Below are 55,349 nucleotides of genomic sequence, written 5' to 3'. Positions count from 1 at the left end.
CTGGTGGACGACGTGCCCACCGCCGAGGACGTCGTACAGGACGCCTTCACTGCCCTGTTCCGCCGGCACGGCCACCGGCTCGGTTCTCTGGACGACCCGGAGGCGTATCTGCGGACCAGCGTGGTCAACGGCGCCCGCTCGGTGCTGCGTCGGCGCAGGACCGTACGGGCACACCCGCCGGCCCCCGAGGGGCATGCCCCCGCCCCGGAGGAGGACGTGCTGCTCCACGAGGACCACCGCGAAGTCCTGGCGGCGCTAAGGACCCTGACGTCCCGTCAGCGCGAGGTGCTGGTGCTGCGCTACTGGTCCCATCTGACCGAGGCCGAGATCGCGGCGACACTGGGGCTGTCCCGGGGCACCGTCAAGTCCACGGCCAGCCGCGCCCTGGACGCGCTCGGCCGACGCCTGGAGGGGCTGCGATGAACGACTACGGCGACTCCGGTACGACGACCGCGCCGGCCGGCGTCGAGGACCGGCTGCGTGCCGCCCTCGCCGCGCGGGCCCGTTCGGTCGGCCCGTCCGACCTGCGCCCCCGGCGTCCGCCGACCGGACCGCCGGGCCCCCGGCTGCGCCTGCGGCACGCGGTGGCGGGTGTCCTGGCCCTGGCCGCCGTAGTGGCGCTGGTCCTGCTCACGGCGCACAAGGACACGCCCCGCCCGACCGAACCGGCCCACTCCCCACACCCGGCCGTCAGCACCCCGCCGCCGGCCCGGCCCTCGGCCGCGAGCCCCACCCCGAACCCGTCCCCGACCCCGACCCCCCAGTTTCCCTGAGACGGCGGCACCACCGGCAGTGGGCGCCGCGTCACGCGGTGACCTTGGCGACGAAGGCCCTGAGGTTCGCGACGGTCCGCTCGATCTTCTGCTCCAGGGTGAGCGACTCCGGGAGGCGTGCGCCGACGCCCGCGTCCTTCTTGCCCCGGACGTACAGCGGGCAGGCGAGATCGCTGCATATGTAGGCGCCCACGGAGTTGCCCTGCTGCCCGGCCCTGCCCGCCCTGGCGGCGACCATGAGCGAGACGCCGCCGGTGTGGGTGGTCAGGCAGAGCGAGCACATGCTGCGCCGCGTCTGCCAGGAACCGGCCCCGGTGCCGCGCAGGGCGACCGCCACCGGACGGCCGTCGACGTCGGCCACGAGGTAGGCGCGGTCCGGGGCCTGGGGGTCGCGCCAGCCGAAGAAGTCCAGGTCCTCCCAGGGGCGCTCCCCCAGATCGCGCGGTACGGACAGCCGCTTGGCCTCGCCCTTGGTGCAGTTCACGAAGGCAGCGCGGATCTCCCGCTCGGTCAGTGGTCTCATGAGCGGAAGGCTAATTTGCCTAAAGGTTTTAGGCAAACGGCTTATTTGTTTAGTGTGCCTGTCGCATCAGGCGGTGAGCAGGGAGTCGTCCTCGGGGCGGGCGCCGGGCAGTCGGTGCCGGGCGGCGATGAGCGCCGCGTCGATGTCCCGGGTGCCGGTCGACACACAGAGCGTGTACGCGAGGTCGTCCATGCGCTGGCGTACGTCGGCACCGCCGTTCTCGGCGTGCAGGATGCGGAGCGCGTCGTACTGTTCGACGAGGTTGCGCAGGACTGCGGGATGCGCCATGAGCATCTGGTGTCGCCCCTCTGTTCATTTCATGGGTGGTACATCGACATCGATCCGGTTACCCCGGGGCCCGGCCGCCACACCTGTGTCTTCGGACGCGTGTTTCCCGGGCGGCGGGGGACCCAGAGTCCATGTCTCCGGTTCGGGAAACGTCGTCGGACGCGGTATCCGGCACCCCGCTCAAGAGGGCCCTCACCACGCCGCTGCTGTACTTCTTCATCCTGGGGGACGTCCTGGGCGCCGGCGTCTACGTCCTGGTGGGGCAGGTGGCCGCGGACGCCGGCGGAGCGGTGTGGGTGCCGCTGCTCATCGCCCTCCTGCTCGCCCTGCTGACCGCGGCGTCCTACGCGGAACTGGCGACGAAGTACCCGAAGGCGGGCGGTGCCTCCCACTACGCGACCAAGGCGTTCGGCCCGTTCGCGGGCTTCGTGGCCGGGTTCTGCATGCTCGCGGCCGGTGTCGTCTCCGTCGCCGCGCTGGCCCGGGGCTTCGGCGGCGACTATCTGTCGGCCTTCGTCAGCCTGCCCGTGGGTGCCGTCGCCGCGGTGTTCCTCGTCCTGCTGGCCGCGCTGAACGCCCGGGGCATCCAGGAGTCGACGCGGGCGAACGCGGTCGCCACCGTGATCGAGGTCGGCGGTCTGCTGATCGTCGTCGTGCTCGGCGCGTGGCTGCTGCTGCGCGGTGACGGCGACCTCGGCCGCCTCGGCCGGCTCGGTACGCCCGGCGAGAGCGCCGCCGGCGCGGTGCTCAGCGGTTCCGTCCTCGCGTACTACTCCTTCGTCGGCTTCGAGACGTCGGTGAACGTCGCCGAGGAGACCCGTGATCCCCGGCGCTCCTACCCGCGCGCGCTGTTCGGCGCGCTGGCCACCGCCGGCGCCGTGTACGTGCTGGTGGGCATCGCCGCGTCCGCCGCCGTGCCGACCGGGCGGCTGGCCGCGTCCAGCGGGCCGCTGCTGGAGGTGGTGCGGGCGGCGGGCGGGGTGCCTCCCCGCCTGTTCAGCGTCATCGCGCTCGTCGCCGTCGCCAACGGGGCGCTGCTCACCGGCATCATGTCCTCGCGGCTCGCTTACGGCATGGCCCGCGACGGGCTGCTGCCCGCCGTGCTGCCCGGCCGCCGTACGCCCTGGGTCGCGATCGCCGCCACCACGGCGCTCTCGGTGGTCCTGGCCCTCACCGGGAGCGTGGCCACCCTGGCCTCGACGCTGGTCCTGCTGCTGCTCGTGGTCTTCTTCCTCGTCAACGTCGCGGTCCTGCGGCTGCGCCGGGACCCCGGTACCGCCGGCCACTTCCGGGCCCCGACCGTCGTCCCCGTACTGGGCGCGGTGTCCTGCGTCGTGCTGGCCACCCGGATCGAGGCCCAGGTGTGGTGGCGCGGGCTCGTGGTGCTCGGGGTGGGCGCCGTACTGGGCGCGCTCGGTCACCGTGCCGCGCGGCGCAGGCGCGCCCGCGGCGGATGATCCGGCTCAGGGCGGTCCGTGGGACGCGGTGCCCGGACGGCGATTCGCGCGTCCGCCGGTCGCCTCCGCTGCCTAGGCTCGGCGCGTGGGGCAGCCGGAGCAGCGCGCCGAGGGCGCGGGACCGTTCACCACCAGGCTGACGTGGCGTCTTCCCGACGGCGGCACGGCGGTCTGGGAGTCGAGGACCGCGCGGCGGCGGGGTGCGCTCGCCGTCCGTCCGCCCGGTGCGGCGGAGAGCCGCCGGGTCCGGGCGGACGCCGTCGCCATCGGCCGGCTGCGCAGGCTGGGCGGCATCGCCGCGATCGCCTTCGTCGTCGGCGGAGCCCTCTTCGCGACCGGCGCCGCCGTCGCCCTGTTCGGCTCCGGCGACGCCACCGAGTGCGCGTCGATCTACTTCGCGGGCGGTCTGTTCTTCAACACCGGCGGCTACGCGGCCCTGCTCCAGGTCGTCAACGCGCCCCGCCGACACTCGGCCGGCGAAGCCCGGCTGACCTCCCGCCGCTGGCGGTGGTGGAGTTACGAGCCGATGCGGGTGGACTGGCTGAGCGGGTTCGTCCTCCTGGTCGGCACACTAGTCTTCGGCGTCAACCTGCTGGACTCCTTCCTGCGGGGCCTGAGCGTCCAGCAGGTCGACCGGCTGATCTGGGTGCCGGACGTGGTCGGCTGCGTGCTGTTCCTCGTCTCGGGACACCTGGGCTTCGTGGAACTCCGCCACGGCCTGCCCCGCGTCCGCGCACGCGGCCTGGGCTGGTGGATCGTCGCCGTGAACCAGTTCGGCTCCGTCCTGTTCATGGTGTCGGCCCTCGCCGCCTACACCCGCCCGGCCACCGGCACCCTGGTGAGCGCCGACATCGCCAACTGGGGCACCTTCACCGGCGCCCTGTGCTTCTCCCTGGCCGGCGCCCTCCAGCTCCGCGAACACCCTTAGGGCGACGGCCTCGGCTGTTCACCCGCCGCGTGGTGCCGAACGCGATGTGCCGGGCAAGGGTGGCTCTCGCGGTACCTGTATCACCAGGATCTCCCGGACGCCCAGGACGCCTGCCAACCTGCCTGAGTCGTTTCCGTTCAGCCGCACCACGCTTCCACGGCAGAAAGGCCGAAGACCCATGGCGGACAACCGGTTCACCCCTCACGCAGACCTTTTCGACCTGAGTGGGAAGTACGCACTCGTCACCGGCGGCACCAGGGGCATCGGGATGATGATCGCGCGCGGCCTTCTCCAGGCGGGCGCCCGCGTCGTCATCAGCTCACGCGATGCGGACACGTGCGCGGAGGCGCGGCATCTCCTGTCCGCGTTCGGCGACGTTCGAGCGATCCCCGCCGACCTGTCCCGGCACGACGAGTGTCAGCGCCTCGCTGATCTCGTCAAGGCCGACTCGGAGCGCCTGGACATCCTCGTCAACAACGCGGGAGCCATGTGGCGCGAGCCGCTGGAGACCTTCCCGGACGAGGCCTGGGACGCGGTGATCGACATCAACCTCAAGTCGCCGTTCTGGCTGGTCCAGGCGCTGCTCCCCGCACTTCGCGGGGCGGGCACCGCCGATGATCCCGCGCGGATCATCAACATCGGCAGTATCGCCGCCATCCACGTCGCCGAGTCGCCCAACTACTCCTACGCCGGCAGCAAAGCGGCACTCCATCAACTCACCAGAGTGCTGGCCCGGGAACTGGGTCCCCAGCACATCACGGTGAACGCGGTGGCCCCAGGACCGTTCCCGTCGCAGATGATGGCCGCCACGCTCGACGCCGTCGGCGACACGATCGCGGCGAAGGCCCCGCTGCGTCGGCTCGGCCGCGACGACGACATGGCGGGTATCGCCGTGTTCCTCGCCGGCCGGGCCGGTTCCTACCTCACGGGCACCATCATCCCGGTCGACGGCGGCATCGCCACGACCGCATCAGGTACGTAGGCGTCGGCGCGAGACCTCGCCGGCGGACAGCGCCTAGGGTGAGGGGGTGGCCACGATCGATCTACGTACTGAGATCAAGGAGTTCCTGACCTCGCGTCGCGCGCGGATCGCGCCCGAGCGGGCCGGACTGGCCGCCTACGGCGGCAACCGCCGGGTCAAGGGTCTGCGTCGCGAAGAGGTGGCTCTCCTGGCCGGGGTGTCGGTCGACTACTACGTGCGGATGGAGCGCGGCAGCCTCGCCGGTGCCTCCGACGGGGTGCTCGACGCGTTGGCCTCCGCCCTGCAACTTGACGAGGCCGAGCGCGATCACCTGTTCCACCTCGCGCGGCAGCCCGGGGCGCCCAGCGGTCCACGCCGCCGGCGATCCGCCGTGACGGTGCGTCCGGCGCTTCAGCGGGTACTCGACGCCATCACCGACGCGCCGGCCTGGATGTGCAACGGCCGTTATGACGTGCTGGCCACGAATCGACTTGCCCGCGCGCTGTATTCACCGGTGCTGGCCGACACGCGACGGCCGGCGAACACCGCGCGGTTCGTGTATCTGGATCCCGAAGCGGCGAGAACGTTCTTCGTCGACTACGACCGGATCGCCCGCGATGTGGCCGCGAAACTGCGCATGGAGGCCGGCCGCGATCCGCACGACGAGGAGTTGATCGCCCTGGCCGGTGAATTGTCCACACACAGTGAACTGTTCCGGCAGCGGTGGGCGTCTCAGGACGTTCGGCTCCACCGATCCGGAGTCAAGCGGGTGCACCATCCGGTGGCGGGCCGGCTCGACCTGGACGTCGAGTCGATGGAGATGTCCGCCGAACCCGGCCTGCTCCTGAACGTCTACACCGCGCCCGCCGGCACGGCGACCGCGGACGGTCTGGCCCTGTTGGCGTCGTGGGCAGCCGGCCAGGAGACGCCGGCTACCGAGATTCGAGCACACGGCTGACATTCCGGCCTCAGTGTGGGATCGCCCAGTCCGGCGTCCAGGTCCCGGTGCGGTCCTGGCCGGTGGCGGTGGCGGCGAGGTGGGCGCGGAGGGTGGTCAGTGCAGGGTGGGGGTTGTCGCGGTGCCAGAGGAGTGAGTGCGGGTAGACGGGCGTCGGGTCGGTCACCGGGATGAGCCGCAGACCGTGGCCGGCGGGCCAGACCAGGCGGGTGTCCCGGCCCATGAGGGTGGCCAGGGCGGGGGTGTCGGCGATGGTGTCGAGGAGCGCGTCGGAGCCGAAGTTCGGGCCGGTCGCCTCGATGGTGAGACCGAACTCGGCGGCGAGGTCGTCGTAGTAGGCGGCCCACTCGGTGCCGGGGACGATGCCGGGCATCCAGATCCGGTGTCCGACGAGCTGAGCGAGGGTCACGGACCGGGCGCCGGACAGCGTGTGCGCGGGTCCGGTGAGGAGCTGGAGCGGCTCGTCGAACACCCGGGCGGAGGCGATGCCTTCGGGCAGCGGCCGGCCGGGCATGGCGACGGCGCGGAAGGACGCGTCGATCTCGCCGGACCCGACGGCGGTGACGGCCGTCTCCACGTCGAACAGCCACACCACGTCCAGCTCGATCCCCGGATGCGCGCGGTGGAAGCCGCGCATCAGGCCCGACGGCGCGACACGGGAGGCGATGACATCGACGCGCAGCGGTCGGCGGGCGAAGTCCACGGAGGCCACGGCGCGTTCGGCGACGCGCAGCAGCTCGCGCGCGTGCGGCAGGAAGGCCTGCCCGTCGATGGTCAGCCCGGCGCCCCGCGCGGTCCGGGTGAACAGCCGCACGCCGAGCCTGCGCTCCAGCGCGGCGACGCGCTTGGAAACGGCCTGCTGGGTGACGGCCAGCTCGACGGCGGCTTCCTGGAACTGCCCCGCGTCGGCGACGGCGACGAAGGTCCGGACGGCTTCGAGGTCCATGCCCACACCTTACGGACCGCGCGCGCCCGGCCCGGCCAGGCCGGAGTGACCCGTCGCGCCCCGGGCATGTGGTTGTTCGGGCTCGGTCAGGGGCCCGCTTCGTTCTGATGGTCTCTGGGAGATTCGGCGTGATACTCGACGGCATACCGGCGGTCCCCGCCCGCGACACCGCGTCCGACGTGGAAGCGCGCAAGCAGCGGCTGCGCCGTCGGCTGGAGCGGCTGATCGGGGTGGCCGCCACCGAGGGGAACGAACTGGTCCGGCTGCGCAACGGTGACGAGATCTTCCCCGCGATGCTGGGCGCGATCCGGTCGGCACGGCACACCATCGACATGATGACGTTCGTGTACTGGCGGGGCCAGATCGCCCACGACTTCGCCGAGGCCCTCGCCGACCGGGCCCGGGCGGGGGTACGGGTACGGCTGCTGCTCGACGGCTTCGGCGCCCAGCGGATCGAGGGCCGGCTGCTGGACCTCATGGACAGCGCCGGGGTGCAGGTGTCCTGGTTCCGGCGGCCGGTGTGGCTGTCGCCGTTCAAGCAGAACCACCGCTGTCACCGCAAGGCGCTCATCGTCGACGAGCACACCGCCTTCACCGGCGGCGTCGGTATCGCGGAGGAGTGGTGCGGCGACGCCGGCGGCCCCGGCGAGTGGCGCGACACCCATGTCCAGGTGCGGGGTCCGGCCGTGGACGGCATCGCCGCCGCGTTCGCGCAGAACTGGGCCGAGTGCCATGAGGAACTCTTCGACGACCGTGACCGCTTCACGGAACACCCGCAGCCCGGCTCGTCGGTGGTGCAGGTCGTCCGCGGCTCGGCGAGCATCGGCTGGCAGGACATGCAGACCCTGATCCGGGTCATGCTCACCTCCGCCGAGGAACGCTTCCGGCTGGCGACCGCCTACTTCGCCCCGGACCCCTACTTCGTCGGCCTGCTCTGCGAGACCGCCCGGCGCGGTGTGCGCACCGAGATCCTGCTGCCCGGCCCGCACACCGACCAGCGTGCCTGTCAGCTCGCCGGCCAGCATCACTACACCCGGCTGCTGCGGGCCGGGGTGCGCATCCGGCAGTACCAGCCGACCATGATGCACGCCAAGATCATCACGGTCGACTCGGTCGCGTCGCTGATCGGATCGACCAACTTCAACCGGCGGTCCATGGACCACGACGAAGAGGTCATGCTGGCCGTCCTGGACGAGAAGTTCACCGCGTCGCTCGACCGGGACTACGACGCGGACCTGGAGCGCAGTGTGGACATCGATCTCACCCGGTGGCGGCGGCGGGCGGTGCTGCAACGCGCCAAGGAGACGATGGTCATGCCGGTCCGGCGCTTTCTCTGAGCCCGGCGCTTTCTCTGAGCCCGGCGCTTTCTCTGAGCCCGGCGGCTCCGTCGAGGCCGCCGGCACCCGAAAGGGGTCCGGCCGACGATGCGGACCGGACCCCGGAGGACGGAGAAGGGCGGATCACGGCGAGCCGCGATCCGCCGCCGGCTCAGCTCGTGCTCAGCATGCCCTCGCGCAGCCGGGCCACCAGGCGGGAGATCAGCCGGGAGACATGCATCTGGGAGACGCCGAGGTGTTCGCCGATCTGCGCCTGCGTCAGTTCCTCCACGAACCGCCAGTGGATGATCTTCCGGTCGCGTTCGTCGAGTTCGGCGATCATCGGGGCGAGGGCGTGGAAGTCCTCCACCAGACCGAGGGCCGCGTCCTCGTCGCCGATGAAGTCGGCCAGCGCCGCCTCGCCGTCCTCGCTGCCGCTGATGGCCGCGTCCAGGGAGGCGGACTTGTAGCCGTTGGAGGCCAGCTGGGCCTCGACGACCTCGCTCTCGGGAAGGCTCATCAGCTCCGACAGCTCCCGCACCGTCGGTGTCCGGCCCAGGCGGCTGCGCAGTTCCTCGTTGGCGCGGGCGAGCTGGACGCGGGCCTCCTGAAGGCGGCGCGGGACGTGCACGGCCCAGGAGGTGTCGCGGAAGAACCGCTTGATCTCACCGACGATGTACGGCACGGCGAAGGAGGTGAACTCGACCTCCCGCGTCAGCTCGAAACGGTCGATCGCCTTGATCAGACCGATCATGCCGACCTGGACGATGTCCTCCATCTCCTCCGGGCCCCGGCTGCGGAACCGGGAGGCCGCGAACCGGACCAGGGACATGTTCATCTCGATCAGCGTGTTCCGCGCGTACTGGAACTCGGCCGTGCCCTCCTCCAGCACCGCGAGCTGGTCGAAGAACACCTTCGACAGCTCACGCGCGTCCCTGGGCGCGACCTTGGAGGGTTCCGCGATCTCCGGGACCTCCGCAACGTGCACCCTGTGCCCCGCGGTCTGCACGGTCGTCGTCATCCTGCGCCCCTACCCAGTCGATCGGTTTCGTCCTCGCCGGTCCACCGCCCCGGCAGAGGGGCGTCTACCCGGGTCGGCGGCCGGCATGCACAGGAATTTCCGTCAGTCCTCGTCGCCGTGACTGCGGACGGCCTCCTTCACCTTGGCCACCGCGAACCCCCAGCCCTGTGCGACGGTCGGCTTGGCCGGTACGGCGATCTCGTCGGGGTTGGTCAGGACGTCGAGCAGCACCGGGCCCGGCGCGGCGAACGCGCGGCGCACCGCGCTGTCCAGGTCGCCCGGGTCGGTCACCCGGATACCGGTGATGCCCATGGCCTCGGCGACGGCGGCGAAGTCGGGGTTGTCGAGGACGGTGCCGAACTCGGGCAGGCCGACCTGCTCCTGTTCGAGCTTCACCATGCCGAGGCGGCGGTTGTCGAAGACGACCAGTTTGACCGGGAGCCGGTACGTCTTGAGCGTCATGAGGTCACCGAGCAGCATGCTCAGTCCGCCGTCGCCGCAGAAGGCCACGACCTGCCGCTCACGGTCCAGCACCTGCACGCCCAGCGCCTGCGGCATGGCGTTGGCCATGGAGCCGAGGTTGTAGGAGCCGATGAGGCGGCGCTCGCCGCGCATCTCCACGAAGCGGGAGAGCCACACCGTGGCCATGCCGGTGTCGGAGGTGAAGACGGCGTCGTCGGCCGCGACCCGGTCGACGACGGCGGCCAGCGCCTCCGGGCGGATGTCGTGGTCGCGGTTGTCCAGCGCGGACCGGATCCGGCCCACCACGCCCTTGTCGTGCGCGGGGTCGGCGAGCCGGGCCTGCCGCTCGCGCCACTGGTCGAAACGCTCGCGCGACTTCTCAAGATGCGAGCGGTCACGGGCGCCGTCGGAGCCGGCCGGCGGGGCGTCGAGGCGCCCCAGCAGGTCGCGTACGGTGGCGCCGGTGTCGCCGACGAGCCCGATGTCGACCGGCACCCGGCGCCCGATGTGGGTGGCCTCGGTGTCCACCTGGATCACGTTGCGGCCCTCGGGATACCAGTCCCGGTAGGGGAAGTCGGTGCCGAGCAGGAGCAGGGTGTCCGCGTCCTCAAGAGCCGACGCCGCGGCGGGGTTGCCGATCAGCCCGGTCTGGCCGACCTGGAAGGGGTTGGTGTCGCCCTCGAAGCCAGCCTTGGCCTTCAGGGTGAGGACCATCGGCGCGGCCAGCCGGTCGGCGAGGGCGAGGACGTCGGCGCGGGCGGCGCGGGCGCCCTGCCCGACGAGCATCGTGATCCGCTCGGAGCGATCGAGGAGTTCCGCGGCGCGGCGGACGGCCTCGTCGTCGGGCCGGCTCAGCGGAGGGTTCAGGGAGAACCGGGCCGGGCGGTCGGTGGTCAGCTCCCGCTCACCGAGGTCGCCGGGCACGGTGAGGACGGCGACGCCCTTGCGGCCCAGCGCGGTGCGCACCGCCGTCTCCAGCAGCTGCGGCAGCTGGTCCGGCGAGGTGATGGTGGCGCGGAAGACGGCCACGTCGCTGAAGAGGGCGTCGTTGTCGACTTCCTGGAAGTAGTCGCTGCCGACTTCGGCGAGCGGCACCTGCCCGGCGATCGCGAGTACCGGGGCGTGGCTCTTGGCCGCGTCGTACAGGCCGTTGAGGAGGTGCACGGAGCCGGGTCCGACCGTGCCCATGCACACGCCGAGGGTGTCGGTGAGCTGGGCCTGGGCGCTCGCGGCGAAGGCGGCGGCCTCCTCGTGCCGGCAGCCCACCCACTCGATGTCCTCGGTGGTGCGGATGGCGTCGGTCAGGGGGTTGAGCGCGTCTCCGACGACGCCGAACACCTGGCGTACGCCGAGTTCGCCCAGGGCGTCCACGATCACGCCGGCGACGGTACGGGTCACTTGGTTCCTCCAGCTCAAACGGTGAATCGGTCGGGGTCGGCGGCGTCCCAGTCGGCCGCCCAGGTGGCCGGCGGCTCGGCGAGCAGCTGCCCGGGCGCGAGCCACTCGTACAGGTCCGCATAGGAGCGGTCGGTCGAGGGGTCGACGCGCCGGCGGAGCATGTGCGGGCGCAGGTCGGCGGGGTCGCTGACGCCCATGGACGCCATGATCTGCAGGGCGCTGGCGACGGTCGCCTCCTGGAAGCGCCGGACGCGGGCCGTCTTGTCGGGCACGTCGAGGGCGCGGGCGCGGCGCGGGTCCTGGGTGGTGACGCCGGTGGGGCAGGTGTTGGTGTGGCAGCGCTGGGCCTGGATGCAGCCGACGGCGAACATCATGGCCCGCGCGGCGTTGCCGTAGTCGGCGCCCTGCGCCAGGCGTTTGACGAGGTCGGTGCCGGTGGCGATCTTGCCGCTGGCACCGATCCTGATCCGGTCGCGCAGGCCGGTGCCGACGAGGGCGTTGTGCACGACGTGCAGTCCCTCGGTGAGCGGGGCGCCCACGTGGTCGGCGAATTCGAGGGGCGCCGCGCCGGTGCCGCCCTCGGAGCCGTCCACCACGATGAAGTCGGGTGCCGTGCCCTCCTCCAGCATCGCCTTGCAGACGGCCAGGAACTGCCGGCGCGAGCCCACGCACAGTTTGAACCCGGTGGGCTTGCCGTCGGACAGCTCGCGCATCCGGGCGAGGAAGCGGACGAGTTCGCGCGGGGTGGAGAACACCCGGTGGTACGGCGGGGAGATGACCGTCCGCCCCTGGGGGACGTCCCGGACCCGGGCGATCTCGGCGTTGACCTTGGCTCCGGGCAGTACGCCGCCGATGCCGGGCTTGGCGCCCTGCGACAGCTTCAGCGACACGCACTTGACGTGGTCGTGGGCGGCCTTGTCGGCGAACTCGTGCGGGTCGAACTCGCCCTTGTCGGTGCGGCAGCCGAAGTACCCGGTGCCGATCTCCCAGACCAGGTCGCCGCCGGGGCGCAGGTGGTACTCGGAGAGGCCGCCCTCCCCGGTGTCCTGGGCGAAGCCGCCGGCCGCCGCGCCTCCGTTGAGGGCGAGCACCGCGTTGGCCGACAGGGAGCCGAAGCTCATGGCCGAGACGTTGAGCAGGGCCATGTCGTAGGGGCGCGTGCAGTCCGGGCCGCCGATCCGCACCCGCGGCGCCTCCTCGGGCACCGGGCAGGGCGCCATCGAGGGGACGAGGTACTCGTGGCCGGGCTGGTAGACGTCCCGTTCGGTGCCGTACGGCTCCTCGGCGTCGGTGCCCTTGGCGCGCTCGTAGACGATGCTGCGCACGTCCCGGTCGAAGGGGCGGCCGTCGTAGTTCCGCTCGATGAAGTACTGCTGGAGCTCAGGGCGGATGCGCTCCAGCAGGAAGCGGGCGTGGCCGAGGACCGGGTAGTTGCGCAGCACCGAGTGCCGGGGCTGCAGCAGGTCCCGGATGCCCAGCGCGGCCACGAGGGCGAGCGGTACGGCGGCGAACCACCAGGCGGGCGAGACGCCGACCGCGGCCGCCACCGCCCCGAGGGCGGCCAGCAGGATCAGGAGGACGATTCCGACGCGTGTCACACCTGGCGCTTTGCCCGGTTACCGATCACCATGCACGTTCCGGCGCCGTGATCAAGCCCGACGGTCGAACGACGGCCACCACGCGGCAGCGGAATCCGGTGGAAGACGGCCGGATCGGGTGATTGGCGGACGCCCGGAGGGAAACGCTGTCCCGGAACGTGTGCGGCGGACGGTCGACGATACGGAGGACGAGATGGCCACCACGGCGGGCCCGGCCCGAGCGGCGACGACCGCGCCGGACAGTCTGCGGCTGCCCGGGATCGTGCTCGGCGTGGGTCTCGGCGGGTTCGTCGACGGCATCCTGCTGCACCAGCTCCTCCAGTGGCACCACATGCTGACCAGCACCGACCACGACCACATCGGGGTGAAGTACTACGACCCCCACACCGTCTCGGGGCTGGAGATGAACACGGTGTGGGACGGCGTCTTCCACGCCGTGTGCTGGATCGCCGTCCTGGTGGGACTGGGCGTCCTGTACGCGCGGGTCACCCACCGTCGCCGGGCGGTGTGGACGTCACGGGTGCTGTGGGGCTGGATCCTGGCCGGCTGGGGCCTGTTCAACCTGGTCGAGGGTCTCCTGGACCACCAGATCCTGGGCATCCACCATGTGCGCGGCGGCCCTCACCAGGCGTGGTGGGACGCCGGGTTCCTCGTCCTCGGTGCCGTGTTCGTCGTCGCCGGGTATCTGATCCAGCGCGGTGGCCGGCCGTTCGACCCCGAGGCGCCCCGCGGTGACGGCCGGCCGGCGGAGCGCGCCTGATGGGCGGCATGCCCGATCACGGTGGCGGCATGCACCACGGCGGGGGCGGCACCGGCCCGCTGGAGCCCGTGCTGACCGCGCTGGTGCTGCTCGCCGTGGCCGGCCTGTACCTGCTGGCGGTGCGGCGGGCCCGGCGCCGCAACCCGGACCGGGGTGGGAACCCCTGGCGCTCGGCGTCGTTCCTCACCGGGCTGGCGCTGCTCGCCCTGGCCCTGCTGCCGCCGCTGGCCCCGGCCGCGCACACCGACTTCCGGGGGCACATGGCCCAGCACATGCTCATCGGCATGTACGCGCCACTGGCCCTGGTGCTGGCCGCGCCGGTGACCCTCCTGCTGCGCGTCCTGCCCGCTCCCCGGGCCCGCCGGCTGACCCGCGTCCTGCACAGTCCGCCGGCCAGGGTGCTGACGCACCCGGCGGTGGCGCTCCTGCTCAGCACCGGCACCCTGGCCGTCCTGTACTTCACACCGGTCTACGACACCGCCATGGCGCACCCGGCGGGGCACCGGCTCCTGCACGCCCACTTCCTGGTCTCGGGCTGCCTGTTCGCCCACGCCGTCGCCGGTCCGGACCCGGCGCCCGCCCGGCCCGGTGTGCGGGCCCGGCTGGTGTACCTGGGCGTGGCGATCGCCGTACACGCCCTGGTCGCGCAGGCCATGTACGGCGGGTTCCTCATCGACATCCACGCGCCCATCGGCCAGGTCCGCCAGGGCGCGGAGATCATGTACTACGGCGGGGACATCGCCGAACTGCTGCTGGCGGGCGCCCTGGTGGCCACCTGGCGGCCGGAGCGCCGCCCCCGGCCCGCCGCCGCGCCGCCCGGCCGGCCGGCGGGCGTGGGCGCGGCGGCACCGCGCTGAGCCGGCCGGACGCTCACGGAGCGGGACGGGCTCTCACGGAGCGGACCTGGCCACCGGCGCCCAGCCGCCCCTTCCGGCCGCGGGTACCGTGGCGAAGACCCAGCGGTTGGCGGCCAGGGCGTCGTCGGGCTCGGGCCGCGGGCCGCGGCCGTGCAGGGCCGTGAAGTCGAACGGGGTGCGGACCCGCACCGTCCAGCCGCGGTCGGCGAGTTCACCGGCCGAGTCGGGACGGGGCCGGGTGTCGAAGAGGGACAGCAGGTCGATGCCGAGGCGCTGCCGGGCGGCGACGTACACCGGGTTGGCGCGGACCCGTGGTGACTCGCTGACCTCCTTGATCTCGTACGCCAGGCCGCTGCCGGACGCGCTGAGCCGGTCGACGGTGGCGATCAGCCGGCGCTCGGCGGAGGCCGGGAGATAGAGCAGCAGCCCCTCGGCGAGCCAGGCGGTCGGCTCGGCCGGGTCGAAGCCGGTGTCCAGCAGCGCCTCGGCCCAGTCGTGGCGCAGGTCGGCCGCGAGTGTCCGGCGCTCGGCCGCCGGCACCGCGTCCGCGCGGTCGAGCACCGCCTGTTTGAAGGTCAGCACCTCCTCGGTGTCGATCTCGTGCACCGTGCAGCCCGGCGGCCAGTCCAGGCGGTACGCCCGGGAGTCCAACCCGGCGCCCAGCAGCACCACTTGGCGCACCCCGGCGCGTGCCGCGCGGAGCAGCCGGTCGTCCAGGGCGCGGGTGCGCAGGGCGAAGTAGCGGCCGAGCCGGCCCCAGAGGGGGTCGGCGTCGCCGCCGGGCACCTGGTCGGGGTGGACCGGCCAGTCGGCCGAGACCGGTGCCGCGCGGACGAAGTGCTCCGCGAAGGGGTCCCGGGCCAGGGCGTCGGGGCGGTGGGTCTCGATCGCGCGGGCGGCGGCCACCAGCAGGGCGGTACGGCCGACACCCGCCGCCACGCCCTGCGCGCTCACACCGGTGGGGGTACGCACGCCTCCTCCTTCGGTTCGGGGACGAGTGCCGGGACGGTCCATGCCGTGGGGTCGTCCGCGGTGACGGTCCGGGCGCCGTACACGGCGCGCATGAAGCGCAGGACCGCGTCGTCCGGCAGGTGCAGGGCGGTCGTGCAGTCGCTCAGGACGGTCACGTGGAAGCCCTTCTGGAAGGCCGTGCGGGCGGTGGAGTCCACGCACACGTCGGCGTACAGTCCGGCGAACACCAGGTGCCGGGCGCCCCGCGCGCGCAGGTGCTCCTCGAAGCCCGCGCCGAGGAACGCGTCGAAGCAGGCCCGCTTGGTGAAGACCGCCTCGCCGGGCTCCGGGAGCGGACCGTGGAACTCGGCGCCCCACGATCCCTCCAGGCACTTCGGCCGTTTGCCGAGCCGCTGGTCGCGCAGCCGCCATCCGGCGCCCTGGTGCTCGGGGTCCCCGAGGAACCGCACGAACACCACCTCCACGCCCCGTGCGCGGGCGGTCTCGGCGGCGCGGACACTGGCGGCGACGACCGCGTCGAGGACGGCGGGGTCGCCGCCGAAGCGGGCCCTGGCCACGGGACCGGCGCAGAAGTCGTTCTGCAGGTCCACGAGGACCAGGGCCGTGTCCGTCGGTCCGGTCATGAGCCGCCGGCCAGGGCGGCGTCGGCGTCGCCGACCCGGGGCGCGCCGACCGGTGCCAGCGCGTCGAGCAGCGCGTCCACCACCCCGGTGGTGGTGTGCCGCCCGCCGACGTCGGGGGTTCCGACGCCGTCCACGGCCAGGGCGGTCAGCGCCGCCTCGGTCGCGGGTACGGCGCCGTCGCACCCGGCGTGCCGCTCGGCGACGAGGGCCGCCGCGCGGATCGTGGCCACCGGATTGACCAGGTCCCGCCCCGCCAGGTCGTCGGCGGAGCCGTGCACGGTCTGGTACTCGACCAGGCCGGCCACCCCGGGTTCGAGGCAGACGTTCTCCGTGCAGCGGTTCTCCTGCCGGTCGGAGCCGAACCGGTCCAGCAGCATGACGTGCATGATGTCGGCCCATTCGTTCCCGGCGATCAGCAGGGTGCGGTCCGGCAGGCCGTGGGCGAGCAGGTTGCGGTTGACCGTGTCCGGCTGGAACACGTCGATCCGCACGCCGTGCCGGTCGGCGAGCCCGGCCACCCAGGCGTCGAACGCGCCGTCCAGCAGATGGAACTTGTACGCCATCACGATCCGGCCGAGCCGGCCGTCCGGCCAGGTGTGCCGGGCCCGGGCCAGCGCGTAGCCGACGACGGCCTCGGTGATCTCCCGGCTGAAGGTGAGGGTGCGGGTGACCTCGCCCTCGGTGTGCCGGTTCTCGCCGGTGTAGAAGCCCTGCGCCTGGTCGCGCACCAGGAGCAGGGACTTCTCCCCCGCCGTGAGGTGGTCGACCTTCACGGCCCGCAGGCGCCGGCGGACCAGGTACAGGGACTGGGCGTTGATGGCGGTGCGGAAGACGGCGGTCGTGCCGCCCTCGGCGCGGGCGCGGCAGAACCGTTCGTAGTGCTCGGCGTCCTCGGCCGTCAGCTCCCGGATCCGGGCGATGTCCCGCTCGGCGCGGAGCGAGACGTAGGAGTGGTACAGCCGCGGGGACCGCACGATCTCCACGCCCGCCGGGTGGGCGGCGGTGAGCGTGCCGAGCACCCGCTCGAAGACCTCGGCGAGTTCGGGGCCGGTGCCCCGGCCGACCGCGAGCCCGACGACCGGCCCGGCTCCGGCCGACGGCACGCCGGCGCCGCCCTGGTGGACGATCCGGGTCACCGGGACGTGCCGGTGGTCAGGTGGTCGCCGGGGATGCCGGACTTCTCCGGGCGGTAGTAGTCGCGGATGCCGTCCGCCCATGCGGAGACGGCCACCCGGTCGCCCCCGTCGGGGCCGAAGGCGTCGAACAGCGCCTCGATGTTGGGCCGTTCGAAGCCGATGGCGGTCATCAGGGCGACGAAGTCGGGGCGGGTGACGTGACCGTCGCCGTCCGGGTCGCCCAGGGTGGCGAGCGCGTCGGCGAACTCGTCCACGGTGGCGTCGAAGCGCTGCGGGTTGAGGACGATCGCGGTGAACTCCTCGGGGCTGATCCGGCCGTCGCCGTTGGCGTCCAGCTCGGTCACGAGCGTGTCCCAGTAGCGGCGGAAGGCACCGAGCAGCCGGTCCTTCGCGGCCTCGTCGGCCGCCGGTACGGCGGCGGCGACCCGGTCGCCCATCAACTCGAAGTCGGCGGGCTCGATATAGCCGTTCCCGTCGGCGTCGAAGAGGGAGAAGACCAGTCGGACGCGGTCGGTCGCCTCGGTGGTGGCCATGGTGAAACACCTCTGCTTTCCGGTGGGTTCCCCGGGGCCCTCACCCCGGCGGCTGATCCACTATCCAGCCGTGCCGGGTGCCCGGACCGGCACAAGCGAGGGCTTGCACACGAACGGGCGGAATCCAGCGGGGCGAGGCATGAAACACCGCACCACCGCAAAGACGGTGCCGTCAGTGGTAGGCGTGCACGACGGCGTGTCCCTTGCCGCGGCCGATCATCCAGCGGTTCACGGGGACGGTCAGCACGAAGGCCAGGGCGAGGGAGGCGACGAGCGAGCCCCAGAACAGGGCGTCCGCCAGGCCGGCGTCCATGGCGCCGGGCACGCTCACGACGACGGTGTTGTCGATCAGCTCCATCACGGCGATCGACACGGTGTCCGCGGCCAGGGCGACCTTCAGCGCCCGGCGGACCGGGAGACCGGCGCGCAGGACGCCCCGCATGGTCAGCGCGTAGCCGAAGACGAAGGCCAGGACGATGGAGATGACGACGGTGGCCGCGTTGCGCAGCCCCGCCGCGGTGCCGATGACCATGCCGAGCACCTCGCCGATCGCACAGCCGGTCAGGCAGTGCAGCGTCGCCTGCGCGGCCGTACGCCACGACGCGTGGTGCCCTTGTCCATGCTGCCGGGCGCTGTGGTCCATCGTCGGCCTCCCCTGCTTGAACCGGGTCAGTAACCGGGTCAGTAAACGGAACCTTATACCCCCCTAGGGTATTCCCCGATGTGCTGGAATATTCAACAACCCGCTTCCGTTGTGGCCGCCGTCGAAGGAGGTCACCCATGGAGACGCAGGAGACGAAGGTCCCCTACTACCACCGGGGTACCCTGGCCGAGCGTTGGGAGCGCGCGCGGCGGTATTTCGAGGCGAAGAACTACGCGGGCGCCGCCCGGGTGCTGGCCCGGCTGGTCGAGGAGGTCCCGGAGCAGACCGGGCCCCGGCTGCTGCTGGCCCGCGCCTACTACCACTCGGCCCAACTGCGGCGGGCCGAGACCGAGTTGCGGACCATCGTGGAGCGCGACCCGGTGGAGCACTACGCCCGGCTGATGCTGGGCCGCACGCTGGAGCGGCAGGCCCGGCACGAGGAGGCGGCGCGGCACCTGCGGGTCGCCTCGGCGCTCGCGGGCGACTTCCCGCAGGAGTGAGGCGCACGCCCCGGGTCAGAGGGGCGTCGCCGCCTGGAGGGTCAGGAAGAGGGTGACGGCGGAGTTCGCCGAGGACATCGCCGACATCAGCGCACCGGCCGTCGCGCCCCAGACGGCCAGGCCGGCGGCGGTGCAGGCGGACGGCCAGTCGCGGGCCGCGGGCGCCGGGGCCAGGAGGGCGGCCACCCGGCGCGGCACCGGGCCGGCCGCCGCCAGCGCCGCGAGGGTCGGCGCCGGGGTGCCGGCGGAGAGCAGGGCCGCCTTGCCGATGGCGCGGGCCACCGTCCGCCGGTCGCCGACCGCGCGGGCCGCCTCCTCGTCCGCCCAGCGCTCGGCGGTGTAGAGGACGGCGGTGCGCAGCGGACGCAGGAACGGGTTGGCCCGGGCCGCCAAGTGGACGGCGAGCAGGTGGCGGTGGTGACAGGCCGTCAGATGGGCGCGCTCGTGGGCGAACAGGGCGCGGCGCTCGGCGGGCGCGAGTCCGGCGAGCAGCGCGGTGGTGACGACGACCCGGCCCCGGCCGCCGGGCAGCGCGTAGGCGTACGGCGCGCTGTCGGGCAGCACCGCGACCGTCGGCCCGGGCAGCGCGGCCAGGGCGCGGCGGGCCCGCCGGGTGACCCGGCGGTGCCGCAGCAGGGTGCGGGCGCAGGCGGCGGCGACCACGGTGAGGGCCGGGATCGCGGCCCGGCCGGCCACCTCGTCGTACGGCAGCGCGGCCCGCACCTCCGGGTCGGACCAGCCGTCCGGCAGCGGGTTTCCGGGCAGCTGGGCGGTGCCGACCACCATGAGCAGGGCCAGGCACAGGGTGCTGCACAGCGCCATGACGACGGCGACGGCGGTCAGCAGCCGGGTGGCGGTGCGCGGATGCAGCCGGGTCTCGGCGAGCCGGGCCACCGGCCAGGCGGACAGCGGCAGGACGAGTGGCAGGAAGACGAAGACGCCCATGCGCGGTCAGGCTCCCGTGCCGCCGTCGTCCGCGCCCGGGATGTCGAGCAGGGCCCGCAGCACCTGTTCGTCGCCGGGCGGCAGGGCGGTGACGAAGCTGGCGAGGACGGCCTCGCGGTCGTGTTCGCCGTCCAGCAGGCGGCGCATGCGCAGGGCGGCGAGCCGGGCCACGTCGGCGGTCGGCGTCCACAGGAAGGAGCGGCCCCGGCGCTCGCGGGCGACGACGTCCTTGGCGAGCAGCCGGGTGAGGATCGTGACCACGGTGGTGTGGGCGAGGTCGCCGCCGAGGTGCTGCCGCACCCAGGCGGCGCTGACCGGCCCCTCGGCCTCGCCCAGCGCGCCGAGGACCTGGCCCTCCAGCTCGCCCTGGCCGCGCCGCCCGGCCCGGCCGTCTTCCCGCGCCATCTCCCCGGCTCCCTCTGCTCGTGGCCCGCGCGTCCCGCCCCGCCGCCGCGCCGGTTCCGGCGTCGGAAGCGGCGTCGGCTCCGGCGTGTCGGACAACGCTACTTCACGAGGTCGGGAGCGTGGCATCCTGACCCGATGACATCTGTTCATGATCACATGCCGCTCGCCGAGCGGGTCGAGGAACTCCTCGCCGCCGGCGGTCCCTTGCCCATCGTCGCCGCCGGACAGCCGGTGCTGCGCCGCGCCACCGAGCCGTACGACGGCCAGCTCGGACCCGCGCTGCTGGCCCGTTTCGTCGAGGCCCTGCGCCTGACCATGCGTGCCGCGCCGGGCGTGGGCCTCGCCGCCCCGCAGGTCGGGATTCCGCTGCGGATAGCGGTCGTCGAGGACCCGGCACCGGTGGCCGGGGAGATCGTGACGGTCCGGGGCCGGGTGCCGCTGCCGTTCCGGGTCCTGGTCAACCCGGTGTACGAGCCGGTCGGCGGCGCGCGGGCCGCGTTCTTCGAGGGCTGCCTGAGCGTGCCGGGCTGGCAGGCGGTCGTCGCCCGGCACGCCGAGGTGCGGCTGCGCGGCTCGGACGAGGCGGGCCGCCCGCTGGACGAGGTGTTCACCGGCTGGCCGGCGCGCATCGTCCAGCACGAGACGGACCACCTCGACGGCACCCTCTACCTGGACCGCGCCGAACTGCGCTCGCTGTCCACGAACGAGGCCGTCGCCGCCCTGTGGTCCCAGCCGGCCCCGGCGGCCGCCGCCGAGGCCCTGGGCTTCGAACTGCCGTAAGCGGACCGGCAGTCGGCTCACTTGTCCCGGTAGGCCTCCAGCAGCCGCAGCCACACCTCGCTCAGGGTCGGGTAGGACGGGACCGCGTGCCACAGCCTGCTGACGGGGACCCGGCCGGCGACGGCGACGGTCGCGGAGTGGATCAGCTCACCGACGCCGGGGCCGACGAAGGTGACACCGCGCAGGATCTCGTCCTCCAGGTCCACGACCATGCGGGCGCGGCCCTGGTACCCGTCGCCGTACAGGCTCGCCCCCGAGACCGAGGAGAACTCGACGTCCACGGCGCGCACGCGGTGGCCGGCCTGTTCCGCCTCGGCGAGGGAGAGGCCGACCGCCGCGGCCTCGGGGTCGGTGAAGACTACCTGCGGTACGGCGTCGTGGTCGGCGGTGGCCGCGTGCGCGCCCCAGGGCTCGTCCAGCACCGGGCCGCCGGCCGCGCGGGCGGCGATGGCGGCGCCGGCGATCCGGGCCTGGTACTTGCCCTGATGGGTGAGCAGGGCGCGGTGGTTGACGTCACCGACCGCGTACAGCCAGTCGGTGCCGGTGACGCGCAGGGTGTCGTCCACGTCCAACCAGGAGCCCGGTTCCAGGCCGACGGTGTCGAGGCCGATGTCGTCGGTGCCCGGGACGCGTCCGGTGGCGAAGAGGATCTCGTCGGCCTCGATGCGCTCGCCGGTGCCGGTGACGGCGACGACGGTGCCGTCCTCGCGGGTCACGGACGCGACCGAGGTGCCGGTGCGGACGTCGACGCCCGCCTCGGTGAGCGCCTCGGCGACGAGTTCCCCGGCGAAGGGCTCCATCCGGTTCAGCAGGCCCTTGCCGCGCACCAGCAGGGTGACCCGGGAGCCGAGGGCGTGCCAGGCGGTGGCCATCTCGGTGGCGACGACACCGCCGCCGACGACGATCAGCCGGCCCGGCGCCGCCTTGGCGCTGGTCGCCTCGCGGCTGGTCCAGGGCTTGACCTCGGCGAGGCCCGGCAGGTCGGGCAGTTGGGCGCGGGTGCCGGTGCACACGGCGACGGCCTGCCGGGCGGTGAGCGTGGTGACCGTGCCGTCGGGGGCGGTCACGGTGACTGTGCGAGGTCCGGCGACGCGGCCCTGACCGCGGTACAGGCTGGTGCCGGTGCCCTCCAGCCAGGAGACCTGGCCGTCGTCCTTCCAGTGCGAGGTGAACTGGTCGCGCCGGGCGAGGACCTCCGGGGCCGTCAGGGGGCCCCGCACCGACTCGGCGAGGCCGGGCAGCCGGCGGGCGTCGGCCTGCGCGATGACCGGCCTGAGCAGGGCCTTGCTGGGCATGCAGGCCCAGTAGGAGCATTCGCCGCCGAGCAGTTCGCTCTCCACGAGGGCCGTGCTGAGACCGGCCGCCCGGGTGCGGTCGGCGACGTTCTCCCCCACGGGACCGCCCCCGATCACCACGACGTCGTACGCGATGGATTCCGTTTCCGTCATGGGGTCAGTCTGGTGGGTGGTGTGTGTCCTGGCCACAGGGGTACGCGCGCGGGACAGGAGCGTGCGCGCGTGGAATAGGCGGCCCGGCGGCCGTGTTTGCGCCGTCGGCACACCCCACACCAGGAAGAGGGACACACGCCATGAGCAGCACCGTGGAGCTGACCAAGGAGAACTTCGACCAGACGGTCGCCGAGAACGACTTCGTCCTCATCGACTTCTGGGCCTCCTGGTGCGGTCCGTGCCGGCAGTTCGCGCCGGTGTACGAGCAGGCCGCCGAGGCCAACCCGGACCTGGTGTTCGCCAAGGTGGACACGGAGGCGCAGCCGGAGCTGGCCGCCGCCTTCGAGATCCAGTCGATCCCGACGCTGATGATCGTCCGGGACCGGGTCGCCGTGTACGCGCAGCCGGGCGCCCTGCCGGAGGCCGCGCTCGCGGACATCATCGGGCAGGCACGGAACCTGGACATGGACGAGGTCCGCAAGAGCATCGCCGCGCAGGAGGGAAACGCGGCCCAGTAATCCCGCGCGGGGTGATCCGGCTTACGGTGTGAGGGCCCGGCGTACGCCGGGTCAGCTGGACTCGCGCCGGACGACCGTGGCCCCCAGCACCTGGTGCACCTCGGGCTCGGCGGCCGGGTCGCGTACCGCCCGGTCGACCAGTTCGGCCAGGCAGCGGCCCGAGGGCAGCTCGATGTGCACGGTGCTGAGACGGGGGCGCAGCAGCCGGCCGAGCATCAGGTCGTCGGCGCCGATCACGGCGACGTCCCCGGGCACGTCGAGGCCCTCGTCCTGGAGGGCGCGCAGCAGCAGCATGGCGTACTCGTCGTTGTAGGCGAACACCGCGTCCAGGCCCGACTCCCGCCAGCGCCCGGCCAGTCGGCCCGCGTCCTCCTCCGTGTAGCGCAGCGGCAGTTCCGTGGCGGTGGCGTCGGTGCCGCGCAGGGCCTGGCGGACGCCGGCGAGCCGGGGCCGGGAGAAGGCGTCGAGTCCCGCTTCCGCGGGCATGACGACACCGATCCGGCGCCGGCCGCGCTCGTACAGGTGTCTGCCCGCGCGGTGGCCGACGGCGTCGTGGTCCATCAGCAGGGCGTGCGCGCCGTCGACGCGTCCGGGGCCGAGGGTGACGACGGCACGGACGCCGGAGCGTTTCAGCACCTGGACGCCGGCCGGGCCGAGTCCGGCGCCCGGCACGAGCACCGCGACCGGCCGTAGTTCGGCCCAGGCACGGGCGGCCTCGTCGCCCTCCAGACCCCCGCTGCCGTACTGCACCACGGTGTAGTCGAGCCGGCCGAGCGCCCACTGGAGTTCGTTGATGAAGGCGCCGTAGAGCGGTCCGACGGGGATCGACGGGGCGGGCATCAGGACCATGCGGCTGTGCCCGGCGCGCAGGCTGCGGGCGGCGGCGTGGGGCACGTACCCCAGTTCGCGCGCGGCCTCCCGGACGCGCCGCCGCGTCGGTTCGCTGATCCGGACGGTGCCGGCGTTGTTGAGGACGTACGACACGGTCGCGCGCGAGACGCCGGCCAGGCGGGCCACGTCGGCGCTCGTGGGCGTGTTCGGTAGCTGCGTCATGACAGTGCGCATCTTGGCAGAGCGGCCGGGGACGGGTGCGGGCGGGGGAACGCGCGGGTGAACGAACATGTTCGCTACGAACTTGTTCGCAGCGAACATGTTCGTTACCGTGGTGCCATGACCGCCGCACCCCGCTCCCGTCGTGAGCGTCCCGCCAAGCCCGCCCTCACCCGGGAGGGCATCGTCGCCGCCGCCGTCGCGATCCTGCGCGCCGAGGGGCTGCGCAAGGTGACCATGCGCCGGCTGGCCCAGGAGCTGGACACCGGCCCGGCCTCGCTGTACGTGTACGTGCGCAACACCGACGAGCTGCACGCGGCGGTCCTGGACGAGCTGCTCGGCACGGTCGGCCCGGCCCCGGCCGAGGGCGACTGGCGCGAGCGCCTGGAGAAGGTGCTCACCGCCTACACCGAGATGCTGTTCGCCCACCCGAGCCTCGCCCGCTCGGCGCTCACCGCCCGCCCCAGCGGCCCGAACTACCTGCGGCTCGTCGAGACACTTCTCGGACTGCTGGACGCGGGCGGGGTGCCGCGCGAGCAGGCGGCCTGGGGGGTCGACCTGCTGCTCCAGCACGCCACCGCGACCGCCGCCGAGCACGCGGGCGAGGAGTCGCCGGACGAGTGGCAGGCCGTCACCCGCGCACTGCGCGAGGCGTCCGCCGAGACCCATCCGCACATCGCCGCCGGCGCGGGCGCGCTGCTGTCCGGCACCCCCGAGGCCCGGCTGTCGTGGGCCTTCCGGGCCCTGCTGGGCGGCATCGAGCGGACCGCTGTACCCGGGGCGGGCGCGGACCCGGCCGCCGGCTCCCACTGAACTCCCCCGCACCCTTCCGACCGGCCAGGAGGCCACCATGACCGCTTCCCCTTCCGCCCTCCCCCACCACCCCATAGCCGTCGTCGGCGCGGGACTCGGCGGGTTGATGCTCGCCCGCGTGCTGCACGTGCACGGCATCGAGGCCGCCCTCTTCGACCTGGACGCCTCACCGGCCGCCCGGACGCAGGGCGGCATGCTCGACATCCACGACGACTCCGGGCAGCGGGCGCTGCGCGCGGCGGGGCTGCACGCGGAGTTCCTGACGCACGTCCACACCGGGGGCCAGGCCACCCGGGTGCTGGACCGGCACGGCACCGTCCGGCTCGACCTGCCCGACGACGGCACCGGCGGCCGGCCCGAGATCGACCGCGGCGACCTGCGCGACCTGCTGCTCGGCTCGTTGCCGGAGGGCACGATCCGCTGGGGCGCCAAGGTGACCGGGGCCCGCCCGCTCGGCGCCGGCCGGCACGAGGTGACCCTCGCGAACGGCACCGCCTTCACCACGGACCTGCTGGTCGGCGCGGACGGCGCCTGGTCCCGGGTGCGCTCCCTGCTGTCCGGCGCCCGGCCCGCCTACGCCGGTGTCTCCTTCGTCGAGGTGGACCTGCTGGACGCGGACCGGCGCCATCCGGAGAGCGCGCGGGTGATCGGCGGCGGCATGTTCTTCGCCCTCGGCGACGGCCGCGGCTTCCTCGCGCACCGCGAGAGCGACGGCAGCCTGCACGTGTACACGGCCGTCGTGACACCCGAGGACTGGCTGGACGGCATCGACTTCGACGACACCGAGGCGGCCAAGGCGGCCGTGCTGAAGGAGTTCGCGGGCTGGGACGACAGCCTGCGGGCGCTGGTCGCGGACGCGGACGGCGCCGTGACGCCCCGCCGGATCCACGTCCTGCCGGTCGGGCACCGCTGGGACCGGGTCCCCGGCGTCACCCTGCTGGGCGACGCCGCCCACCTGATGTCGCCCTTCGCCGGCGAGGGCGCCAACCTGGCCCTCGCCGACGCCGCCGACCTCGCCCTCGCCCTGGCCGCGCACCCCGGCGACCCGGAGGCCGCGCTGGCCGCCTACGAGGCCGTCATGTTCCCGCGCGCCGAGCGGTCGGCGGCGGACTCGGCGGAGAGCGGCGCGATGCTGTTCCGCGGCGACGCGCCCGACGGCCTGGTGGCCATGTTCACGAGCCACGGCATCGGCTGACACCGGAGAGCCGCGTCGGCCCCGGACACCGAGGCCGTGCGGCGACCGAGCCGCAGGCCCGGCATCGACCGGCCGGCACCGTGCGGCACGTGGGGTCTGAGGGCCGCTCGGCCGGTGCGGAATGGGGGCCCCGGCACCGTGCGGCACGCGGGGTCCGGGGGCCGCTCGGCCGGTGCGGAATGGGGGCCGGGGCCATCCGGCTCAGCGGTCCCGGGCGTCGCCTCGGCCGGTGCGACCGGTGCGAGGGCGGGACGCGGGGGCCATACGACCCGTAGACGCCGGGACGCGTGCCCGGCCGGCGCAGGGCCGTTCCGGGGCGCTGCTTCAGCCGGTCCGGAGCCGTGCGGCGCGTGGAGCCCGGGCACGGAAGCAGTCGGCCGGCACCGAGCCCTGCAGCCCCCTCAGCCCCGGTGTGTGGAGTCCGCGGCCGGAGCGTCCGTGCCGGTCACGCGGGCGACCAGGTCGGTCCAGCCGGCCTCCAGGCGTTCCAGGGGCATGCCGCACTGGCGGGTCAGGTGGTGGATGAGGGCCGGGTCGAGGGAGGCCAGCAGGGTGCGGGCCAGCAGTTCGCAGTCGCCGTCCGGCACGATCTGCCGGAGCAGCATCACGACGTGCGTGCGCAGCGCCGCCACGGCCGGGTGGGAGAAGCGGCGGTCCGGATCGGGCTGGGCGGCCAGCAGCAGGTCCAGCCGCTCCGCCGAGCGGTACAGCACCGCCACCCCGAACGCGCGCAGCCGGTCGAGTGGGGGCGCACCCGGGCCGAGCGGCGGGGGGCCGCCCATGAAGTCGGCCTGCAACTGCTTGTCCGAGTGGTCCAGCAGCGCCATCAGCAGCCCCGTACGGTCGCCGAAGCGGCGGAAGACCGTGCCCTTGCCCACCCGCGCCGCGGCGGCCACCGCCTCCATGGTGACCCCGGCCACCCCGTGCTCGGCGATCAGCCGGGCCGCCGCCTCCAGCAGCCGGGCCCGGTTGCGGGCCGCGTCGGCGCGCAGGCAGGGCTCGGACAGCGCCGGGCCGACCTCGATCAACTCGGGCGGCTCAAGGGGCTCCTGGGGCTTCGGGAAGGGCGGCGGGGCGCTGGACATGAAGACAGCGTAAAGCATCGGGAAGAAAACTGGACCACGGTCCGCTTAGGGTGATAGAAAGCTAAACGGACCCCGGTCCGGATCGTTCCAGCGATGTAAGCGACGCATCAGCCCCCTTGACGCCCCAGTGACGTACCAGCCTCTTGGAGTTCCCATGTCCGTCCGTATCCTCGCGCTCGTCGGCAGCCTCCGCGCCGGTTCGACCAACCGCCAGCTCGCCGAGGCGGCTGTGAAGCTCGCGCCCGAGGGCGCCGAGGTCGAGCTGTTCGAGGGCCTGGCCGAGATCCCGTTCTACAACGAGGACATCGACGTCGAGGGCGGCGTCCCGGCCGCCGCCACGAGGCTGCGCGAGGCCGCGCGGGCCGCCGACGCCTTCCTGCTCTTCTCTCCCGAGTACAACGGCACCATCCCGGCCGTCCTGAAGAACGCCATCGACTGGCTGTCCCGCCCGTACGGCGCCGGCGCCTTCGGTCGAAAGCCCGTCGCCGTGGTCGGCACCGCCTTCGGCCAGTACGGCGGCGTCTGGGCCCAGGACGAGGCCCGCAAGGCGGTCGGCCTCGCCGGCGGCCGGGTGATCGAGGACATCAAGCTCTCGATCCCCGGCTCCCTGACCCGCTTCGCCGAGACCCATCCGTCCGACGACGCCGAGGTCGCCGCCCAGCTGACCGAAGTCGTCGCGCGTCTGTACGGCACCGTGGAAGCGGTCACCGCCGCCTGAGCCCTACTCCGCTCCGCGCGGGGCCGGCACCGCACCAGGTGCCGGCCCCGCGCGCGTCACCCGGCCGGCGCGCCCGCGACACGCTCCCCGCCACACGGGGTAGGCGACTCCCCGTCGGGCACACACGTCCCGGCATGCCGCCGCAGCACCCTGCGGTCCGCCCGAGGAGACGCCGTGCCCCTGGCCCCGCCCCCGTTCGACCCGGAACTCGCCGCCGCGCTGGAGCGGATGGGGGAGGCCGCCACGCCCGGTTTCGCGCTGGACGACCTCGACAGCGCCCGGAAGACCGCGGCCGAGGTGCTCGCGCTGATCGACCTCACCCTGGACGGCGCCTTCGAGGTGACGGAGCGCACGGCGCCCGGTCCCGAGGGCGCCCCCGACATCTCCCTGCTGGTGTGCACGCCCACCGCGACGTCGTCGCACACCACGGCGCTGCCGGTGCTCTACCACGTGCACGGCGGCGGCATGATGACCGGTACCCGCCGGGCCGGCGTGACCGAACCCCTGGCCTGGGCACGGGAGTTGGGTGCGGTCGTGGTGTCGGTGGAGTACCGGCTCGCCCCCGAGCACCCGCACCCCGCGCCCGTCGAGGACGTGTACGCCGGCCTGCTGTGGACCGCCCGGCACGCCGGGGAACTCGGCGGCGACCCGGACCGTATCGTCGTCACGGGCGCCAGCTCCGGCGGCGGTCTCACCGCGGCCCTCGCCCTGCTGGCCCGGGACCGGCGCGGCCCCCGTCCGCTCGGCCAGCTCCTGATGTACCCGATGCTCGACGACCGCGACGACACCTTCTCCGGCCGCCAGCTGGCGGGCCTGGGCGTCTGGGACCGCACCGCCAACGCGACCGGCTGGACCGCCCTGCTGGGCGAGCGCCGCGGCACCCCCGACGTCTCCCCGTACGCCGCCCCCGCCCGCGCCACCGACCTGTCCGGCCTGCCCCCGGCCTTCCTCGACGTCGGCTCGGCCGAGACCTTCCGGGACGAGGTGGTCGACTACGCGAACCGCCTGTGGCAGGCCGGCGGCGAGGCCGAACTGCACGTCTGGCCGGGCGGGTTCCACGGTTTCGACGCCCTGGTACCGGAGGCGGCCCTGTCCGGCGCGGCCCGCACGGCCCGCGTCACCTGGCTGCGCCGGCTGCTGTCCCGCTGACCACGCCTCGCGCGGACGCCGGGAAGCGCGCTCCCGTGCAACCGAGGCGGTGAAAGCCCTGCCCCGGCGGCCTACTTGACGTTACCGTTCGGTAGTCCTCGTGTCCGGAGCCCCGGAGGTTGCCCCCATGACGCCCGACCGTGCCGCGGGCCTCGCCGAGAGCCGCCGCGCCCTCGCCGCCGGGGAGGTGACCTCCCGCGCGCTGGTGGAGCGGGCCCTGGCCCGGATCGAGGCGACCCAGCCGACGCTGAACGCGTTCCGCGTCGTACGCGCCGAGGCCGCCCTCGCCGAAGCCGACGCCGCCGACCGGGAGTTGGCCGGTGGAGCGCGCCGCCCGCTGCTCGGGGTGCCGGTCGCGGTCAAGGACGACATGGACGTGGCGGGCGAGCCCACCGCGTTCGGCTGCCGGGGCGACTTCCCGCCGGCGGCCGCGGACGGCGAGGCGGTACGGCGGCTGCGCGCGGCCGGTGCGGTGATCGTCGGCAAGACGAACACCTGCGAGCTGGGCCAGTGGCCGTTCACCGAGGGGCCGGCGTTCGGCGACACCCGCAACCCCTGGTCCCCCGCGCACACGCCGGGCGGCTCCTCGGGAGGTTCGGCCGCCGCCGTGGCCGCCGGCCTGGTGCCGGCCGCGCTCGGTTCGGACGGCGCCGGCTCGGTACGGATACCGGCGTCCTGGACCCATCTCGTCGGCATCAAACCGCAGCGCGGGCGGATCTCGACCTGGCCACGCGGCGAGTCGTTCCAGGGCATCACGGTGAACGGCACCCTGGCCCGCACGGTCGCCGACGCGGCCCTGCTGCTGGACGCGGCCGGCGGCAACCACGACCGGGACCCGCACCGGCCGCCCGCGCTCACGGTGGCGGACGCGGTCGGCCGGGACCCGGGCCGGCTGCGGATCGCGCTCTCCCTGAAGCCGCCGTTCACCGCCGTACCCGCCCGGCCGCACCCCGAAGTCCGCGCCCGCGTGACCGAACTCGCTGAGAAGCTGGCCGCGTTGGGGCACGAGGTGACGGAGGCCGACCCGCCCTACGGACAGATCGGCCTGACCTTCGTGCCGCGCGCCACCGCCGGGATCGCCGAGTGGGCCGAGACGGCCCCCGACCCGGCGCTGCTGGACCCGCGCACCCGGAACGCGGCCCGGCTCGGCTGGCTGCTGGGCGGGGCACCGCTGCGGGCGGCCCGGCGCGCGGAGGCGGTGCTGCACCGTCGTATCGGCGGGTTCTTCCGGTCGTACGACGTGGTCCTCGCGCCCACCACCGCCGCTCCCCCACTCCGGATCGGTGCCCTGCACCGGCTGGGCGGCTGGGCCACGGACCGGGCGATGATCGCCGCCTGCCCCTACGCCTGGCCCTGGAACGTGCTGGGCTGGCCGGGAGTGAACGTGCCCGCCGGGTTCGTGTCCGACGGGCTGCCGGTCGGCGCGCAGTTGCTCGGCCCGGCGCACACCGAGCCCCTGCTGGTGTCCCTGGCCGCCCAGTTGGAGGCCGAGTTGCGCTGGCACGAGCGGTGGCCCCCGCACCTGCCGGAGGCGAACGCGTCGGCCGCGTGAGCGGATTCAGCCCGTACCCTGGGGGGATGGGCGACGCGTCGATGGTCGGGCTGATGGGGCGGGTGACCGGGACGGTCGGGCCCGGACTGGTCGGCGAGGTGATCGTGCGGGTGCGCGGGGGCGCGGAGCATTTCCTCGCCCACCCGGCCGACGGCCGCCGGATCGAGCCGGGCACGGTGGTGATGGTGGTGGAGCACCTGCCGCCGCGCACCGTCTACGTCACGGCCGCCTACGGCAGCTGACGGCGGCTCGGAACGTCGCCAGGTGAGCACGCTCCGCCCCAGGTGAGAGCGGTATGCGTCAAGATTGCGACAAGGATCCGTCAGTGCCTTTCCGACGGCTCCCGACAGGCGCACACTCCCTTCGTTCGGTGCCGAGAGGGCACCATGCAAAGGGGGCGTATGCCGATGGTTGTCGGCGTCGTTGCGGGGGCGGTCGTCGTTGCCGTGCTCGCGTTGATCGGTCTGTTCAAGGCGATGTGGCGGGTGGCCGAGCCCAACGAGGCACTCGTCATCTCCGGATCCAAGCACCGCACCGAGGGCCTGGAGGAGGGGATGGGTTTCCGCATCGTCACCGGGCGCGGCACCCTGGTGCTGCCCGGTGTGCAGGCGGTGCGCAAGCTGTCGCTCGATCTGAACGAGACCGAGTTGCACGTGGACTGTGTCACGCACCAGGGCATTCCGCTGAAGGTGCGGGGCGTGGTCATCTTCAAGGTGGGCGACGACTTCGTGTCGATCGCCAACGCGGCCCGGCGCTTCCTCGACCAGCAGCGGCTGATGTCGGAGCGGGTGCACAACGTCTTCGCCGGTCATCTGCGCTCGATCGTGGGCGGGTTGACGGTGGAGGACATGATCCGCGACCGGGAGAAGCTGACCGGGCAGACCCGGGCGGCCTGCGGGACGGAGATGGAGAAGCTGGGCCTGATCGTGGACTCGCTCCAGATCCACGAGATCGAGGACCCGACCGGGTACATCCAGAACCTGGCGATGCCGCACGCGGCGGCCGTGCAGCGGGACGCGCGGATCGCGCAGGCGGAGGCGAACCGGCTGGCCACCGAGGCCGAGCAGCAGTCCTTCGCGCGGATGGCGGAGGCCACCCGGGACAGCGAGATCCTCCAGGCCGGCTACCAGGCCGAGCGGGACAAGGCGGCGGCCAAGTCGGAGCAGGCGGGACCGCTCGCCGCGGCGGCGGCCCGGCAGGAGGTCGTGGTCCAGGAGACCCGGGTCGCGGAGCTGGAGGCGCACCGGCGCGAGCAGCAGTTGCAGGCGGACGTCCGCAAGCCGGCGGACGCCGCGGCCTACGAGAAGCGGACGCTGGCCGAGGCCGAGCGCGACGCCCGGATCTCGGCGGCCCAGGCCAAGGCGAAGGAGACCGAGCTGGCGGCCGCGGCCGAGGCGACCCGGGTGAAGGCCGCCGCGACGGCTGAGGCCGAGGCGACCCGGACCCGTGGTGCGGCGGGCGCCGACGCCACCCGGGCCACCGGTGAGGCCGAGGCCGCCGCCGCGCAGGCACGGGGTCTGGCGGAGGCGGAGGCGACCAGGGCTCAGGGTCTGGCGGAGGCGGAGGCCATCAAGGCCCGCGCCGCCGCGCTCGCCGAGAATCAGGAGGCGGTCGTCGCCCAGCAACTCGCCGAGAAGTGGCCGGAGATCGTCCAGGCGGGCGCGTCCGCGTTCGGCAACGTGGACAACATGGTGCTGCTCAACGGCGCCGACGGCATGGGCGAGTTGTTCGCCAAGGCGCTCACCATGGGCGGCACGGGACTCGGACTCGCCCGCAAGCTGCTGGCCACGGTGGGCGACAACGGGCAGCCGGTGAACGGCGTTTCCCCCTCCCTCAACGGCGCGGTGACACCGCCGCCGTCCCAGAAGGTGCCGGTGGAGCGGGACAGCTGAGCGGAGCCCTGGCCGCACCCACCGTGCGGCCGGGGCGCCCGTGCGCCCGTCGGAAGGCGGCCGCTAGGGTGCACCCGTGACCAGCTCCACCGATGAGAACGCGCCAGGCCGTCACGGCCCGCACGCCACCACCGAGGCCGACCCGCGCCGGGTCGGCCGGGTGCGCACGGAGTACTCCCCGGCCCACGACGGCGACCCGGACCCCGGGGAGATCGTGTGGACCTGGGTGCCGTTCGAGGAGAACGACGGCCGGGGCAAGGACCGCCCGGTGCTGGTGGTGGCCCGGGAGCCGGCCGGTACGGTCCTCGCGGTACAGCTGTCCAGCAAGCGCCACGACGGCGACCGGGAGTGGGTGCCCATCGGCAGCGGCCCCTGGGACCGGTCGGGCCGCGACTCGTGGGTGGCCGTGGACCGGATACTGCGCCTGCACGAGACCGGCATGCGCCGCGAGGCCTGCGCCCTGGACCGGATGCGCTTCAACCTGGTCCGGCAGCGGCTGCACGAGCGGTACGGCTGGACCTGACGGCGCTGTCCCGTCCCGGGGGGCGAACATCCTGTCGAAGGACACGGGCGTGGATCACCCGGTCGGAGTAGAAGGAGGAGAAGGGGTCCCGAGCCTCGCGGTGGCGCACGCAGCGGTCCGGGACCTCCAGCAGGCAGGCGTACGGGGCGCCGGCCGTCCAGCGGGCCGCCGCCAGGCGGCGCTCACCGGTCGCCTCGACGACGGCCCCGGTGACCGGCGCCCCGACGGGAGCAGCCACGGGTTCGGTCCGGTTGTCCCGGCGCTCGCCAGGGCCACCGCGGTCCGGCCGGCCGGGACCACCTCCCGGCCGCCACGGTCCGCCGCGTCCGTGCGGCGATCCCGCGCGGGCGTACGCTCACGGCGCCACCCCCGTGGACGCCCTGATCATGGCCTGCGCGGTCTCCCCCGTCGTGCTCACGCACCGATCCTGGGCGATGCTGGTGGGGCGGTGCAACGGAGTTTCCCGTCCGCCGAACGGTCCGAGAACACGGAACGGTCCGGGGAACACGTACGGAAACGGAGATGACCGATCCGGAACGTCCAGCGGGGCACTCTTGTGCGATTCGCCGCGAGGGTCTTGGGTGGGACGAGTGCCTGCCCGGCCCCGGTCGAACCGGGCCGGTGGCATGGTGGAATCTCAGGAGGATCCCGACATGTCCGAATCACAGTGCGACGGTGGTGACTGTACCCAGGACCACGTCGTCGTCACCGAGCCGGAGGTAGAGGCCCTGGTCAAGGGCATCTGCTTCAAGACCGGCCCGCCCCGCACGGTGGGCGTGGAGACGGAATGGCTCGTCCACGAGCCGCGGCAGCCGCGGCTCCCCGTGACACCCGAACGACTCGAAGCGGCCTACGCCGCCCTGCGGACCGTGTCCCTGGGCTCGCCGCTCACGACAGAACCCGGCGGCCAGCTGGAGCTGAGTTCGCCGCCCGCCGCCTCCCTCATGGAATGCGTCGGCATCGTCTCCGCCGACCTGGCCGCCGTGCGTGCCGTCCTCGCCGCCGAGGGCCTGGCCCTGGCCGGTTTCGGCCACGATCCCTGGCAGACCCCGCGCCGGTTCCTGCGCCGGCCGCGCTACGACGCCATGGAGGCGTGCCTGGACCGCACCGGTCCGGCCGGGCGGCACATGATGTGCGTCTCGGCCTCCGTGCAGGTGTGCCTGGACGCGGGCCACGAGGAGCCCGGCCCGCTGGGACACATCCGGCGCTGGTGGCTGGCGCACCAGCTCGGCCCGGTGCTGGTGGCGGCGTTCGCCAACTCGCCGCTGGCGGGCGGGCGGCCCACGGGCTGGATGTCCACCCGGCAGCTGCTGTGGATGGAGATCGGCGCCGGCCGGGCGGGCGGTCCCGCGCTGGACGCCGAGCCCCGGGAGGCATGGGCCCGGCACGTCCTGGACGCGCCGGTGATGTGCGTGCGCCGGGACAGCGGTCCCTGGGAGGTGCCCGAAGGGCTCACCTTCCGGGAGTGGACCCGCTCCCGGTCACCGCGGCCGCCCACCCGGGCGGACCTCGACTACCACATCACGACCCTGTTCCCGCCGGTCCGTCCGCGCGGGCACCTGGAACTGCGCATGATCGACGCGCAGCCCGGTGACGACGGCTGGATCGTGCCGCTCGCGGTGACCACGGCGCTCTTCGACGACCCGGAGGCCGCCGAGACCGCGTACCGGATCGTCAAGCCGCTCGCCGAGCGGGCGCTCAACCTGCGCGCGCCGCACAATCCGCTGTGGTCCGACGCCGCCCGGCTGGGTCTCGCCGACCCGGAACTGCGCGACGCGGCCACCGCCTGTTTCGCGACCGCGCTGGAGGCCCTGCCCCGGCTCGGTGCCGACACCCGGGTCATGGACCTGGTGGCCGGATTCGTGGACCGCTATGTCGCCCGCGGCCGCTGCCCGGCCGACGACCTGCTGGACCGGCTGCCCGACCGGGAGCCGTCCCCGCTCCGCCCCGGCCCCATCGGGGGCACATCCCCGCACGGGAGGAAGGACATCCGCACATGACCGCCCCCGAGACCGACACGACGACGACCGGGCCCGCCGGGACCGGGACCTTCGAGTCCGCCGGCGCGGACCGCGAGGCGCTGCGCGAGCGCGTGCTGTCCTCGCTCACCACCGCCCGCGACCGCACCACACTCCTGACCTCCTGCGTGGAAGGTCCCGACCTCACCGCGCAGCATTCGCCGCTGATGTCCCCCCTGGTGTGGGACCTCGCCCACATCGGCAACCAGGAGGAGCAGTGGCTGCTGCGGGCGGTCGGCGGCCGGGAGGCGATGCGGCCCGAGATAGACAGCCTCTACGACGCCTTCGAGCACCCGCGCGCCGCGCGGCCCTCGCTGCCGCTGCTGCCGCCCGACGAGGCCCGCCGGTACGCGGCCGAGGTGCGCGGCCGGGTCATGGACCTGCTGGCGGGCGCCGACTTCCGGGGCTCCCGGCTGACCGAGGCCGGGTTCGCGTTCGGGATGATCGCCCAGCACGAACAGCAGCACGACGAGACGATGCTGATCACCCATCAGCTCAGGAAGGGGCCGCAGGCGCTGATCGCCCCGGACCCGGAGCCGGTACCGCCGTTCACCGGTCCGGCCGAAGTCCTGGTCCCCGGCGGCCCGTTCACCATGGGCACCTCCGCCGAGCCGTGGTCGCTGGACAACGAACGCCCGGCGCACGCCCGGGAGGTGGCGCCCTACTGGATCGACACCGTGCCGGTGACGAACGGGGCGTACCAGGCGTTCATGGCCGAGGGCGGCTACGACGACGAGCGCTGGTGGACGCCGGAGGGCTGGGCGCACGTCCGGCAGCACGGGATCACCGCGCCGCTGTACTGGAGCCGCGACGGCGGCCAGTGGCTGCGGCGCCGGTTCGGGGTCACCGAGGTGGTCCCGGCCGACGAGCCGGTGCTGCACGTGTGCTGGTACGAGGCCGACGCCTACGCCCGCTGGGCCGGGCGGCGGCTGCCCACCGAGGCGGAGTGGGAGAAGGCGGCCCGCTTCGACCCGGCCACCGGCCGCTCCCGGCGCTACCCCTGGGGCGACGCCGACCCGGCGCCCGAGCACGCCAACCTCGGCCAGCGGCACCTCAGGCCCGCCCCCGCCGGCAGCTGTCCGGCCGGCGAGTCGCCGCTCGGGGTACGGCAGTTGATCGGGGACGTGTGGGAGTGGACGGCGAGCGACTTCCTGCCGTACCCGGGCTTCGAGGCGTTCCCGTACAAGGAGTACTCGGAGGTGTTCTTCGGCCCGGACCACAAGGTGCTGCGCGGCGGTTCGTTCGCCGTGGACGCGGTGGCCTGCCGGGGCACGTTCCGCAACTGGGACTACCCGGTGCGCCGGCAGATCTTCGCCGGTTTCCGCACGGCCCGCTCGGAGTCCGTCTGATGTGCCGTCACCTGGCGTACCTGGGGCCCGAGGAGCCGCTGGGACGCGTGCTCGTGGAGCCCCCGCACAGCCTGTACCGGCAGTCGTGGGCGCCCAGGCGGCAGCGGTACGGGACGGTCAACGCGGACGGCTTCGGGGTCGGCTGGTACGCGCCCGGGGACCCGGTCCCGGCGCGGTACCGGCGGGCCGGGCCGGTCTGGGCCGACCTGTCCTTCGCCGACCTCGCCCGGGTGGTGCGCTCGGGCGCCGTGCTCGCGGCCGTACGCGACGCGACGCTCGCCGGCGCGGACGCCGAGGCAGCGGCGGCTCCGTTCGCGGCCGGGCGGTGGCTGTTCAGCCACAACGGCGCGGTCGCGGGCTGGCCGGACTCGGCGGCGTCCCTGGTGTCGCTGCTGCCTCCGGTCGATCTGCTGTCGCTCCAGGCGCGCACCGACTCGGCGTTCGCCTGGGCGCTGGTCCTGCATCGGCTGCGCGGCGGTGAGGAGGCCGCCCAGGCCCTCGGCGAAACGGTTCGCCTGCTGGCCGAGGCGGCCCCCGCCTCCCGGCTGAACCTGCTGCTGACCGACGGCGCCACGATCACCGCCACCACCTGGGGCGACAGCCTCTGGTACCGCACGGAGCCCGGCCGCGCGACGGTCGTGGCCTCCGAGCCGTACGACGACGACCCCGGCTGGCAGGAGGTCCCCGACCGCACCGTGCTCACCGCGAGCCGCGCCGGCGTGCTGCTCGACCCGCTGGAGGACCCGGCGGCCGTCTCACCTAAGGAGCCCTGTACGTGAGTCCCCTCCGTGTCACCCGCACCCTCCCCGAGGACGCCACGGACGCGGCGCTGCGAGCCGACGTCCTGGGCGGTCTGACCGTCACGCCCAAGTGGCTGCCGCCGAAGTGGTTCTACGACGCGCGCGGCAGCGAACTGTTCGAGCGCATCACCGAGTTGCCCGAGTACTACCCCACGCGGGCCGAGCGGGAGATCCTCACCGCCCGGTCCGCTGAGATCGCCGCCGCGAGCGGTGCCCGGACGCTGGTGGAGCTGGGCTCGGGGTCCTCGGAGAAGACGCGCTATCTGATCGACGCGCTGCCGCTCGCCGCCTATGTCCCGGTCGACGTCAGCGAGAGCGCCCTCACCCAGGCCGGCGAGGCCCTCATCGCCGAGCGCCCGGCGCTCGACGTCCACGCGCTGATCGCCGACTTCACCGCCCCACTGGCCCTGCCGGACACGCCCGGCCCCCGGCTGGTGGCCTTCCTCGGCGGCACCGTCGGCAATCTGCTGCCCGCCGAGCGCGCCGCGTTCCTGGCCTCGGTACGGTCCCTGCTGTCCCCCGGCGACGGGCTGCTGCTGGGCACCGACCTGGTCAAGGACGAGCGGGTGCTGGTGCGGGCGTACGACGACGCGTCCGGGGTGACGGCCGCGTTCAACAAGAACGTGCTGTCGGTCGTCGACCGGGAACTCGGCGCCGACTTCGACCCGGACGCCTTCGACCACGTGGCGCTGTGGGACGCCGAGCGCGAGTGGATCGAGATGCGGCTGCGCTCGCGGACCGCGCAGACCGTGAAGGTGCCCGCGCTGAACCTCGCCGTGGACTTCGCGGCGGGCGAGGAGATGCGCACCGAGGTGTCGGCGAAGTTCCGCAGGGAGGGAGTGACCGCCGAACTCGCCGCCGCCGGGCTCGACCTGACCCACTGGTGGACGGACGCGGAGGACCGCTTCGCGCTGTCGCTGAGCGTGGTCCGGTGAGTCAGCCCACGTTCGGGGTGAGCGCCTCGGTGATCTTCCGGGAGGCCCGGCGGGCCTCGGTCGCCGGGTCCGCTCCGCCCAGCACCCGGGTCATGTAGCCCTTGATCGGGTTGTCGGCCTCGACATCGGCCCACTGCGGGCTGTTGGGGGTCGCCCGGCCGTGCGCCGCGCCGGCGGCCATGGCGGCGACCCCCTCCTCGCTGTCGACCGCGCTCGCCAGCGTGGTCTTGTTGGGCACGTAGTTCATGGTGCGGGCGAGGTCGGTGTCCCACTTGGCGCCGGTCAGCGCGGCCACGACGGAGGTCGCCGCGAACTGGTCGTCGGTGTTCTGCGGGACGACCAGGTCGGAGCCGCCGGTGAAGACGGTGCCGGGCCGGCCGGCGCTCTTGCCGGGCACCGGGAAGAAGCCGAGCTTGCCCTTCAGTTCGGGGTTCTGCCGCACGATGGTCTGGGCGAGGCCGGGTACGGCGACGATCTGGGCGATCTTGCCGCCGGCGAACACCCCGGCCTGCGGCGGGTGTTCCTCGTCCGCGTCCACGGGCCCCCGGCCCAGCGCCTGGAGGCTCTTGTAGAACTCCATGCCGCGCAGCGCCTCGGGGCTGTCCAGGGTGCCCCGCCACTCCAGGTCCTTCTGCCGGGCGAGGTCGCCGCCCTCGTCCCAGATGAACCCGGAGAGCGTGTACCAGTCCTGACCGGCGAGGTAGATACCCTGGGTGTCACCGGAGTTCAGCTTCTCGGTGTCGGCGAGCCACTGCGCGCGGGTCTTCGGCGTACCGGTGATGCCGGCCTGCTCGAAGAGGTCCTTGCGGTAGATCACCACCCGGTTGGCCGCGTACCAGGGCACGCCGTACTGCTTGTTGCCGTCCTTGCCGGGCTGGGCGAGGCCGGGCAGCCACTTCTCCTTGCCCCAGTCGCGCATCGACTCCAGCGTCAGGTCGGCCAGCCGGCCGCCGTCCGCGTACAGCGGCACCTGGGTGTTGCCGACCTCGATGACGTCCGGGCCGTTCTCGGCGCCGCCCTTGAGCGCGCCCCGGACCTTGTCCACGATGCCGGTCCATTCCTGGATGCGGATGTCCAGGCGCAGGTCCTCGTGGGTGCGTTCGAAGTCCTCGGTGAAGCGCTTCAGGAAATCCTTGGAGGCGCTGTCCTTCATCAGCCAGACGGTGACGGTCTTGCGCTCGTGCCCGCCGGGAAGCATCCCGCAGGCGCTGACGAGGGAGCCGGTGACACAGATGAGGGCAAGGAGGCGACGTCTCACGAGGGGGTCCTGTTCTGACTGGCCGGGGGGAGATGCGGACAGGCGTGGGGGCCCGATCGTGGGGGGACGAGCGAGGGGACTCGTACGGGTGCCCCGAGTCTGGTATGGACCAATGCCAGGGGTCAAGGACACCGAGAGTGAGCGGGCGATCGCCGTGCGGCCCGGGCGGGGATGGGGCACGGTGGAGTACGGCCCCGTACGTCATTTCGTCCGCAAGGAGAACCCGCATGTCGAACCACACCTACCGGGTCACCGAGATCGTCGGCACCTCCCACGAAGGGCTCGACCAGGCCCTCCGCAACGGCATCGCCCGCGCCTCCCGGACCCTGCGCAACCTGGACTGGTTCGAGGTGACCCAGATCCGCGGGCAGATCGAGAACGGAGAGGTCGAGCACTTCCAGGTCGGCCTGAAGGTCGGCTTCCGCATCGACGACGAGGACTGAGCCGCCCTCTCCTTCCCGGCGGTCAGGTGCGGCCCTCGCCCTCCTGCGCCTCCGCCAGTGCGGCGGACTTCGCGGCCCAGCGGGCCCGCACCACCGTGAACCCGGCGCGCTCGGCGTCGTCGCACACCAGTTCGTCGTCGTCCACCAGGACCCGCACCTCCCGGTCCCGGGCGAGCCGGCGCAGGATCTCCAGCTTGGTGAACCGCGCCGGCCTGCGGTCGGCGTTCCCGCGCATGTGCACGCGCCCCTCCGGCAGCCCCTGGGCCGCGAGCCACGCCAGGGTGTCCCGGCGGCAGCGCTCGGGCCGGCCGGTGAGATAGACGATCTCGCACTCCCCGGCGCTGCGGGCGGCCAGCGCCACCCCCTCGGCGAGCGGCGGGTCCTTGGGCGCGGCGCCGAAGAACCCCGACCAGTCCTTGGGCCGCCCCTCCAGGAAGTGCTGGCGGTGGGCGGTGTCGGCCAGGGTGTTGTCGAGGTCGAACACGGCGAGCGGGCGCTGCCGGCTGTCGGTCACGTGGCTGTCGGTCACGCCGCAAGCCTAGCCAGCGCGGCCGGCGGCCGGCTCGGGCGAGGAAGGGGGCCGGGCGGCGCGGGAATCCCGGGCGCGGCCACGCGTTGAACCCCGCGTGAGCAGTTCAGTGATCGCCCGGACCAGGTTCTCCGTCCTCGACCGCTCCCGCACCCGCGAGGGCCGGCCGCCGGCCGAGGCGCTGCGGGAGACCGTGGCGCTGGCGCGGGAGGTGGAGGCACTCGGCTACCACCGGTTCTGGGTGTCCGAGCACCACGGCGTCCCGGGGGTCGCCGGGTCCGCGCCGACCGTGCTGGCCGCCGCCGTGGCCGGGGCCACCCGGACCCTCCGGGTCGGCACCGGCGGGGTGATGCTGCCCAACCACCAACCCCTGGTCGTCGCCGAGCAGTTCGGGGTGCTGGAGGCGCTCTTCCCCGGGCGGATCGACATGGGGCTCGGCCGCTCGGTGGGCTTCACCGACGGGGTGCGCCGGGCGCTCGGCCGGGGCAAGGGGGACGCCGAGGAGTTCGCGGATCGGCTGGCCGAGCTGCTGGAGTGGTTCACGGGCGGCTCGACGACCGGGGTGCGTGCCCGCCCCGCCGAGGGCCTGCGGGTGCCGCCCTTCGTGCTGGCGACGGGCGAGGGCGCCGAGATCGCGGCCCGTGCCGGTCTGCCCCTGGTCATCGGCGACCTGCGCGGCCGGGAGAAGCTGCTGCGTGGCATCGAGCGGTACCGCGCCCTGTTCCGGCCCTCGCCCTGGGCGGCCGAGCCGTACGTGGTGGTCTCCGGGACGGTCGCGGTCGCCGGCACCGAGGCCGAGGCGCGGCGGCTGCTGCTCCCGGAGGCCTGGGCGATGGCGCACGCCCGCACCCGCGGCACCTTCCGGCCGCTCGCCCCGGCCGAGCGGATCGAGGCCCTGGCGATGACCGCGCGGGAACGGGAGCTGTACGAGTCCGGCCTGACCGGGCACCTCGCCGGCACCGCCGACCAGGTCGCCGCCGAACTGGAGACGGTACTGAAGGAGACCGGCGCCGCCGAGGTCCTGGTCACCACCAGCACCCACGACCGGGCGGCCCTGCTGGACTCGCACCGGCGGCTCGCCGCGCTCTTCGCGTCCGGGAGCCGGCCGGCCCGAGATGCGAACCGGGCGGGCCCCGGTGACCCTGGGAGGGAAGCCTCAAGCGACTAGGAGGGCCGCCATGTCCTTCATGGACAAGATCAAGGGCATGCTCAAGGGCCACGAGGGCATGGCCGACAAGGGCATCGACAAGGGCGGGGACTACGTCGACCAGCGCACCGGCAACAAGTACCAGTCGCAGGTCGACACCGGCCAGGACAAGCTGCGGGACGAGTTCGGCACCCGGCAGAACCGGGACAACCCGCCGGGGGCGTAGCGGGCGTGGGCGGATAGAGTCTCCCCTCTATGCACAGCCCACCCGCCATGCGCAGCCCGCATGATCCCTTCGTCCGCGTCCGCGATGCCCGTGAGCACAATCTCCGGGGCGTGGACGTGGACGTGCCACGGGATGTGCTGGCCGTGTTCACCGGCGTGTCCGGCTCGGGCAAGTCGTCGCTGGCCTTCGGCACCGTCTACGCCGAGGCGCAGCGACGCTACTTCGAGTCGGTCGCGCCGTACGCGCGCCGGCTGATCCACCAGGTCGGGGCGCCCAAGGTCGGCGAGATCACCGGGCTGCCGCCCGCCGTCTCGCTCCAGCAGCGCCGCTCGGCCCCCACCTCGCGTTCCTCGGTGGGCACGGTCACCAATCTCTCGAACTCCCTGCGCATGCTGTTCTCGCGGGCCGGGGAGTATCCGCCGGGCGCCGAGCGGCTCGATTCGGACGCGTTCTCCCCGAACACGGCCGCCGGCGCCTGCCCGGAGTGCCACGGCCTCGGCCGCGTGCACACCACCAGCGAGGAACTGCTCGTCCCCGACCCCTCACTGTCCATCCGGGAGGGCGCCGTCGCGGCCTGGCCGGGCGCCTGGCAGGGCAAGAACCTGCGGGACGTGCTCGACGCGCTCGGGTACGACGTGGACCGGCCCTGGCGCGAGCTGCCCGCCGCCGCGCGTGAGTGGATCCTGTTCACGGACGAGCAGCCGGTCGTCACCGTGCACCCGGTCCGGGACGCCGACCGCATCCAACGGCCGTACCAGGGCACGTACATGAGCGCCCGCCGGTATGTGCTGAAGACCTTCTCGGACACGAAATCCGCCACGCTGCGGGCGAAGGCCGAGCGCTTCCTGACCAGTGCGCCCTGCCCGGTCTGCGGGGGCGGCAGGCTGCGGCCGGAGGCGCTGGCGGTGACCTTCGCCGGCCGGACTGTCGCCGAACTGGCCGCGCTGCCGCTGACCGACCTCGCCGGGATGCCGCACGGCGACTCGGAGACGGCACGCGTCCTCATCGAGGACCTCAGGTCCCGGATCGCGCCGGTGGTCGAACTCGGCCTCGGCTACCTCAGCCTGGACCGGGCGGCGCCCACCCTCTCGGCGGGCGAGCTGCAACGCCTCAGGCTGGCCACGCAGTTGCGCTCGGGGCTGTTCGGCGTGGTGTACGTGCTCGACGAGCCGTCAGCCGGACTGCACCCGGCGGACACCGAGGCCCTGCTGACCGTGCTGGACCGGCTCAAGCGGGCCGGGAACTCGGTGTTCGTCGTGGAGCACCACCTGGACGTGGTGCGCGGCGCCGACTGGCTGGTGGACGTGGGCCCCGGCGCGGGCGAGCACGGCGGACGCGTGCTCTACAGCGGGCCGGTGCCCGAGCTGGCGTCGGTCACGGAGTCGGCGACCGCCGCCTATCTCTTCGACGAGTCCCCCGGCCCGGAGCGCGAAGTGCGCGCGCCACGCGGCTGGTTGAAGGTCGGGCCGGTGACCCGGCACAACCTGCGCGAGGTGACGGCCGAGTTCCCGCTCGGCGCGTTCACCGCCGTCACCGGGGTGTCCGGGTCCGGGAAGTCCACGCTCATCGAGGCGTTGACGCAGGACGTGGCGGGCGTGGACCGGCTGGTCCGGGTGGACCAGAAGCCCATCGGCCGCACCCCGCGCTCCAACCTGGCCACCTACACGGGCCTGTTCGACGTGGTGCGCAAGGTGTTCGCCGGCACCGAGGAGGCGCGACGGCGCGGGTACGGCGTGGGGCGGTTCTCCTTCAACGTGTCCGGCGGGCGCTGCGAGACCTGCCAGGGCGAGGGGTTCGTCAGCGTCGAGCTGCTGTTCCTGCCGAGCACCTACGCGCCCTGCCCGGACTGTGCCGGTGCCCGCTACAACCCCGAGACGCTCCAGGTGGCGTACCGGGGCCGGAGCATCGCCGAGGTGCTGGACCTGACGGTGGAGGCGGCGGCGGAGTTCTTCGCGGACGTGCCGGCGGTGGCCCGGAGCCTGGGCACGCTGCTCGACGTGGGCCTCGGCTATCTGCGGCTCGGCCAGCCGGCGACCGAGCTGTCCGGCGGGGAGGCGCAGCGGATCAAGCTGGCGAGCGAACTCCAGCGCGGGCGGCGCGGCCACACCCTGTACCTGCTGGACGAGCCGACCACGGGACTGCACCCGGCCGACGTCGAGGTGTTGATGGACCGCCTGGACGGGCTGGTGGAGGCCGGGAACACGGTCGTCGTGGTGGAGCACGACATGACGGTGGTCGCGGGCGCAGACTGGGTGATCGACCTGGGTCCGGGCGGCGGCGACCGGGGCGGCCGGATCGTGGCCGCCGGGCCGCCGCGCCGGGTGGCCGAGGCGCCGGACAGCGCGACGGCGCCCTATCTGGCCCGGGTCATGTCCTGAACCGTGGGCGCGGTACCCGCCCCGGTCACCGGATGCTCCGCGACCAGGGCCGCGTGCGTCCAGGCGGGCTCAGGCGCGACCGGCCGGGCGGCACGGGCGAGGGCGCGCCGGTCGGGATGGCGCCGCGTGGCCGAGGCGCCGGACAGCGCGACGGCGCCCTATCTGGCCCGGGTCATCTCCTGAACCGTGGGCGCGGCGCCCGCCCCGGTCACCGGATGCTCCGCGACCAGGGCGGCGTGCGTCCAGGCGGGCTCGGGCGTGACCGGCTGGGCGGCGCGGGCGAGGGCGCGCCGGTCGGGGTGGGCGCCGGGCGTGATCAGCGGCCGTACCGTCACCTCGGCGACCAGGCCCCGGGTGCGGGCCACCCGCCACAGCGAGGCGAGCAGGGTGTCGTCGCCGACGAAGGCCGCGGCGGTGCCGGGGCCGCCGTCCCGCTGCCGGTAGCGCAGGCCGACCGGCTGGACGGGCACGCCCGCGTCCAGCGCGGCCTGGAACACCGCCCGGCGGAAGCGTCCGTGGGCCCGCCCGCACCAGGTGCTGCCCTCCGGGAAGACGGCCACGGCCGCGCCCGCGCGCAGCGCGCCGGCGACGCGGGCGACGGTGCCGGGCAGGGCGCGCAGCCGGTCCCGCTCGATGAACAGGGCACCGCCGCGCGCGGCCAGCGGGCCCGCCACCGGCCACCGCCCGATCTCGGACTTGGCGAGCATCCGGGCGGGGCGTACGGCGGCCAGCAGCGGGATGTCCAGCCAGGAGACGTGGTTGGCGACCAGCAGCAGCCCGCCGTCCGCCGGCGCGGCGCCGGTGATCCGCACCCGGACCCCGGCGGCCCGTACGATCGCCCGGCACCACCAGCGGACCCGCTCGGCGGGGATCCGCCCGCCGAACGGGGACAGCGCGATCCCGGCCAGCACCAGCGCCGCGACCGCGGCCAGCCGGAGCGCGGCGCGCGGTGCGGCCACCGTGGCCCGGGCCGGGCCCGCGCAGGCGCCCGGGGTGCAGGGCGCGGTGGGCAGCCAGCCGCTCATCAGGCCGGTACGAGGGAGAGGAAGTGCCGCAGGTAGCGCGGGTTGACCCGGCGCATCGACAGCAGCACGTACAGGTCCGCGACCCCGAAGTCCGGGTCGTGGGCGGGCTCCCCGCACACCCAGGCCCCGAGGCGGAGGTAGCCGCGCAGCAGAGCGGGCAGTTCCCGGCGCCCTGCGGGGGCCTCGGCGTCCGGGGTCCAGGGCAGCAGCGGCCGTACCCGGAACTCCGCGGGCGCGAGGTGCCGGTCGCGTACCCGGTCCCAGGTGGCGGTGGCGAGGGCGCCGCCGTCGGTGAGCGGGACCGAGCAGCAGCCCGCCAGCCACTCGTGGCCCCGGTCGGTCATGTAGCGGGCGATGCCGGCCCAGATCAGGCCGATGACGGCGCCGTCGCGGTGGCCGGGGTGCACGCAGGAGCGGCCGACCTCGACCAGGCCGGGCCGGATCGCGGCCAGCGCGGTCAGGTCGAACTCGCCCTCGGAGTACAGCCGTCCGGCGAGCGCCGCGCGGTCGGGCGGCAGCAGCCGGTAGGTGCCGACGACCTCTCCGGTCACGGTGTCGCGGACCAGCAGGTGGTCGCAGTGGGCGTCGAACGGGTCGACGTCGAGGCCGGAGTGCCCGGTGGTGAGCCGGGCGCCCAGCTCCCCGGCGAAGACGTCGTGCCGCAGCCGCTGGGCGGCGCGGACGTCGGCCTCGTCGCGGGCGAGGGCGACGGTGTAGCGGGCGGGTGCCTGGGGCTGTGCGGGACGGTCGAGCGTGGTGACACCGGTCATGGCTCTCTCCATGGTCACGGGCCGGGTCGGCGGGCGGGCAGTCCGGTGGTCCGGTCTGCCCGTCCTGTTCTTCCGATCCCGGTTGGCCCCCGCGTGACCGCCGGCGGGAGAGCGGGTGTGGGGTTGTTGAACGGCGTGGGCGGGGGCCCGGCGGGAAAAACCAGACGGGGCCGGGACGAGCACCTGTCCCGGCCCCGCCCGCCCGCCGGTCGGCGAACGATCAGGATTCCCGCTCCGAAAGGGGTGCTACCGCTTCCCCGCCTTCCGGTTGGCGCGCAGCCACTCGCGGTTCATGCCGGTGATGGAGACGAGCGGGATGCCCTTGGGGCAGGCGGTGGCGCACTCGCCGGCCAGGGTGCAGCCGCCGAAGCCCTCGGCGTCCATCTGCGCGACCATGTCCAGCACCCGGGTCTCCCGCTCCGGCGCCCCTTGCGGCAGCACGTTCAGGTGGTTGACCTTGGCGGAGGTGAACAGCATTGCCGCCCCGTTGGGGCAGGCGGCCACGCACGCCCCGCAGCCGATGCACTCCGCGTGCTCGAAGGCGAAGTCGGCGTCGGCCTTCGGCACCGGCGTGGCGTGCGCCTCGGGCGCGGAGCCGGTCGGCGCGGTGACGTAGCCGCCGGCCTGGATGATGCGGTCGAACGCGGACCGGTCGACCACCAGGTCCTTGATCACCGGGAAGGCGGCGGCCCGCCACGGCTCGACGTCGATCGTGTCGCCGTCCCGGAAGGACCGCATGTGCAGCTGGCAGGTGGTGGTGCGCTCGGGGCCGTGCGCGTCGCCGTTGATCACCAGTGAGCAGGCGCCGCAGATGCCCTCGCGGCAGTCGTGGTCGAAGGCGACCGGTTCCTCGCCGGCGAGGATGAGCTGTTCGTTGAGGACGTCCAGCATCTCCAGGAAGGACATGTCGGGCGAGATGTCGTCCACCTCGTAGGTGGACATGGTGCCTTCCGTGTCGGCGTTCTTCTGCCGCCAGACGCGCAGGGTGAGCTTCATGCGTAGCTCCGCTGGGTGGGATGAACGTGCTCGAAGACCAGGTCTTCCTTGTGCAGGACGGGCGCCTCGCCGGTGCCGGTGAACTCCCAGGCGGCCGCGTAGGAGAACTCCTCGTCGCGGCGGGCGGCCTCGCCGTCGGGTGTCTGGGACTCCTCGCGGAAGTGGCCGCCGCAGGACTCGGTGCGGTGCAGCGCGTCCAGGCACATCAGCTCGGCGAGTTCGAGGTAGTCGACGACGCGGTTCGCCTTCTCCAGCGACTGGTTGAACTCCTGACCGGTGCCGGGGACCTTGATCCGGCGCCAGAACTCCTCGCGGATCCGCGGGATCCGCTCCAGTGCCTTGCGCAGTCCGGCCGCGCTGCGCGCCATGCCACACAACTCCCACATCAGCTCGCCGAGTTCGCGGTGGAAGGAGTCGGGGGTGCGGTCGCCGTCCACCGCGAGCAGCAGGTTCAGCCGGTCCTCGGTCTCGGCCAGCACCTCCTGGACGGCGGGGTGTTCGCCGGTGACGGCCTCCTGGTGCGGGTTGCGGGCCAGGTAGTCGTTGACGGTGGCCGGCAGCACGAAGTAGCCGTCGGCGAGACCCTGCATCAGCGCGGACGCGCCGAGCCGGTTGGCGCCGTGGTCGGAGAAGTTGGCCTCGCCGATCGCGAACAGGCCGGGGACGGTGGTCTGGAGGTCGTAGTCGACCCACAGGCCGCCCATCGTGTAGTGCACGGCGGGGTAGATCCGCATCGGCACCTCGTACGGATCCTCGTCGGTGATCCGCTGGTACATGTCGAAGAGGTTGCCGTACTTGGCCTCGACGGCCTTACGGCCCAGGCGCGTGATCGCGTCGGCGAAGTCCAGGTAGACGCCCTGGCCGCCGGGCCCCACTCCCCTGCCCTCGTCGCAGACGTTCTTCGCGGCGCGGGAGGCGATGTCGCGCGGGACCAGGTTGCCGAAGGACGGGTAGATCCGCTCCAGGTAGTAGTCCCGCTCGTCCTCGGGAATCCGCTCCGGCGAGCGGTCGTCGCCCTTGGCCTTCGGCACCCAGATCCGGCCGTCGTTGCGCAGCGACTCGCTCATCAGGGTCAGCTTGGACTGGTGGTCGCCGGTGCGCGGGATGCAGGTGGGGTGGATCTGGGTGAAGCAGGGGTTGCCGAAGTAGGCGCCGCGCCGGTGCGCCCGCCAGATCGCGGTCGCGTTGGAGTTCATGGCGTTGGTCGACAGGTAGAAGACGTTGCCGTAGCCGCCGCTGGCGAGGACGACGGCGTCCGCGACGTACGTGTCGATCTTCCCGGTGACCAGGTCGCGGGCGACGATGCCGCGGGCCCGGCCGTCGATCACGATCAGGTCGAGCATCTCGGTGCGCGCGTGCATCTCGACGTTGCCCGCCGCGATCTGCCTGCTGAGCGCCTGGTAGGCGCCGAGGAGGAGCTGCTGGCCCGTCTGGCCGCGGGCGTAGAAGGTGCGGGAGACCTGGACACCGCCGAAGGAACGGGTGTCGAGCAGGCCGCCGTACTCCCGGGCGAACGGCACGCCCTGGGCCACGCACTGGTCGATGATCTCGACGGAGATCTGCGCGAGCCGGTGCACGTTGGACTCCCGGGCCCGGAAGTCGCCGCCCTTGACGGTGTCGTAGAACAGGCGGTGCACGGAGTCGCCGTCGTTGCGGTAGTTCTTCGCCGCGTTGATGCCGCCCTGAGCGGCGATGGAGTGGGCGCGGCGCGGGGAGTCCTGGTAGCAGAACTGCACGACGTGGTAGCCCTGTTCGGCCAAGGTGGCACCGGCGGAGCCGCCCGCGAGGCCGGTGCCGACGACGATGACCGTGTGCTTGCGCCGGTTGGCGGGGTTGACCAGCCTGGCCTCGAAGCGGCGGGTGTCCCAGCGCTCGTGGACGGGGCCGGCCGGGGCCTTGGTGTCGGCGACCGGGTCCCCGGTCGGGTAGTCGGCGTAGTCGGTCATGTCAGCTCACCACTCCGGTCATGACGCCCACGGGTACGGCGATGAAGCCGGCCGTGAGCAGCAGCGCGAGGACGTCGGCGACGGTCTTCAGGGCGCGGTCGCGGCTGCGGCTGCCGACGCCGAGGGTCTGGGCGGCGCTCCAGAAGCCGTGCCGGATGTGCAGGCCGAGCGCGAGCATCGCGACGATGTAGATCACGTTCCCGTACCAGGTGGAGAAGGTGTCCACGACGTTCTGGTACGGGTGCCCCTCCTGGAAGCCGCCGGCGTGCACGGTGCCGGTGGTCAGGTCCAGGATGTGCCAGACGACGAACAGCCCGAGGATGATCCCGCCCCAGCGCATGGTGCGGGTCGCGTAACTGGCCCGCGCCTTCTTGTGCGCGTACTTGCTGGGCCGGGCCCGGATGTCGCGGCGGCTGAGCTGGTAGGCGGACGTGGCGTGGGCGGCCACGGCGACGACGAGGACGATCCGGACGAGCCAGAGCGTCCACTCGTAGTGCATGAAGGGTTCGCCGACGGTGCGCAGCCAGTGGGCGTAGTGGTTGAACTCGCCGGCACCGAAGTAGATCTTCAGGTTGCCGATCATGTGCACCACCAGGTAGAGCAGCATGATCAGGCCACTGACGGCCATCACCGTCTTCTTGCCGATGGTGGAGTCCCACATCGTGCGCGCCATGGACGGCCGTCGGTCCGTCCGCGTTGCCAGAGCCATGGGACACAACGCTAGGCCCGGGGACCCCGATCGGTCCAAGACATGAAAAGCCTCGTTCCCATAGCCTACGACTATCATCGTCTCGTGCAGTTCCAGCAGCTCCAGTACTTCGTGGCCGTCGCCGAGACCCGGCACTTCACCCGGGCCGCGGAACGGGTGCATGTCGCCCAGCCGTCGCTGTCCCAGCAGATCAAGGCGCTGGAGCGGGAGCTGGGCGCGGATCTGTTCCAGCGCGCCCGGGGCAACATCACGCTGACCGACGCGGGTGAGGCGCTGCTGCCGCTGGCCCGGCGGATCCTCGCGGACACGGACACGGCCCGGCACGAGGTACAGGAACTGGTCCAGCTGCGCCGGGGGCGGGTACGGCTCGGCGCCACCCCGAGCCTGTGCACGGGCCTGCTCCCCGACGTCCTGCGCGCCTTCCACGACCGCTACCCCGGCATCCGGCTCCTGATCGAGGAGAGCGGCTCCCACGACCTGGTACGGGAGCTGGCCCGGGGCGCCCTCGACCTCGCCCTGATCGTCCTCCCGCTCCCCTCCCCCGCGCCCGCGCTCACCACGGTGGAGCTACTGCGCGAGGACCTGGTCGTGGTCTCCGCCCCGGACGCCCCCGCGCCGGGCCGAGGCGAACGGGCGGTCCGCGTCGCCGACCTGGAAGGCGAACGCCTGGTCATGTTCCGGCACGGCTACGACCTGCGGGAACTCACCGTGGCCGCCTGCCGCGCCGAGGGCTTCGAACCGGACTTCGCGGTGGAGGGCGGCGAGATGGACGCGGTCCTCGGCTTCGTCCGGGCGGGCCTCGGCCTGGCCGTCGTCCCCCGCATGGTCGCGACCCGCTCCGGCCGAGGCCTCCGCGTCACCCCCCTCACCCGCCCAGGCCTGCACCGCACCATCGCCCTGGCCCACCGCAGCGACGTGGCCCCGCCACGGGCGGCACGGGAGTTGCAGCGGATGCTGCTGGAGCGGTAGCCGCGGACTGCGTACGTCCGCCGGCCGACGACAGAGATCACGTGGATACCGGCCGGGGAGCCGGGACTTCGACGGGGGGCGCGGAACAGCCCACACCGGGCCGAGGGCGGGGGCGGGGGCGGGGGCGTTCGGAGCCTGGCCCGGTGTTCGACGGCACACGCCGGGCGGACGGTGAGGGGTTGCCCACGTCCACAGCGGGAGGCGTCCCTGCTCGGCCCACCCGTGTGTGTCCCCTCGCCGGGGAGGCCCCGAGGGCGCGTCTCGATGCCGGCGCACACCGCCGGGTGGACGGCCGTCAGCCCGTCGCGTCCACCAGGGCCAGGTCGTGCAGGCGTTCCGGTGGGCCCGGGCGGGCGTAGTACCAGCCCTGGGCCGTGTCGCAGCCGAGGATGCGGAGTTGTTCGGCCTGGGCGCCGGTCTCGACACCCTCCACGGTGACGGCGAGGTCGAGGCTGTGGGCGAGGGAGACGATGCCCTCCACGATCTTCAGGTCGACCGGGTCGGCGGGGAACTGCTGCATGCCCTGGGTGAAGGAACGGTCCAGCTTGAGGACGTTCACCGGCAGCCGGCGCAGGTTCGCCAGGTTCGAGTACCCCGTGCCGAAGTCGTCCAGGGCGATGTCCACGCCCATCTCGGAGAGCCGGCGCAACGGTTTGAGCAGGTCGTCGTCGGCGCCGATCAGCGCGGACTCGGTGACCTCCAGGCAGAGCGCGTCCGGGGTGACGCCCGCGCGCTCCAGGATCTCCACCGTGTCCTGCACCAGACGCGGATGGCCGAGCTGGCAGGGCGAGAGGTTGACGTTGATGCGCAGCGGGCCCGCGCCCGGCTCCGTGCCGTGCCGCTCGCGCCAGGCGCGGGCCTGCCGGATGGACTCCTCCAGGACCCAGCGGCCGAGCGGCACGATCAGCCCGGTGTGCTCGGCCAGCGGGATGAACCGGTCCGGCCCGAGCACCCCGTGCTGCGGGTGCAGCCAGCGCACCAGCGCCTCGGCGCCGCGCACACTGCCGTCGCCGAGGTGGACGAGCGGCTGGTACTCGATGAAGAACTCCCCGCGCTCCAGCGCGGTCGGCAACGCCGTGGTCAGCCCGTGCCGGGTGATCGCGCGGGCGTCGGCCTCCGGGTCGGCCAGCTCGAAGCGGTTGCCGCCCGCCGACTTGGCCCGGTACATGGTGATGTCCGCGCTGCGCAGCACCTCGGCCGCCGTACGCTCGCCCGCCGGGCCCTCCACGATGCCGAGGCTGCCGCGCACCATCAGGTCCCGGCCGTCGACGCTGATCGGGGTGACCAGCGCGTTCATGATCCGCTCGGCCAGTTCGTCCACCGTGCGCTCGGTGCCGGGCCCGGTGGTCAGCGCCACGAACTCGTCGCCGCCGAGCCGGGCGACCATCTCCCCGGGCGCGGTGGCGCAGGACTGCAAACGGTCGGCGACCTCCACGAGCAGCCGGTCGCCGGCGGCGTGACCGAGGCTGTCGTTGACGGTCTTGAAGCCGTCCAGGTCGAGGTAGCACAGCCCGAAGCGCTGGCCCTCCCCGGCTCCCAGGGCCTTCTCCAGCCGCTCGAAGAACAGGGTGCGGTTCGGGAGTCCGGTGAGCGCGTCGTGCGTGGCCTCGTAGCGCAGCCGCAGGTTGAGCAGCCGGCGCTCGGTGGTGTCCTCCATCAGGGCCAGCTGGTACTGGGGTTCGCCGTCGGCGTCGCGCAGCAGGGAGACGGTCAGATTGGTCCACAGCACCGTGCCGTCGGGGCGGTTGAACGCCTTCTCCAGGTGGTAGTGCTCGCGGTCGCCGCTGACCAGTTCGTCGTAGAGCCGCCAGGTCTGCGGCGCGTCCTCGGGGTGCGTCCAGTCCTGCACCCGGCGCCCGCGCAGCGCCTGGTCGGTCAGGCCGAACATGCGCAGCAGGGCGCCGTTGACCTGGAGGATGGTGCCGTCCAGGTCGGCGATGCCGATCCCGATGGCCGCGCCCTCGAAGACCGCGCGGAACCGGGCTTCGCTGGCGTGCAGCGCCTGCGCCACCACACCCTGCGCCCGCAGCGCGGCCTGCGCGATGGCCTCCTGTTCGGCGAGGGTCCGCTCGCGCAGCGCCTGCGCGTACCCGGCGGCCATCGCGTGCTGCAACCGGGAGGACCGCAGCCGCAGTTCGTCCTGCGGGTCGTCCGCACCGCAGTACAGCACCAGATAGGCGTCCACGCAGTCCAGGGTGCGGGTGAGCGCCTCCGGGTCGGTGCAGTGCGCCTCGACCAGCGCCGCCCCGACCGCCCGTGCGCCGGCCGCGTCGAAGCCGCGCGCCCGCAGCAGTCCGCTCAGTCGCCCGGCGAGCGGCAGGAGCCGGTCCTCGAACTCCGCGCGGGTCGCCGACGTCGACGTCACCGGGTACAGTGCCCGGCTCCAGATCGTCGTCAGCCTGCGGAGTCTGTCCTCCGGCCCGTCCGGCTCCGCGCTCACGCCGTACGCCCCACGCCGGCGAAACCGGAGAACGCGTACGGGTCCTCGTCCTCCGGCGCCGACTCCGGGCGCCAGAGCGGCATCGGCACCAGTCCGGGTTCCACCATCTCGTACCCTTCGAAGAACCGCGCGATCTCGTCGCGCGAGCGCATGATCAGCGGGTTGCGGATGTCCTTGTACACGTCCACCGCGCCCTCGGCCCGCTCGGCGGGAACCGGGATTCCCTCGTACGAGGCATGGGTGAGGATGAGCAGGCTGCCGGGCGCGAGCGCGTCCCGCAGCTCGGCCACCGCCCGGTACGGGTCGTCCGCGTCTTCCACGAAGTGCAGTATGGCAACGAGGAGCAGGGCCACTGGCCGATTCAGGTCGATCAGCCGCTCCAGCCGGGAACTCGCCAGGATCTCCTGGGGCTTGCGCAGGTCCGCCGCGACCACGTCGGCGGTGTCGACATCCGCCAGCACCGCCTCGCTGTGCGCGACGGCGACCGGGTCGTGGTCGACGTAGACGATCCGTGCCTCAGGGGCGACCGCCCGCGCCACCTCGTGCACGTTGCCGAACGTGGGGATACCGGAGCCGATGTCCAGGAACTGGGTGATGCCCGCACCGGCCGCGAACCGGACGGCGCGCCGCATGAACGCCCGGTTGGCCTGCATGATCTTGGGCATGCCCGGCATGAACTCCATGGCCTTGCGGGCCGCTTCCCGGTCGACCTCGAAGTTGTGCGAACCGCCCAGGTAGTAGTCGTAGATCCGCGAGACGCTGGGCACCGAGATGTCGATGCTGCGGGGGGCCCAGGCGGGACGCTCCATTATCTCTCCAAGGCGTGGACGACGGGCGACGGCGATCCGGTGTTCGAGCAGAGGCTACTGATCGCCTGCCAACAGGGCGAGCCGAACCGGAAATTGACCATCCGTTCCCGGTCACTGCCTGCGGCAAGTGCCCGGACGACCCCGCTGGGTGACCAACCCGCCGATATCGAACGGCACCCGTCGCCGGGCATACGACGGTCCGCCCCCTCCGTGCGGTGCGGAGGGGGCGGACCTGCGGTGGGCGCGCCGGGCGGGCGGGGCGGTCGGCCCTGGGGAGACGACCTACTTGCCCGGTGCGCCGACCGGCTTGCCGTCGGGCGACACGGCGTACCAAGTGCCGCCCACGCCCTGACCGTTGGTGTCCCCGGGAGCCTTGTCACCGGAGAAGGTGTAGATCGGCCAGCAGTTGACCGTCATCTGCTTCGCCCCGTCGGAACGGGTGAAGGGCATCAGCCCCTTCTTCTTGACGCCCTCGGTGTCGTCGGCGCCGACCGGGCCGACGGCCGGCCACTTCTCCAGGCAGGCGCCGGTGCAGTTCGAGACTGACTTCGGCCAGGCCTGGTCCTTGAGGAAGCGGTAGACGGTCATGCCCTTCTTGTCCACGACGATGTCGCCGAGCTCGGGGTCCTTGCGGACCGACAGTCCGGGCAGCGCGGCCACCGAGGCCTTCTTGCCGTCGGGGGCGAGCGCGAACCACTTGCCGCCCACGCCCTGGCCGTTGACGTCCCCGGAGTTGACGTCCTTGGCGTAGCGGTAGGCGGGCCAGCCGCCGACGGTGAGCTGCTTGCTGCCGTCGGTCCTGGTCACCTCGCCGAGCAGCGCCTTGTCGATGCCGGCGCCGGCGCTCGCGTCGTCGGCGGGCACCGGCGGCCAGGTGGTGGCGCAGTCGCCGTCGCAGTTCGACTTGGGCGGCTTGGCGGTGTCCTTGTCGAAGCGGTAGAGGGTGAGCCCGGAGCCGTCGGTGAGCACACTGCCCAGGTCCGGGTTGGTGGCCACACTGAGCTTGCCGGCGGGGGCGGCCTGGGTCGGGGAACCGGAGCTCTGGTTGCCGTCGGCGCCGTAGCCGTTGCCCGCGGCGGTCCCGCTGCCCGCGGCGCCGTAGTCGTTCGCGGGTGCCGTGGCGCCGACGTTCTGGGCGGAGGCCGCGGGTGCCGCGGCGTTGTCCTGACCGCACGCGGTGGTCAGTGCCAGCACCGAAGCGGCCGTGGCCATCAGTGAGGCGGTCCGCCAGGAGGTCCTCATCGTCAACTTCCCCTCATCACCCGGTTGTTGCAGCGCCCTGCTGTGCCGCCGCACGGCCATGGGTACGCGGCGCGGGGGCCGGAGCGTTCAACGGGGACGGGAAGTTCTTCGGCCTTTTCCCGCCGGAGGCCGGCGCCGGTGTCCGTACGGGCATCCGCGCGGGCGCTCGTACGAGCGTCCGTATCCGGCCAGTCGCCGCGGTTCCACCGGTCAAACGATTGATCGGACCATGTCCCTCCTTCGGTGCAATCCTGTCGTACTACCGCGTGCGACCGGCTCCGGTGCTCCATGATCTTCGTCGTGCATGGTTCCCACGTGACCCGACGCGCGCCCGCGAAGCGCGCGTTGGCCCTGGTGACGCTGGCCTGGACGCTGGTGGGCTGCCCGGTCGGCGACGCCTCGGCCGACGCCTGTGCGTACGCCTCGACGGGCCCGGCGGGCACGGTGGCCGTGGCATACGCCGGCGGCCACCACTGGCCCGTTCCGCCGCCCTGTCCCAAGCCGCCCCCGCCCCCGTGCCCGCCCACCCCGACGCCGACCCCCACCCCCACTCCGACCCCGACCCCGACCCCGACACCCACCCCTACGCCGACCCCGACACCCACGCCCACACCACCCCCCACGCCCAAGCCGA

55 protein-coding genes (1 of these 55 running past the window's edge) are annotated in these 55,349 nt (G+C 73.5%); 29 read left to right on the top strand and 26 right to left on the bottom strand.

The genetic code is table 11. The features are described from left to right. Both NX794_RS32185 and NX794_RS32180 read left to right on the top strand, forming a co-directional pair. On the top strand, positions 1-423 hold the 3' portion of the coding sequence (locus NX794_RS32185; RefSeq protein WP_258783195.1) for an RNA polymerase sigma factor. It extends 228 nt beyond the left edge of the window; only the last 423 of its 651 coding nucleotides appear in the window; its start codon lies beyond the left edge, outside the window; it ends in the stop codon at positions 421-423. Next, positions 420-773, top strand: coding sequence for a hypothetical protein (locus NX794_RS32180; protein WP_258783194.1), 354 nt, complete (start codon positions 420-422; stop codon positions 771-773). The genes NX794_RS32185 and NX794_RS32180 overlap by 4 nt, the downstream gene beginning before the upstream one ends. A gap of 31 nt (positions 774-804) precedes the next feature. On the opposite strand, the gene NX794_RS32175 is transcribed toward NX794_RS32180, so the two are convergent. Both NX794_RS32175 and NX794_RS32170 read right to left on the bottom strand, forming a co-directional pair. Next, the gene (locus tag NX794_RS32175; protein ID WP_258783193.1) at positions 805-1,296 is read right to left on the bottom strand and encodes an FBP domain-containing protein; all 492 of its coding nucleotides are present in this window, start codon (positions 1,294-1,296) and stop codon (positions 805-807) included. A gap of 66 nt (positions 1,297-1,362) precedes the next feature. Further along, positions 1,363-1,590 (bottom strand): DUF5133 domain-containing protein, encoded by a 228-nt coding sequence (locus NX794_RS32170; RefSeq protein WP_258783192.1) that lies wholly within the window; start codon positions 1,588-1,590, stop codon positions 1,363-1,365. A 125-nt stretch (positions 1,591-1,715) separates the two neighbouring features. Between NX794_RS32170 and NX794_RS32165 the strand changes: the two genes are divergently transcribed. From NX794_RS32165 to NX794_RS32150, 4 genes are all read left to right on the top strand, one after another. Further along, complete coding sequence (locus NX794_RS32165) at positions 1,716-3,041, top strand: APC family permease (RefSeq protein WP_258783191.1); 1,326 nt, start codon at positions 1,716-1,718, stop codon at positions 3,039-3,041. Between the two features lie 85 nt (positions 3,042-3,126). Next, a complete protein-coding gene (locus NX794_RS32160; protein WP_258783190.1) occupies positions 3,127-3,969 on the top strand; it encodes a hypothetical protein in 843 nt (280 codons plus the stop codon). 178 nt (positions 3,970-4,147) lie between these two features. After that, on the top strand, positions 4,148-4,951 hold the full coding sequence (locus tag NX794_RS32155; RefSeq protein WP_258783189.1) for an SDR family oxidoreductase: 804 nt from the start codon (positions 4,148-4,150) through the stop codon (positions 4,949-4,951). Between the two features lie 46 nt (positions 4,952-4,997). After that, positions 4,998-5,888 carry a helix-turn-helix transcriptional regulator gene (locus NX794_RS32150; protein WP_428986004.1) on the top strand — a complete coding sequence of 297 codons (891 nt, stop codon included), beginning with the start codon at positions 4,998-5,000 and terminating at the stop codon, positions 5,886-5,888. A gap of 10 nt (positions 5,889-5,898) precedes the next feature. On the opposite strand, the gene NX794_RS32145 is transcribed toward NX794_RS32150, so the two are convergent. Further along, the gene (locus NX794_RS32145) at positions 5,899-6,834 is read right to left on the bottom strand and encodes a LysR family transcriptional regulator (protein ID WP_258783188.1); all 936 of its coding nucleotides are present in this window, start codon (positions 6,832-6,834) and stop codon (positions 5,899-5,901) included. A gap of 128 nt (positions 6,835-6,962) precedes the next feature. On the opposite strand from NX794_RS32145, the gene NX794_RS32140 reads away from it, so the two are divergent. Next, positions 6,963-8,171, top strand: coding sequence for a phospholipase D-like domain-containing protein (locus NX794_RS32140; protein WP_258783187.1), 1,209 nt, complete (start codon positions 6,963-6,965; stop codon positions 8,169-8,171). Positions 8,172-8,322: 151 nt separating this feature from the next. On the opposite strand, the gene NX794_RS32135 is transcribed toward NX794_RS32140, so the two are convergent. From NX794_RS32135 to NX794_RS32125, 3 genes are all read right to left on the bottom strand, one after another. Next, positions 8,323-9,171, bottom strand: coding sequence for an RNA polymerase sigma factor SigF (locus NX794_RS32135; protein WP_258783186.1), 849 nt, complete (start codon positions 9,169-9,171; stop codon positions 8,323-8,325). Positions 9,172-9,273: 102 nt separating this feature from the next. Continuing rightward, on the bottom strand, positions 9,274-11,031 hold the full coding sequence (locus tag NX794_RS32130; RefSeq protein ID WP_258783185.1) for a thiamine pyrophosphate-dependent enzyme: 1,758 nt from the start codon (positions 11,029-11,031) through the stop codon (positions 9,274-9,276). 14 nt (positions 11,032-11,045) lie between these two features. Then, positions 11,046-12,629 carry an FMN-binding glutamate synthase family protein gene (locus NX794_RS32125; RefSeq protein WP_258783184.1) on the bottom strand — a complete coding sequence of 528 codons (1,584 nt, stop codon included), beginning with the start codon at positions 12,627-12,629 and terminating at the stop codon, positions 11,046-11,048. Positions 12,630-12,822: 193 nt separating this feature from the next. Between NX794_RS32125 and NX794_RS32120 the strand changes: the two genes are divergently transcribed. After that, positions 12,823-13,389 carry a DUF2243 domain-containing protein gene (locus NX794_RS32120; RefSeq protein WP_258783183.1) on the top strand — a complete coding sequence of 189 codons (567 nt, stop codon included), beginning with the start codon at positions 12,823-12,825 and terminating at the stop codon, positions 13,387-13,389. Then, positions 13,389-14,246, top strand: a complete 858-nt coding sequence (locus tag NX794_RS32115) for a cytochrome c oxidase assembly protein (RefSeq protein ID WP_258783182.1) — start codon at positions 13,389-13,391, stop codon at positions 14,244-14,246. Before NX794_RS32120 ends, NX794_RS32115 begins: the two co-directional genes overlap by 1 nt. A 33-nt stretch (positions 14,247-14,279) precedes the next feature. Here the strand turns inward: NX794_RS32115 and NX794_RS32110 are convergent, their stop codons facing one another. The 5 genes from NX794_RS32110 to NX794_RS32090 all read right to left on the bottom strand — a co-directional run bounded on the left by NX794_RS32110 (position 14,280) and on the right by NX794_RS32090 (position 18,153). Beyond that, positions 14,280-15,260: an SAM-dependent methyltransferase gene (locus NX794_RS32110; RefSeq protein WP_428986003.1), complete on the bottom strand. Its 981-nt coding sequence runs from the start codon at positions 15,258-15,260 to the stop codon at positions 14,280-14,282. After that, entirely contained in the window at positions 15,197-15,841 is a 645-nt protein-coding gene (locus tag NX794_RS32105; RefSeq protein ID WP_258783180.1) for a cysteine hydrolase family protein, read from the bottom strand. The genes NX794_RS32110 and NX794_RS32105 overlap by 64 nt, the downstream gene beginning before the upstream one ends. Next, positions 15,838-16,977, bottom strand: a complete 1,140-nt coding sequence (locus NX794_RS32100; protein ID WP_258783179.1) for an isocitrate/isopropylmalate family dehydrogenase — start codon at positions 16,975-16,977, stop codon at positions 15,838-15,840. Before NX794_RS32100 ends, NX794_RS32105 begins: the two co-directional genes overlap by 4 nt. Further along, positions 16,974-17,510 (bottom strand): EF-hand domain-containing protein, encoded by a 537-nt coding sequence (locus NX794_RS32095; protein ID WP_258783178.1) that lies wholly within the window; start codon positions 17,508-17,510, stop codon positions 16,974-16,976. Before NX794_RS32095 ends, NX794_RS32100 begins: the two co-directional genes overlap by 4 nt. 172 nt (positions 17,511-17,682) lie before the next feature. Then, the gene (locus tag NX794_RS32090; RefSeq protein ID WP_258783177.1) at positions 17,683-18,153 is read right to left on the bottom strand and encodes a DUF4396 domain-containing protein; all 471 of its coding nucleotides are present in this window, start codon (positions 18,151-18,153) and stop codon (positions 17,683-17,685) included. Between the two features lie 137 nt (positions 18,154-18,290). Between NX794_RS32090 and NX794_RS32085 the strand changes: the two genes are divergently transcribed. Then, positions 18,291-18,653, top strand: a complete 363-nt coding sequence (locus NX794_RS32085) for a tetratricopeptide repeat protein (RefSeq protein ID WP_258783176.1) — start codon at positions 18,291-18,293, stop codon at positions 18,651-18,653. 15 nt (positions 18,654-18,668) lie between these two features. On the opposite strand, the gene NX794_RS32080 is transcribed toward NX794_RS32085, so the two are convergent. Then, positions 18,669-19,598 carry a M56 family metallopeptidase gene (locus NX794_RS32080; RefSeq protein ID WP_258783175.1) on the bottom strand — a complete coding sequence of 310 codons (930 nt, stop codon included), beginning with the start codon at positions 19,596-19,598 and terminating at the stop codon, positions 18,669-18,671. 6 nt (positions 19,599-19,604) lie between these two features. Next, positions 19,605-20,003 carry a BlaI/MecI/CopY family transcriptional regulator gene (locus NX794_RS32075; RefSeq protein ID WP_258783174.1) on the bottom strand — a complete coding sequence of 133 codons (399 nt, stop codon included), beginning with the start codon at positions 20,001-20,003 and terminating at the stop codon, positions 19,605-19,607. Positions 20,004-20,138: 135 nt separating this feature from the next. Here NX794_RS32075 and NX794_RS32070 point away from each other — a divergent pair, with 135 nt between their 5' ends. Beyond that, positions 20,139-20,783, top strand: coding sequence for a peptide deformylase (locus tag NX794_RS32070; protein WP_258783173.1), 645 nt, complete (start codon positions 20,139-20,141; stop codon positions 20,781-20,783). A gap of 17 nt (positions 20,784-20,800) precedes the next feature. On the opposite strand, the gene NX794_RS32065 is transcribed toward NX794_RS32070, so the two are convergent. Beyond that, positions 20,801-22,231 carry a dihydrolipoyl dehydrogenase family protein gene (locus NX794_RS32065; RefSeq protein WP_258783172.1) on the bottom strand — a complete coding sequence of 477 codons (1,431 nt, stop codon included), beginning with the start codon at positions 22,229-22,231 and terminating at the stop codon, positions 20,801-20,803. A gap of 140 nt (positions 22,232-22,371) precedes the next feature. On the opposite strand from NX794_RS32065, the gene trxA reads away from it, so the two are divergent. Then, on the top strand, positions 22,372-22,749 hold the full coding sequence (trxA, locus tag NX794_RS32060) for a thioredoxin (protein WP_258783171.1): 378 nt from the start codon (positions 22,372-22,374) through the stop codon (positions 22,747-22,749). Positions 22,750-22,800: 51 nt separating this feature from the next. On the opposite strand, the gene NX794_RS32055 is transcribed toward trxA, so the two are convergent. Next, the gene (locus NX794_RS32055; RefSeq protein WP_428986002.1) at positions 22,801-23,802 is read right to left on the bottom strand and encodes a LacI family DNA-binding transcriptional regulator; all 1,002 of its coding nucleotides are present in this window, start codon (positions 23,800-23,802) and stop codon (positions 22,801-22,803) included. Between the two features lie 117 nt (positions 23,803-23,919). Here NX794_RS32055 and NX794_RS32050 point away from each other — a divergent pair, with 117 nt between their 5' ends. Further along, positions 23,920-24,612 carry a TetR/AcrR family transcriptional regulator gene (locus NX794_RS32050; RefSeq protein ID WP_258783169.1) on the top strand — a complete coding sequence of 231 codons (693 nt, stop codon included), beginning with the start codon at positions 23,920-23,922 and terminating at the stop codon, positions 24,610-24,612. A gap of 37 nt (positions 24,613-24,649) precedes the next feature. Next, entirely contained in the window at positions 24,650-25,807 is a 1,158-nt protein-coding gene (locus NX794_RS32045; protein WP_258783168.1) for an FAD-dependent oxidoreductase, read from the top strand. 401 nt (positions 25,808-26,208) lie between these two features. Here the strand turns inward: NX794_RS32045 and NX794_RS32040 are convergent, their stop codons facing one another. Next, on the bottom strand, positions 26,209-26,910 hold the full coding sequence (locus tag NX794_RS32040) for a TetR/AcrR family transcriptional regulator (RefSeq protein WP_258783167.1): 702 nt from the start codon (positions 26,908-26,910) through the stop codon (positions 26,209-26,211). Positions 26,911-27,046: 136 nt separating this feature from the next. Between NX794_RS32040 and NX794_RS32035 the strand changes: the two genes are divergently transcribed. The 10 genes from NX794_RS32035 to egtD all read left to right on the top strand — a co-directional run bounded on the left by NX794_RS32035 (position 27,047) and on the right by egtD (position 37,828). After that, positions 27,047-27,610 carry an NADPH-dependent FMN reductase gene (locus NX794_RS32035; RefSeq protein ID WP_258783165.1) on the top strand — a complete coding sequence of 188 codons (564 nt, stop codon included), beginning with the start codon at positions 27,047-27,049 and terminating at the stop codon, positions 27,608-27,610. A gap of 174 nt (positions 27,611-27,784) precedes the next feature. Next, complete coding sequence (locus NX794_RS32030; RefSeq protein ID WP_258783164.1) at positions 27,785-28,759, top strand: alpha/beta hydrolase; 975 nt, start codon at positions 27,785-27,787, stop codon at positions 28,757-28,759. Positions 28,760-28,886: 127 nt separating this feature from the next. Beyond that, the gene (locus NX794_RS32025) at positions 28,887-30,311 is read left to right on the top strand and encodes an amidase (RefSeq protein ID WP_258783163.1); all 1,425 of its coding nucleotides are present in this window, start codon (positions 28,887-28,889) and stop codon (positions 30,309-30,311) included. Positions 30,312-30,337: 26 nt separating this feature from the next. Then, positions 30,338-30,553 carry a hypothetical protein gene (locus NX794_RS32020; RefSeq protein WP_258783161.1) on the top strand — a complete coding sequence of 72 codons (216 nt, stop codon included), beginning with the start codon at positions 30,338-30,340 and terminating at the stop codon, positions 30,551-30,553. A gap of 159 nt (positions 30,554-30,712) precedes the next feature. After that, positions 30,713-32,203: a flotillin family protein gene (locus tag NX794_RS32015; RefSeq protein ID WP_258783159.1), complete on the top strand. Its 1,491-nt coding sequence runs from the start codon at positions 30,713-30,715 to the stop codon at positions 32,201-32,203. 76 nt (positions 32,204-32,279) lie between these two features. Further along, on the top strand, positions 32,280-32,726 hold the full coding sequence (locus NX794_RS32010) for a type II toxin-antitoxin system PemK/MazF family toxin (RefSeq protein ID WP_258783158.1): 447 nt from the start codon (positions 32,280-32,282) through the stop codon (positions 32,724-32,726). 653 nt (positions 32,727-33,379) lie between these two features. Next, positions 33,380-34,726, top strand: a complete 1,347-nt coding sequence (egtA, locus tag NX794_RS32005) for an ergothioneine biosynthesis glutamate--cysteine ligase EgtA (protein WP_258783157.1) — start codon at positions 33,380-33,382, stop codon at positions 34,724-34,726. Continuing rightward, positions 34,723-36,093, top strand: coding sequence for an ergothioneine biosynthesis protein EgtB (gene egtB, locus NX794_RS32000; RefSeq protein WP_258783152.1), 1,371 nt, complete (start codon positions 34,723-34,725; stop codon positions 36,091-36,093). The genes egtA and egtB overlap by 4 nt, the downstream gene beginning before the upstream one ends. Then, complete coding sequence (egtC, locus tag NX794_RS31995) at positions 36,093-36,872, top strand: ergothioneine biosynthesis protein EgtC (protein ID WP_258783150.1); 780 nt, start codon at positions 36,093-36,095, stop codon at positions 36,870-36,872. Before egtB ends, egtC begins: the two co-directional genes overlap by 1 nt. Further along, complete coding sequence (gene egtD / locus NX794_RS31990) at positions 36,869-37,828, top strand: L-histidine N(alpha)-methyltransferase (protein WP_258783148.1); 960 nt, start codon at positions 36,869-36,871, stop codon at positions 37,826-37,828. The genes egtC and egtD overlap by 4 nt, the downstream gene beginning before the upstream one ends. 1 nt (position 37,829) lies before the next feature. On the opposite strand, the gene NX794_RS31985 is transcribed toward egtD, so the two are convergent. Beyond that, complete coding sequence (locus NX794_RS31985; protein WP_258783146.1) at positions 37,830-39,086, bottom strand: extracellular solute-binding protein; 1,257 nt, start codon at positions 39,084-39,086, stop codon at positions 37,830-37,832. 227 nt (positions 39,087-39,313) lie between these two features. Here NX794_RS31985 and NX794_RS31980 point away from each other — a divergent pair, with 227 nt between their 5' ends. Beyond that, entirely contained in the window at positions 39,314-39,529 is a 216-nt protein-coding gene (locus NX794_RS31980; protein ID WP_258783145.1) for a dodecin, read from the top strand. Positions 39,530-39,551: 22 nt separating this feature from the next. Here the strand turns inward: NX794_RS31980 and NX794_RS31975 are convergent, their stop codons facing one another. Next, on the bottom strand, positions 39,552-40,043 hold the full coding sequence (locus NX794_RS31975) for a phosphatase domain-containing protein (RefSeq protein ID WP_258783202.1): 492 nt from the start codon (positions 40,041-40,043) through the stop codon (positions 39,552-39,554). Positions 40,044-40,155: 112 nt separating this feature from the next. On the opposite strand from NX794_RS31975, the gene NX794_RS31970 reads away from it, so the two are divergent. Genes NX794_RS31970 through NX794_RS31960 form a run of 3 tightly spaced genes read left to right on the top strand, consistent with a single transcriptional unit; the run spans position 40,156 to position 43,809 of the window. Beyond that, positions 40,156-41,226 (top strand): LLM class flavin-dependent oxidoreductase, encoded by a 1,071-nt coding sequence (locus NX794_RS31970; protein WP_258783144.1) that lies wholly within the window; start codon positions 40,156-40,158, stop codon positions 41,224-41,226. Positions 41,227-41,236: 10 nt separating this feature from the next. Further along, positions 41,237-41,431, top strand: coding sequence for an antitoxin (locus NX794_RS31965; protein WP_258783143.1), 195 nt, complete (start codon positions 41,237-41,239; stop codon positions 41,429-41,431). Positions 41,432-41,478: 47 nt separating this feature from the next. Further along, positions 41,479-43,809, top strand: a complete 2,331-nt coding sequence (locus NX794_RS31960) for an excinuclease ABC subunit UvrA (RefSeq protein ID WP_258783142.1) — start codon at positions 41,479-41,481, stop codon at positions 43,807-43,809. A gap of 158 nt (positions 43,810-43,967) precedes the next feature. Here NX794_RS31960 and NX794_RS31955 read toward each other — a convergent pair whose 3' ends face one another. From NX794_RS31955 to NX794_RS31935, 5 genes are all read right to left on the bottom strand, one after another. Continuing rightward, positions 43,968-44,834, bottom strand: coding sequence for a lysophospholipid acyltransferase family protein (locus tag NX794_RS31955; protein ID WP_258783141.1), 867 nt, complete (start codon positions 44,832-44,834; stop codon positions 43,968-43,970). After that, complete coding sequence (locus NX794_RS31950; RefSeq protein WP_258783140.1) at positions 44,834-45,604, bottom strand: GNAT family N-acetyltransferase; 771 nt, start codon at positions 45,602-45,604, stop codon at positions 44,834-44,836. The genes NX794_RS31955 and NX794_RS31950 overlap by 1 nt, the downstream gene beginning before the upstream one ends. A 246-nt stretch (positions 45,605-45,850) precedes the next feature. Continuing rightward, positions 45,851-46,600: a succinate dehydrogenase/fumarate reductase iron-sulfur subunit gene (locus NX794_RS31945; RefSeq protein WP_258783139.1), complete on the bottom strand. Its 750-nt coding sequence runs from the start codon at positions 46,598-46,600 to the stop codon at positions 45,851-45,853. Further along, positions 46,597-48,546 (bottom strand): fumarate reductase/succinate dehydrogenase flavoprotein subunit, encoded by a 1,950-nt coding sequence (locus NX794_RS31940; RefSeq protein WP_258783137.1) that lies wholly within the window; start codon positions 48,544-48,546, stop codon positions 46,597-46,599. Before NX794_RS31940 ends, NX794_RS31945 begins: the two co-directional genes overlap by 4 nt. 1 nt (position 48,547) lies before the next feature. Beyond that, positions 48,548-49,219, bottom strand: a complete 672-nt coding sequence (locus NX794_RS31935) for a succinate dehydrogenase (protein ID WP_258783201.1) — start codon at positions 49,217-49,219, stop codon at positions 48,548-48,550. 120 nt (positions 49,220-49,339) lie between these two features. Here NX794_RS31935 and NX794_RS31930 point away from each other — a divergent pair, with 120 nt between their 5' ends. Continuing rightward, the gene (locus NX794_RS31930) at positions 49,340-50,224 is read left to right on the top strand and encodes a LysR family transcriptional regulator (RefSeq protein ID WP_258783135.1); all 885 of its coding nucleotides are present in this window, start codon (positions 49,340-49,342) and stop codon (positions 50,222-50,224) included. A gap of 295 nt (positions 50,225-50,519) precedes the next feature. Here the strand turns inward: NX794_RS31930 and NX794_RS31925 are convergent, their stop codons facing one another. The 3 genes from NX794_RS31925 to NX794_RS31915 all read right to left on the bottom strand — a co-directional run bounded on the left by NX794_RS31925 (position 50,520) and on the right by NX794_RS31915 (position 54,715). Then, complete coding sequence (locus NX794_RS31925) at positions 50,520-52,664, bottom strand: putative bifunctional diguanylate cyclase/phosphodiesterase (protein WP_258783133.1); 2,145 nt, start codon at positions 52,662-52,664, stop codon at positions 50,520-50,522. Further along, complete coding sequence (locus tag NX794_RS31920; RefSeq protein ID WP_258783131.1) at positions 52,661-53,473, bottom strand: SAM-dependent methyltransferase; 813 nt, start codon at positions 53,471-53,473, stop codon at positions 52,661-52,663. Before NX794_RS31920 ends, NX794_RS31925 begins: the two co-directional genes overlap by 4 nt. A gap of 282 nt (positions 53,474-53,755) precedes the next feature. Further along, positions 53,756-54,715 carry an SCO0930 family lipoprotein gene (locus NX794_RS31915; protein ID WP_258783130.1) on the bottom strand — a complete coding sequence of 320 codons (960 nt, stop codon included), beginning with the start codon at positions 54,713-54,715 and terminating at the stop codon, positions 53,756-53,758. Positions 54,716-55,349: the final 634 nt, after the last annotated feature.

It is taken from the genome of Streptomyces pyxinicus (assembly GCF_024753135.1).
Lineage (GTDB): Bacteria > Actinomycetota > Actinomycetes > Streptomycetales > Streptomycetaceae > Streptomyces > Streptomyces pyxinicus.
This window is presented reverse-complemented; position numbering and strand designations above follow the sequence as displayed.

Coding starts and splice junctions, on each gene's coding strand:
- NX794_RS32180 (WP_258783194.1), top strand. CDS start 420: ATGAACGACTACGGCGACTCCGGTACGACGACCGCGCCGGCCGGCGTC.
- NX794_RS32175 (WP_258783193.1), bottom strand. CDS start 1,296: ATGAGACCACTGACCGAGCGGGAGATCCGCGCTGCCTTCGTGAACTGC.
- NX794_RS32170 (WP_258783192.1), bottom strand. CDS start 1,590: ATGCTCATGGCGCATCCCGCAGTCCTGCGCAACCTCGTCGAACAGTAC.
- NX794_RS32165 (WP_258783191.1), top strand. CDS start 1,716: ATGTCTCCGGTTCGGGAAACGTCGTCGGACGCGGTATCCGGCACCCCG.
- NX794_RS32155 (WP_258783189.1), top strand. CDS start 4,148: ATGGCGGACAACCGGTTCACCCCTCACGCAGACCTTTTCGACCTGAGT.
- NX794_RS32145 (WP_258783188.1), bottom strand. CDS start 6,834: ATGGACCTCGAAGCCGTCCGGACCTTCGTCGCCGTCGCCGACGCGGGG.
- NX794_RS32135 (WP_258783186.1), bottom strand. CDS start 9,171: ATGACGACGACCGTGCAGACCGCGGGGCACAGGGTGCACGTTGCGGAG.
- NX794_RS32120 (WP_258783183.1), top strand. CDS start 12,823: ATGGCCACCACGGCGGGCCCGGCCCGAGCGGCGACGACCGCGCCGGAC.
- NX794_RS32115 (WP_258783182.1), top strand. CDS start 13,389: ATGGGCGGCATGCCCGATCACGGTGGCGGCATGCACCACGGCGGGGGC.
- NX794_RS32110 (WP_428986003.1), bottom strand. CDS start 15,260: ATGGACCGTCCCGGCACTCGTCCCCGAACCGAAGGAGGAGGCGTGCGT.
- NX794_RS32105 (WP_258783180.1), bottom strand. CDS start 15,841: ATGACCGGACCGACGGACACGGCCCTGGTCCTCGTGGACCTGCAGAAC.
- NX794_RS32095 (WP_258783178.1), bottom strand. CDS start 17,510: ATGGCCACCACCGAGGCGACCGACCGCGTCCGACTGGTCTTCTCCCTC.
- NX794_RS32090 (WP_258783177.1), bottom strand. CDS start 18,153: ATGGACCACAGCGCCCGGCAGCATGGACAAGGGCACCACGCGTCGTGG.
- NX794_RS32085 (WP_258783176.1), top strand. CDS start 18,291: ATGGAGACGCAGGAGACGAAGGTCCCCTACTACCACCGGGGTACCCTG.
- NX794_RS32080 (WP_258783175.1), bottom strand. CDS start 19,598: ATGGGCGTCTTCGTCTTCCTGCCACTCGTCCTGCCGCTGTCCGCCTGG.
- NX794_RS32075 (WP_258783174.1), bottom strand. CDS start 20,003: ATGGCGCGGGAAGACGGCCGGGCCGGGCGGCGCGGCCAGGGCGAGCTG.
- NX794_RS32070 (WP_258783173.1), top strand. CDS start 20,139: ATGACATCTGTTCATGATCACATGCCGCTCGCCGAGCGGGTCGAGGAA.
- NX794_RS32065 (WP_258783172.1), bottom strand. CDS start 22,231: ATGACGGAAACGGAATCCATCGCGTACGACGTCGTGGTGATCGGGGGC.
- trxA (WP_258783171.1), top strand. CDS start 22,372: ATGAGCAGCACCGTGGAGCTGACCAAGGAGAACTTCGACCAGACGGTC.
- NX794_RS32055 (WP_428986002.1), bottom strand. CDS start 23,802: ATGACGCAGCTACCGAACACGCCCACGAGCGCCGACGTGGCCCGCCTG.
- NX794_RS32050 (WP_258783169.1), top strand. CDS start 23,920: ATGACCGCCGCACCCCGCTCCCGTCGTGAGCGTCCCGCCAAGCCCGCC.
- NX794_RS32045 (WP_258783168.1), top strand. CDS start 24,650: ATGACCGCTTCCCCTTCCGCCCTCCCCCACCACCCCATAGCCGTCGTC.
- NX794_RS32040 (WP_258783167.1), bottom strand. CDS start 26,910: ATGCTTTACGCTGTCTTCATGTCCAGCGCCCCGCCGCCCTTCCCGAAG.
- NX794_RS32035 (WP_258783165.1), top strand. CDS start 27,047: ATGTCCGTCCGTATCCTCGCGCTCGTCGGCAGCCTCCGCGCCGGTTCG.
- NX794_RS32025 (WP_258783163.1), top strand. CDS start 28,887: ATGACGCCCGACCGTGCCGCGGGCCTCGCCGAGAGCCGCCGCGCCCTC.
- NX794_RS32020 (WP_258783161.1), top strand. CDS start 30,338: ATGGGCGACGCGTCGATGGTCGGGCTGATGGGGCGGGTGACCGGGACG.
- NX794_RS32015 (WP_258783159.1), top strand. CDS start 30,713: ATGCCGATGGTTGTCGGCGTCGTTGCGGGGGCGGTCGTCGTTGCCGTG.
- egtA (WP_258783157.1), top strand. CDS start 33,380: ATGTCCGAATCACAGTGCGACGGTGGTGACTGTACCCAGGACCACGTC.
- egtB (WP_258783152.1), top strand. CDS start 34,723: ATGACCGCCCCCGAGACCGACACGACGACGACCGGGCCCGCCGGGACC.
- egtC (WP_258783150.1), top strand. CDS start 36,093: ATGTGCCGTCACCTGGCGTACCTGGGGCCCGAGGAGCCGCTGGGACGC.
- NX794_RS31980 (WP_258783145.1), top strand. CDS start 39,314: ATGTCGAACCACACCTACCGGGTCACCGAGATCGTCGGCACCTCCCAC.
- NX794_RS31965 (WP_258783143.1), top strand. CDS start 41,237: ATGTCCTTCATGGACAAGATCAAGGGCATGCTCAAGGGCCACGAGGGC.
- NX794_RS31960 (WP_258783142.1), top strand. CDS start 41,479: ATGCGCAGCCCGCATGATCCCTTCGTCCGCGTCCGCGATGCCCGTGAG.
- NX794_RS31955 (WP_258783141.1), bottom strand. CDS start 44,834: ATGAGCGGCTGGCTGCCCACCGCGCCCTGCACCCCGGGCGCCTGCGCG.
- NX794_RS31950 (WP_258783140.1), bottom strand. CDS start 45,604: ATGACCGGTGTCACCACGCTCGACCGTCCCGCACAGCCCCAGGCACCC.
- NX794_RS31945 (WP_258783139.1), bottom strand. CDS start 46,600: ATGAAGCTCACCCTGCGCGTCTGGCGGCAGAAGAACGCCGACACGGAA.
- NX794_RS31940 (WP_258783137.1), bottom strand. CDS start 48,546: ATGACCGACTACGCCGACTACCCGACCGGGGACCCGGTCGCCGACACC.
- NX794_RS31935 (WP_258783201.1), bottom strand. CDS start 49,219: ATGGCGCGCACGATGTGGGACTCCACCATCGGCAAGAAGACGGTGATG.
- NX794_RS31920 (WP_258783131.1), bottom strand. CDS start 53,473: ATGGAGCGTCCCGCCTGGGCCCCCCGCAGCATCGACATCTCGGTGCCC.
- NX794_RS31915 (WP_258783130.1), bottom strand. CDS start 54,715: ATGAGGACCTCCTGGCGGACCGCCTCACTGATGGCCACGGCCGCTTCG.